59 protein-coding genes, 3 tRNA genes and 1 pseudogene (1 of these 63 only partly in view) are annotated in these 55,113 nt (G+C 61.5%); 41 read left to right on the forward strand and 22 right to left on the reverse strand.

Going from position 1 to position 55,113, the window contains the following annotated elements; translation table 11 throughout:
* The first annotated feature begins 207 nt into the window (after positions 1-207).
* Together MHY13_RS07505 and MHY13_RS07510 are read left to right on the forward strand one after the other, a co-directional pair.
* Positions 208-897 (forward strand): alpha-ketoglutarate-dependent dioxygenase AlkB, encoded by a 690-nt coding sequence (locus MHY13_RS07505; RefSeq protein WP_239282646.1) that lies wholly within the window; start codon positions 208-210, stop codon positions 895-897.
* A gap of 38 nt (positions 898-935) precedes the next feature.
* A complete protein-coding gene (locus tag MHY13_RS07510; RefSeq protein WP_239282648.1) occupies positions 936-1,481 on the forward strand; it encodes an NADPH-dependent FMN reductase in 546 nt (181 codons plus the stop codon).
* Positions 1,482-1,565: 84 nt separating this feature from the next.
* Here MHY13_RS07510 and MHY13_RS07515 read toward each other — a convergent pair whose 3' ends face one another.
* Entirely contained in the window at positions 1,566-3,143 is a 1,578-nt protein-coding gene (locus MHY13_RS07515; RefSeq protein WP_239282650.1) for an aldehyde dehydrogenase family protein, read from the reverse strand.
* 45 nt (positions 3,144-3,188) lie between these two features.
* Positions 3,189-5,438, reverse strand: a complete 2,250-nt coding sequence (betT, locus tag MHY13_RS07520) for a choline BCCT transporter BetT (RefSeq protein ID WP_239282652.1) — start codon at positions 5,436-5,438, stop codon at positions 3,189-3,191.
* A gap of 332 nt (positions 5,439-5,770) precedes the next feature.
* Here betT and betA point away from each other — a divergent pair, with 332 nt between their 5' ends.
* The 14 genes and pseudogenes from betA to MHY13_RS07590 all read left to right on the forward strand — a co-directional run bounded on the left by betA (position 5,771) and on the right by MHY13_RS07590 (position 15,842).
* Positions 5,771-7,546 (forward strand): choline dehydrogenase, encoded by a 1,776-nt coding sequence (betA, locus tag MHY13_RS07525; protein ID WP_239230915.1) that lies wholly within the window; start codon positions 5,771-5,773, stop codon positions 7,544-7,546.
* 182 nt (positions 7,547-7,728) lie between these two features.
* Positions 7,729-7,857: a chemotaxis protein gene (locus tag MHY13_RS07530; protein WP_239193961.1), complete on the forward strand. Its 129-nt coding sequence runs from the start codon at positions 7,729-7,731 to the stop codon at positions 7,855-7,857.
* A 338-nt stretch (positions 7,858-8,195) separates the two neighbouring features.
* A pseudogene (locus MHY13_RS07535) lies at positions 8,196-8,356 on the forward strand (alkane 1-monooxygenase); the annotation flags it as partial.
* Between the two features lie 82 nt (positions 8,357-8,438).
* Positions 8,439-8,798, forward strand: coding sequence for a helix-turn-helix transcriptional regulator (locus tag MHY13_RS07540; RefSeq protein ID WP_239229375.1), 360 nt, complete (start codon positions 8,439-8,441; stop codon positions 8,796-8,798).
* Positions 8,795-10,687: a cation-translocating P-type ATPase gene (locus MHY13_RS07545; protein ID WP_239282654.1), complete on the forward strand. Its 1,893-nt coding sequence runs from the start codon at positions 8,795-8,797 to the stop codon at positions 10,685-10,687. Before MHY13_RS07540 ends, MHY13_RS07545 begins: the two co-directional genes overlap by 4 nt.
* 190 nt (positions 10,688-10,877) lie before the next feature.
* A complete protein-coding gene (locus MHY13_RS07550; RefSeq protein WP_239236491.1) occupies positions 10,878-11,552 on the forward strand; it encodes a LysE family translocator in 675 nt (224 codons plus the stop codon).
* A 9-nt stretch (positions 11,553-11,561) separates the two neighbouring features.
* A complete protein-coding gene (locus tag MHY13_RS07555; RefSeq protein ID WP_005323228.1) occupies positions 11,562-11,891 on the forward strand; it encodes a YbjQ family protein in 330 nt (109 codons plus the stop codon).
* Positions 11,884-12,819: a PHB depolymerase family esterase gene (locus MHY13_RS07560; protein ID WP_239236493.1), complete on the forward strand. Its 936-nt coding sequence runs from the start codon at positions 11,884-11,886 to the stop codon at positions 12,817-12,819. The genes MHY13_RS07555 and MHY13_RS07560 overlap by 8 nt, the downstream gene beginning before the upstream one ends.
* A 35-nt stretch (positions 12,820-12,854) precedes the next feature.
* The gene (locus MHY13_RS07565) at positions 12,855-13,139 is read left to right on the forward strand and encodes an RNA-binding S4 domain-containing protein (RefSeq protein WP_239236495.1); all 285 of its coding nucleotides are present in this window, start codon (positions 12,855-12,857) and stop codon (positions 13,137-13,139) included.
* A complete protein-coding gene (locus MHY13_RS07570) occupies positions 13,140-13,967 on the forward strand; it encodes a VOC family protein (RefSeq protein ID WP_239236497.1) in 828 nt (275 codons plus the stop codon).
* A gap of 5 nt (positions 13,968-13,972) precedes the next feature.
* Positions 13,973-14,284 (forward strand): MGMT family protein, encoded by a 312-nt coding sequence (locus MHY13_RS07575; protein ID WP_239236499.1) that lies wholly within the window; start codon positions 13,973-13,975, stop codon positions 14,282-14,284.
* A complete protein-coding gene (locus tag MHY13_RS07580; protein ID WP_239236501.1) occupies positions 14,281-14,640 on the forward strand; it encodes a multidrug efflux SMR transporter in 360 nt (119 codons plus the stop codon). Before MHY13_RS07575 ends, MHY13_RS07580 begins: the two co-directional genes overlap by 4 nt.
* A complete protein-coding gene (locus MHY13_RS07585) occupies positions 14,637-14,954 on the forward strand; it encodes a multidrug efflux SMR transporter (RefSeq protein ID WP_005323220.1) in 318 nt (105 codons plus the stop codon). The genes MHY13_RS07580 and MHY13_RS07585 overlap by 4 nt, the downstream gene beginning before the upstream one ends.
* 27 nt (positions 14,955-14,981) lie before the next feature.
* Complete coding sequence (locus tag MHY13_RS07590) at positions 14,982-15,842, forward strand: hypothetical protein (protein WP_239193973.1); 861 nt, start codon at positions 14,982-14,984, stop codon at positions 15,840-15,842.
* A 100-nt stretch (positions 15,843-15,942) separates the two neighbouring features.
* Here the strand turns inward: MHY13_RS07590 and MHY13_RS07595 are convergent, their stop codons facing one another.
* Both MHY13_RS07595 and MHY13_RS07600 read right to left on the reverse strand, forming a co-directional pair.
* Positions 15,943-16,794: a PrsW family intramembrane metalloprotease gene (locus MHY13_RS07595; RefSeq protein WP_239282656.1), complete on the reverse strand. Its 852-nt coding sequence runs from the start codon at positions 16,792-16,794 to the stop codon at positions 15,943-15,945.
* Positions 16,795-17,376, reverse strand: a complete 582-nt coding sequence (locus tag MHY13_RS07600; RefSeq protein ID WP_239282658.1) for a hypothetical protein — start codon at positions 17,374-17,376, stop codon at positions 16,795-16,797.
* 42 nt (positions 17,377-17,418) lie between these two features.
* Here MHY13_RS07600 and MHY13_RS07605 point away from each other — a divergent pair, with 42 nt between their 5' ends.
* The 3 genes from MHY13_RS07605 to MHY13_RS07615 all read left to right on the forward strand — a co-directional run bounded on the left by MHY13_RS07605 (position 17,419) and on the right by MHY13_RS07615 (position 21,717).
* Positions 17,419-19,353 (forward strand): M13 family metallopeptidase, encoded by a 1,935-nt coding sequence (locus tag MHY13_RS07605; RefSeq protein ID WP_239282660.1) that lies wholly within the window; start codon positions 17,419-17,421, stop codon positions 19,351-19,353.
* Between the two features lie 39 nt (positions 19,354-19,392).
* A complete protein-coding gene (locus MHY13_RS07610; RefSeq protein ID WP_239282662.1) occupies positions 19,393-20,286 on the forward strand; it encodes an alpha/beta hydrolase in 894 nt (297 codons plus the stop codon).
* A 63-nt stretch (positions 20,287-20,349) separates the two neighbouring features.
* Positions 20,350-21,717: a PepSY domain-containing protein gene (locus MHY13_RS07615; protein WP_239282664.1), complete on the forward strand. Its 1,368-nt coding sequence runs from the start codon at positions 20,350-20,352 to the stop codon at positions 21,715-21,717.
* Here MHY13_RS07615 and MHY13_RS07620 read toward each other — a convergent pair.
* The 5 genes from MHY13_RS07620 to MHY13_RS07640 form a co-directional block, all read right to left on the reverse strand.
* The gene (locus MHY13_RS07620) at positions 21,656-25,123 is read right to left on the reverse strand and encodes an arabinosyltransferase domain-containing protein (RefSeq protein WP_239282666.1); all 3,468 of its coding nucleotides are present in this window, start codon (positions 25,121-25,123) and stop codon (positions 21,656-21,658) included. The genes MHY13_RS07615 and MHY13_RS07620 overlap by 62 nt on opposite strands.
* 74 nt (positions 25,124-25,197) lie before the next feature.
* Positions 25,198-27,174: a galactan 5-O-arabinofuranosyltransferase gene (locus tag MHY13_RS07625; RefSeq protein ID WP_239282668.1), complete on the reverse strand. Its 1,977-nt coding sequence runs from the start codon at positions 27,172-27,174 to the stop codon at positions 25,198-25,200.
* 194 nt (positions 27,175-27,368) lie between these two features.
* Positions 27,369-28,127, reverse strand: coding sequence for a decaprenylphospho-beta-D-erythro-pentofuranosid-2-ulose 2-reductase (locus MHY13_RS07630; RefSeq protein WP_005329756.1), 759 nt, complete (start codon positions 28,125-28,127; stop codon positions 27,369-27,371).
* Positions 28,128-28,164: 37 nt separating this feature from the next.
* The gene (locus tag MHY13_RS07635) at positions 28,165-29,580 is read right to left on the reverse strand and encodes an FAD-binding oxidoreductase (RefSeq protein ID WP_239282670.1); all 1,416 of its coding nucleotides are present in this window, start codon (positions 29,578-29,580) and stop codon (positions 28,165-28,167) included.
* 126 nt (positions 29,581-29,706) lie between these two features.
* Positions 29,707-29,982 (reverse strand): hypothetical protein, encoded by a 276-nt coding sequence (locus MHY13_RS07640; protein ID WP_198492349.1) that lies wholly within the window; start codon positions 29,980-29,982, stop codon positions 29,707-29,709.
* Positions 29,983-30,016: 34 nt separating this feature from the next.
* Between MHY13_RS07640 and MHY13_RS07645 the strand changes: the two genes are divergently transcribed.
* The 4 genes from MHY13_RS07645 to MHY13_RS07660 are packed head-to-tail and all read left to right on the forward strand — an operon-like array spanning position 30,017 to position 32,148.
* On the forward strand, positions 30,017-30,481 hold the full coding sequence (locus MHY13_RS07645) for a hypothetical protein (RefSeq protein WP_239282672.1): 465 nt from the start codon (positions 30,017-30,019) through the stop codon (positions 30,479-30,481).
* Positions 30,482-30,490: 9 nt separating this feature from the next.
* Entirely contained in the window at positions 30,491-31,399 is a 909-nt protein-coding gene (locus MHY13_RS07650; RefSeq protein WP_367398077.1) for a hypothetical protein, read from the forward strand.
* An 11-nt stretch (positions 31,400-31,410) separates the two neighbouring features.
* Positions 31,411-31,851 (forward strand): GtrA family protein, encoded by a 441-nt coding sequence (locus MHY13_RS07655; protein ID WP_239193987.1) that lies wholly within the window; start codon positions 31,411-31,413, stop codon positions 31,849-31,851.
* Positions 31,852-32,148: a GtrA family protein gene (locus MHY13_RS07660; RefSeq protein ID WP_239236519.1), complete on the forward strand. Its 297-nt coding sequence runs from the start codon at positions 31,852-31,854 to the stop codon at positions 32,146-32,148. It begins immediately after the preceding gene.
* On the opposite strand, the gene MHY13_RS07665 is transcribed toward MHY13_RS07660, so the two are convergent.
* The 3 genes from MHY13_RS07665 to MHY13_RS07675 all read right to left on the reverse strand — a co-directional run bounded on the left by MHY13_RS07665 (position 32,145) and on the right by MHY13_RS07675 (position 34,844).
* Positions 32,145-33,068, reverse strand: a complete 924-nt coding sequence (locus tag MHY13_RS07665) for a glycosyltransferase (protein WP_239236521.1) — start codon at positions 33,066-33,068, stop codon at positions 32,145-32,147. The genes MHY13_RS07660 and MHY13_RS07665 overlap by 4 nt on opposite strands.
* A 74-nt stretch (positions 33,069-33,142) precedes the next feature.
* Positions 33,143-33,946 carry an ABC transporter ATP-binding protein gene (locus MHY13_RS07670; RefSeq protein WP_204610510.1) on the reverse strand — a complete coding sequence of 268 codons (804 nt, stop codon included), beginning with the start codon at positions 33,944-33,946 and terminating at the stop codon, positions 33,143-33,145.
* A gap of 46 nt (positions 33,947-33,992) precedes the next feature.
* Entirely contained in the window at positions 33,993-34,844 is an 852-nt protein-coding gene (locus tag MHY13_RS07675; protein ID WP_239282712.1) for an ABC transporter permease, read from the reverse strand.
* A 213-nt stretch (positions 34,845-35,057) separates the two neighbouring features.
* Here MHY13_RS07675 and MHY13_RS07680 point away from each other — a divergent pair, with 213 nt between their 5' ends.
* Entirely contained in the window at positions 35,058-36,314 is a 1,257-nt protein-coding gene (locus MHY13_RS07680; protein WP_204610509.1) for an aminotransferase class V-fold PLP-dependent enzyme, read from the forward strand.
* Here MHY13_RS07680 and MHY13_RS07685 read toward each other — a convergent pair.
* The gene (locus MHY13_RS07685; RefSeq protein WP_239282714.1) at positions 36,311-37,267 is read right to left on the reverse strand and encodes an NAD(P)H-quinone oxidoreductase; all 957 of its coding nucleotides are present in this window, start codon (positions 37,265-37,267) and stop codon (positions 36,311-36,313) included. The two genes, MHY13_RS07680 and MHY13_RS07685, sit on opposite strands and share 4 nt — an antisense overlap.
* Before the next feature lie 177 nt (positions 37,268-37,444).
* Here MHY13_RS07685 and MHY13_RS07690 point away from each other — a divergent pair.
* Together MHY13_RS07690 and MHY13_RS07695 are read left to right on the forward strand one after the other, a co-directional pair.
* Positions 37,445-37,528: transfer RNA gene (locus MHY13_RS07690), tRNA-Ser, on the forward strand.
* Positions 37,529-37,755: 227 nt separating this feature from the next.
* The gene (locus MHY13_RS07695) at positions 37,756-38,016 is read left to right on the forward strand and encodes a hypothetical protein (protein ID WP_204610507.1); all 261 of its coding nucleotides are present in this window, start codon (positions 37,756-37,758) and stop codon (positions 38,014-38,016) included.
* Between the two features lie 27 nt (positions 38,017-38,043).
* On the opposite strand, the gene MHY13_RS07700 is transcribed toward MHY13_RS07695, so the two are convergent.
* Genes MHY13_RS07700 through MHY13_RS07715 form a run of 4 tightly spaced genes read right to left on the reverse strand, consistent with a single transcriptional unit; the run spans position 38,044 to position 41,102 of the window.
* Entirely contained in the window at positions 38,044-39,042 is a 999-nt protein-coding gene (locus MHY13_RS07700) for a ThiF family adenylyltransferase (protein ID WP_239282676.1), read from the reverse strand.
* Entirely contained in the window at positions 39,039-39,500 is a 462-nt protein-coding gene (locus tag MHY13_RS07705) for a molybdenum cofactor biosynthesis protein MoaE (protein ID WP_239282678.1), read from the reverse strand. Before MHY13_RS07705 ends, MHY13_RS07700 begins: the two co-directional genes overlap by 4 nt.
* Positions 39,490-39,969 carry a MogA/MoaB family molybdenum cofactor biosynthesis protein gene (locus MHY13_RS07710; RefSeq protein WP_239282680.1) on the reverse strand — a complete coding sequence of 160 codons (480 nt, stop codon included), beginning with the start codon at positions 39,967-39,969 and terminating at the stop codon, positions 39,490-39,492. Before MHY13_RS07710 ends, MHY13_RS07705 begins: the two co-directional genes overlap by 11 nt.
* Entirely contained in the window at positions 39,966-41,102 is a 1,137-nt protein-coding gene (locus MHY13_RS07715; RefSeq protein ID WP_239282682.1) for a molybdopterin molybdotransferase MoeA, read from the reverse strand. Before MHY13_RS07715 ends, MHY13_RS07710 begins: the two co-directional genes overlap by 4 nt.
* Positions 41,103-41,161: 59 nt before the next feature.
* On the opposite strand from MHY13_RS07715, the gene MHY13_RS07720 reads away from it, so the two are divergent.
* Complete coding sequence (locus MHY13_RS07720; protein WP_005329732.1) at positions 41,162-41,422, forward strand: MoaD/ThiS family protein; 261 nt, start codon at positions 41,162-41,164, stop codon at positions 41,420-41,422.
* Here MHY13_RS07720 and MHY13_RS07725 read toward each other — a convergent pair.
* Both MHY13_RS07725 and hisC read right to left on the reverse strand, forming a co-directional pair.
* The gene (locus tag MHY13_RS07725) at positions 41,419-41,811 is read right to left on the reverse strand and encodes a phage holin family protein (protein WP_239282684.1); all 393 of its coding nucleotides are present in this window, start codon (positions 41,809-41,811) and stop codon (positions 41,419-41,421) included. The genes MHY13_RS07720 and MHY13_RS07725 overlap by 4 nt on opposite strands.
* Entirely contained in the window at positions 41,812-42,864 is a 1,053-nt protein-coding gene (gene hisC / locus MHY13_RS07730; protein WP_239282686.1) for a histidinol-phosphate transaminase, read from the reverse strand.
* A gap of 108 nt (positions 42,865-42,972) precedes the next feature.
* On the opposite strand from hisC, the gene MHY13_RS07735 reads away from it, so the two are divergent.
* Positions 42,973-43,061 (forward strand) — tRNA-Ser (locus MHY13_RS07735).
* A gap of 83 nt (positions 43,062-43,144) precedes the next feature.
* Here the strand turns inward: MHY13_RS07735 and MHY13_RS07740 are convergent.
* Positions 43,145-43,348, reverse strand: coding sequence for a hemolysin III family channel protein (locus tag MHY13_RS07740; RefSeq protein ID WP_239194009.1), 204 nt, complete (start codon positions 43,346-43,348; stop codon positions 43,145-43,147).
* A 104-nt stretch (positions 43,349-43,452) separates the two neighbouring features.
* Positions 43,453-43,836 (reverse strand): NUDIX domain-containing protein, encoded by a 384-nt coding sequence (locus MHY13_RS07745; RefSeq protein WP_204610497.1) that lies wholly within the window; start codon positions 43,834-43,836, stop codon positions 43,453-43,455.
* Between the two features lie 120 nt (positions 43,837-43,956).
* Here MHY13_RS07745 and MHY13_RS07750 point away from each other — a divergent pair, with 120 nt between their 5' ends.
* From MHY13_RS07750 to MHY13_RS07795, 10 genes are all read left to right on the forward strand, one after another.
* Positions 43,957-44,319, forward strand: a complete 363-nt coding sequence (locus tag MHY13_RS07750; protein WP_204610495.1) for a YidH family protein — start codon at positions 43,957-43,959, stop codon at positions 44,317-44,319.
* On the forward strand, positions 44,312-44,620 hold the full coding sequence (locus tag MHY13_RS07755; RefSeq protein ID WP_204610493.1) for a DUF202 domain-containing protein: 309 nt from the start codon (positions 44,312-44,314) through the stop codon (positions 44,618-44,620). Before MHY13_RS07750 ends, MHY13_RS07755 begins: the two co-directional genes overlap by 8 nt.
* A gap of 44 nt (positions 44,621-44,664) precedes the next feature.
* On the forward strand, positions 44,665-45,438 hold the full coding sequence (locus tag MHY13_RS07760) for an LppP/LprE family lipoprotein (RefSeq protein WP_239282688.1): 774 nt from the start codon (positions 44,665-44,667) through the stop codon (positions 45,436-45,438).
* Between the two features lie 90 nt (positions 45,439-45,528).
* Positions 45,529-46,893, forward strand: coding sequence for a magnesium transporter (mgtE, locus tag MHY13_RS07765; protein ID WP_239282690.1), 1,365 nt, complete (start codon positions 45,529-45,531; stop codon positions 46,891-46,893).
* A 260-nt stretch (positions 46,894-47,153) separates the two neighbouring features.
* Positions 47,154-48,728 (forward strand): DASS family sodium-coupled anion symporter, encoded by a 1,575-nt coding sequence (locus MHY13_RS07770; protein ID WP_239229289.1) that lies wholly within the window; start codon positions 47,154-47,156, stop codon positions 48,726-48,728.
* A gap of 50 nt (positions 48,729-48,778) precedes the next feature.
* Entirely contained in the window at positions 48,779-49,852 is a 1,074-nt protein-coding gene (locus tag MHY13_RS07775; protein ID WP_239282692.1) for a GTP-binding protein, read from the forward strand.
* A gap of 119 nt (positions 49,853-49,971) precedes the next feature.
* Positions 49,972-50,044, forward strand: a tRNA-Arg gene (locus MHY13_RS07780).
* 522 nt (positions 50,045-50,566) lie between these two features.
* A complete protein-coding gene (locus MHY13_RS07785; protein ID WP_204610484.1) occupies positions 50,567-50,758 on the forward strand; it encodes a hypothetical protein in 192 nt (63 codons plus the stop codon).
* Positions 50,759-50,913: 155 nt separating this feature from the next.
* A complete protein-coding gene (locus tag MHY13_RS07790) occupies positions 50,914-51,837 on the forward strand; it encodes a DUF418 domain-containing protein (RefSeq protein ID WP_239194328.1) in 924 nt (307 codons plus the stop codon).
* A 2-nt stretch (positions 51,838-51,839) separates the two neighbouring features.
* Positions 51,840-52,862, forward strand: a complete 1,023-nt coding sequence (locus MHY13_RS07795) for a trypsin-like serine protease (RefSeq protein ID WP_239282694.1) — start codon at positions 51,840-51,842, stop codon at positions 52,860-52,862.
* Here MHY13_RS07795 and MHY13_RS07800 read toward each other — a convergent pair.
* Positions 52,859-53,887 carry a prephenate dehydrogenase gene (locus MHY13_RS07800; protein ID WP_239282696.1) on the reverse strand — a complete coding sequence of 343 codons (1,029 nt, stop codon included), beginning with the start codon at positions 53,885-53,887 and terminating at the stop codon, positions 52,859-52,861. The two genes, MHY13_RS07795 and MHY13_RS07800, sit on opposite strands and share 4 nt — an antisense overlap.
* Before the next feature lie 39 nt (positions 53,888-53,926).
* Here MHY13_RS07800 and MHY13_RS07805 point away from each other — a divergent pair, with 39 nt between their 5' ends.
* The 3 genes in view from MHY13_RS07805 to MHY13_RS07815 are tightly spaced (at most 51 nt apart) and all read left to right on the forward strand, a layout consistent with a single transcriptional unit that may run on beyond the window.
* The gene (locus tag MHY13_RS07805) at positions 53,927-54,406 is read left to right on the forward strand and encodes a tRNA adenosine deaminase-associated protein (RefSeq protein ID WP_005323176.1); all 480 of its coding nucleotides are present in this window, start codon (positions 53,927-53,929) and stop codon (positions 54,404-54,406) included.
* A gap of 25 nt (positions 54,407-54,431) precedes the next feature.
* On the forward strand, positions 54,432-54,863 hold the full coding sequence (locus MHY13_RS07810; protein ID WP_204611388.1) for a nucleoside deaminase: 432 nt from the start codon (positions 54,432-54,434) through the stop codon (positions 54,861-54,863).
* Between the two features lie 51 nt (positions 54,864-54,914).
* Positions 54,915-55,113, forward strand: partial view of a CsbD family protein gene (locus MHY13_RS07815; RefSeq protein WP_204610479.1) — the 5' portion only. 2 nt of this gene lie beyond the right edge of the window; only the first 199 of its 201 coding nucleotides appear in the window; its start codon is at positions 54,915-54,917; the stop codon is cut by the window's right edge — 1 of its three bases falls inside, at position 55,113.

A 55,113-nucleotide genomic window follows, 5' to 3' on the forward strand; every position in this document is an offset into this window, starting at 1 on the left:
GTACTTCCTTTCGAGGATAGGTAAGAGTTGATTCGAAAGGTACCCGCGATGGTCGCCTTCATGCACACCGGCACAAGACTTACCGCGGGCTACAGATACACCACGTTAGGGGACGCAACCGGCCTATTGGTCTTGAACAGATTCTGATCCTTGGCGAGGATAATAGGTCTTGGTCGATTTATCGGGGCGTTGGGTTAGGGTGAGGTCATGCTTTTTGATTCGCTGCCGCGGCCGAGCGTGCGTGTAGCTCCGGGGGTGGGGCATGTGCCGGGATGGGTGGGCGTCGATAAGCAGAAGGCCTTGGTAGAAGAGATGCGCGGCATTGCGCGCGAGTATGCGGCGACACCGATGGCGATGGTGCGCCCGCGGTTGAAATCCGGCGGGCAAATGAGTGTATTTCAGCTGCATGTGGGTAGGTATTGGCATTATCCCAGCTATCGGTACGTGGACAATATGGACGGCACGCGGGTTCCGCCGGTGCCGGAGAGCTTGCGGCGGATTGCACCGGGGGCACTGCGCGCCGCGGCGAAGGTAGCACCCGAGCTAGAGCCATGGGTGGAGACTTTCGTGCCGGAGATGGCGTTGGTGAATTACTATCCACCGGGATCGGCCATGGGTATGCACGTGGATGCCTTTGAGGAATCACCTGCGCCGGTGATTTCGCTTTCCATTGGGGATGAGGCACTTTTCCGTATGGGGCATACCGAGGCGCGCACGCGGCCGTGGGACGATATTACGCTGTGTAGTGGTGATTTGGTGGTCTTTGGTGGGCCGAAGCGCTACGCCTACCACGGGGTGGTGCGCGTCAATGATGGCACGTTGCCGGAGGGGTGTGGGTTGAGTGAAGGACGTATCAACATCACCATCAGACAAGTATCTGCGCGAGCGGTAGGCTAGGAATGTTACATAAAGCTTGAAGGAAAGAAGGTTTTCTCATGTCTCGTATTGGCATCATCATCGGCAGCACCCGCGATAAGGCCGTCGGCAAGGTAGTGGGCGAGTGGCTCAATGACGTGGCCCAAGGACGCCAGAATGGCGTGGACTACACGTTGCTGGATCTCAAAGAATTCGATATTCCGGTCCTGACCACCGAAGTTGTACCGGCTGCCGCTAATAAGCAGTACGACGACGAGAAGGTCCAGGCATGGTCTGATGCAGTGGACGCCTGCGATGGGTTCGTCTTTGTCACCCCGGAGTACAACCGCTCCGTGCCGGGCCCGTTCAAGAATGCCTTTGACTGCTTGGCCGCAGAGTGGGCGGGCAAGCCTGTTGCTTTCGTTGGCTACGGCCCATCCGGTGCCGTTCGCGCCATCGAGGCATGGCGCCCTATCGTGGTGAATTTCTCCATGCCACAGCTGCGGAACCAGATCGAGTTCTTCCTCGCCACCGACTGGGCAGAGGGCGAATTCCGTCCGGTCGATTTCAAGGTGGAGCGCACTAATTCCTTGCTGGCTGAGCTGGAAGATGCCGTTTCCGCATAATCAGTGCCCGTTGGCTTCATATAAAAAGTCAGCCCCCGCGCTCTTTCCGAGCAGCGGGAGCTGACTATTATGCGGCCGGCTTAGTTACTGCAGGCCAAATTGCTCCCAAGCGGCAGGGGAGAGGTTCTGGTACACGTGCTTGTGCTCCTGGTACTCGGCCAAGCCTGTGGGGCCAAGCTCGCGGCCGTTGCCGGACTGCTTGTAGCCGCCCCACTCTGCCTGTGGCAGGTACGGGTGGAAGTCGTTGATCCAGATGGTGCCGTGGCGCAGGGCGCGGGCAACACGCTCGGCGCGGCCGGCGTCGGAAGTGTAGACGGCGCCAGCTAGGCCGTACTCGGTGTCGTTGGCGATGGCGATGGCCTCCTCCTCGGTGGTGAAGGTCTCGATGGTCACGGTTGGGCCGAAGGCCTCGTCGTGGACACAGTCCATCTCGCGGGTAGCGCCATCAATGATGGTCGGCAGGTAGTAGACGCCGGCGCCCAAGTCGGTGTTGCCGGTGCCGTGCTGGCCATTGGTGTCCTCGCTGGTAGCAGCGCGGCCGCCGGTGAGGATCTTGGCGCCCTGCTCGCGCGCCTTGTCCACGTAGGCGGCGACCTTCTCGCGGTGCTCGGCAGAGATGAGCGGGCCGGTCTCGGCCTTGTCATCGGTCGGGCCGCCGATCTTGATCTTATTGGCGCGCTCTACCAGGGCATCGACGAACTTATCGTGCAGGGACTCTTCCACGACGATGCGGGATCCTGCGGAGCAGACCTGGCCGGAGTGGAAGAAGGCGCCATTGAGGGCGTTGTCCACGGCGACGTCGAAGTCGGCATCGGCAAAGATTACGTTCGGGTTCTTGCCACCGAGCTCGAGTGCGGTGCGCTTGACGGTCTCAGCTGCATTCTTGGCGATGATCTTGCCGGTGACCAGGCCACCGGTGAAGGAGACCATGTCTACATCCGGGTGCTGGGACAGCGGGTTGCCGCAGTTAGCGCCAGCGCCGGTGATGAGGTTTCCTACGCCGTCTGGCAGGCCGCATTCCTTGAGGGCGGCCATGAGCAGCATGGCAGTGTGCGGGGTGAGCTCCGCCTGCTTGAGGACGAAGGTATTGCCGGCGGCCAGGGCCGGGCCCACCTTCCAAGAGACCTGCAGCAGCGGGTAGTTCCACGGGGTAATCAGGCCGCAGACGCCAACGGGCTCGGCGTCGATGCGCGAGCGCAGGTTGGGATCCTGCGGGTCTACTACGCGGCCGGCCTGGTGCTGGGCCAGGGTGCCGAAGAACTCGAAGGCGTTGGCGATGTCATCCATATCGCCCAGGGATTCCTCGTAGCGCTTGCCGGTATCGGCGGACTCGGCCTGTGCGAAAAGCTCCTTGTGCTCGCGGATGAAATCGGCCACACGGATGACGAGCTTGCCGCGCTCGGCAGCCGGGGTATTAGCCCACTCGCCGTTGTCGAAGGTTTCACGGGCAACCTTGATGGCGCGCTCGGTGTCCTCATCGGATGCCTCGGAAACCAGGCCCACGGTGGAGCCATCGGCCGGGCAAATGATGGTGCGGGTCTCGCCGCTCTGGGCGGCTTCCCACTTACCGTTGATAAACAGGGACTTTGGGGCGCGGTCGGCATGTACGCCCTTCAGCAGCTCGGTCTGGGTGGGGTCGAACAGAGTGTTCTGGGTGCTCAAGTGAAAAGCAACCTTTCTCTCATAGAGGTAGTTGTACTGGCCAGCTTAGCTATCTTCGCGCCAGGTGCGCTCGGGCTCGGCGCCATCGGAGACATCGGACTCACCCGGTTGGGTCTGCTGCATGTAGAGGAAGGCCAAGTGGCGCTCGTAGAGGTCCAGTACGTTATTGATGATTTGGTTCTCGGAGTAGCCGTAGACGTCATAGCCCAAGGAGCCAGTCATGTCATAGACCTCGAGGCGGTAGTATTCGTCTCCTTCGCCCGTGCTGAAGTCGGGGCGCTCGGCCGCAACCGGGAAGAGCTGATAGCGGAACATGCGTTCATTGTGCAGCTTTACTTCGAGGTCGAGCTGGGGCAGTTCGACGTCGGGAAGCTCGCTGGTGAGCAAGAGGGCATCGTAGCCGCGGGTACGCATGTGGGTAGCAACCTGCTCCAAAGCATAGGTGGCGGTATCGCGCAGGTAAGTATCCATCTCCTGCTTGGAGGGGTAGGTATTGGCGCGGTCGAGGCGGTTCTTCCACAGGTTGGAATCCGAAGGCTCGCGCTCGGTACGGGAGGAAATCACGCCGTGCATAGCGGTGGTGCGGGCCTCGCGCTGCACGTTTTCAAGGCGCAGGGACTTCCATAGGGAGAACATGATGAGGTAGACCACGAAGGCGAAGGGCAGGCCCATGACGACGGTCGCGGACTGCACGGTGGCAATGCCATCGATCTGCAGCAGGGCCAGGGTCAGTGCACCCACGGTCACGGACCAGAAGATGCGCAGCCAGCGCGCGCCATCCTGGCGATTATCGGTAATGCGGGAGGTGAAGTTGGACATCACCAACGCGCCGGAATCGGCCGAGGTGATGTAGAGCAGCAGGCCGATGAACGTGGTCAAGAAAATGACGATGCCGGAGCCTGGGAACTCGTGCAGCATGTCATAGAAGCCCTGCTCAGGGACGTTGATCGCATTTTCGGCGAATTCGGGGTAGTCACCGGAGCGGACCATGTCCAAGGCGGTGTTGCCGAAGAAGGACATCCACATCAGGATGAACAGGAACGGGAAGGTGAGGGTGCCGAAGATGAACTGGCGCAGGGTGCGGCCGCGGGAGATGCGGGCCAAGAAGAGACCAACGAAGGTCGCCCAAGCAATCCACCATGCCCAGAAGAAGAGGGTCCAGGACTGCATCCAGGTATCGGCGGCCGCCTGGTCCTCGGCGAAGGCAAAGGTCTCCATGGTCCAAGATGGGAACTTCGAGACATAGTCGCCGATATTGGTCACGATGGCATCGAAGAGGTACGCGGTTTTGCCAAAGACGACGACGTAAATCATCAACGCGATAGCCAGGTAGACGTTGAGCTCGGAGAGGAAGCGAATGCCCTTATCCACGCCGGATACGGCCGAGAGGGTCGCAATAGTAATGGCGATGATGATGAGCGCGGCCTGCAGGCCGAAGCCCTGTTCAAAGCCGAAGATGAGGTGAATGCCGTAGGACAGCTGCACCACGCCGATGCCCAGGGAGGCGGTCACACCGAAGACGGTGCCCAGCATGGCGGCGATGTCGACAGCGGAGCCAATAGGGCCGTGCACGCGCTTGCCGATGAGCGGGTAGAGCGCGGAGCGAATAGCCAGCGGCATGTTCAGGCGGTAGGCAAAGTAGCCGAAAGCCATGCCCATGAGGGCGTAGAGGGCCCAGCCGGTCAGGCCATAGTGGAACATGGCGTAGACCACGGCTTCCTTGGCGGCCTCCATAGTCTCGCCCTCGCCCACGGGCGGCGCCATGTACATGGTGACTGGCTCGGCGACGGCGAAAAACATAAGATCCACGCCAATGCCGGCGGCAAAGAGCATGGACACCCAGGAGAAAGTATTGAATTTGGGCCGCGAGTGGTCCGGGCCTAGGCGGATATTTCCGGCATTGGAGATGGCAATATAAAGGACGAAAACCACGGCGATGGTGGCGGTGAGAACATAGAACCAGCCGAGGTTGGTACCAATCCAGCCGGTGACATTGGCCAGGGTCTCCGCCGCTGATTCACGGCCAAAGCCGGCGTAGAGCACCATGGCGATGATCAACACGCCAGAGATAATAAATACCGGCCAGTTGGTCTTGGGAGCAGGGACCTGATCCGCGCCTACGGCATCGCCGGTTTCAGCCTTGTAGCTGCCGACGAGGGCGCGGACCTGGTAGCGCGGGCTGCGCTTCTTGGGCTCTCCAGATGAGGTTGCGAGAGAGGTGTTTTTACCCCCTTGTTGGGGGTCTTTATTTGAAGTGTGAGACTCCTCAGGATCGTGAGGGTCAAAGTTAGCCATCTACTTCTCCTATTGTTGGTTGGTTTGGGCCGAATCTTTCGCACGAGTGCCCCAAAAGGCTCACAAGATCGCAGGGAGAGATAGGTGAGTGAAATGAATCATATGTGGGCAAACTATACGCAAAGACTTCGGATTTCATCTGCGTGGACGTCCATCCGAACAAGGCAAATATACATTAATCTGGGAAAACTTCTAATGGATGTGTAATCTGGGAGCGGTGCCCGCACATAAGGCGATGTGAATATGTACGGAATAATGCATAATATGCAAAATATTCACTTTCGGTGGGGCCATCTGGACGTGTGAAATATTTCACAGAAAGAAGGGGATTTATGGGTTTTATGGACAAGCTGACCAAGAAGCGCTCCGCTAAAAAGGTCACCGATGAAGTAAGCGACGTAGTCGTCGTTGGCGGCGGCTCCGCAGGCTCCGTCATCGCCGCACGCCTGACCGAAGACAAGAACACCCGCGTGCTGGTCCTTGAGGCCGGCCGCCCAGATTCCCTGTGGGATCTGTTCATTCACATGCCATCCGGCTTCTCTTTCCCGATTGGTGCAAAGAACTACGACTGGATGTACGAATCCGATCCAGAGCCGGAGATGAACGGCCGCCGCGTCTACCACGCCCGCGGCAAGGTCCTCGGCGGATCTTCTTCCATCAACGGCATGATCTACCAGCGCGGTAACCCGATGGACTACGAGAAGTGGGGCCAGAACCCAGGCATGGAAAACTGGGACTTCGCCCACTGCCTGCCGTACTTCAACCGCATGGAGACCGCCGCTGCGGCCGAGCCGAACGATCCGCGCCGCGGCCACGATGGCCCGCTGTACCTCTCCCGTGGCCCGGCTACCTCCGAGCTCTTCCAGGCCCTGTTCAAGTCCGTACAGGAGGCCGGCTACAACCTGACCAATGACGTCAACGGTTACCGCCAGGAGGGCTTCGCGCCGTTCGATCGCAACATTAAGAACGGCAAGCGTTGGTCCGCTGCCCGCGCTTACCTGTACCCCAACATGGATCGCGAGAACCTCGAGATCCGCACCCGCGCCTTCACCACCAAGATCCTCTTCGAGGGCCAGAAGGCCGTCGGCGTTGAGTATGAGTGGCAGGGTGGCGTTCACCGCGTTTACGCCGAGAAGATCGTCCTGTCCGCCGGCGCCATCAACACCCCGCAGCTGCTGGAGATCTCCGGCATTGGTGACCGCGAGATTCTGGAGAAGCACGGCATTGACGTCGTCAAGCACCTGCCAGGTGTGGGCGAGAACCTGCAGGACCACCTCGAGGTCTACATCCAGTATGAGACCACCAAGTCCACCGCTTCCTCCCAGCCTTACCTGGATAAGTGGCGCTGGCCGTTCATGGGCCTGCAGTGGCTGCTGACCCACAAGGGCCCGGTTGCTACCTCCCACTTTGAGGGCGGCGGCTTCGTGCGCTCCAATGAGAATGAGGATTACCCGAACCTCATGTTCCACTTCCTGCCGATGGCTGTGCGTTATGACGGCCAGAAGGCGGACGTCAAGCACGGCTTCCAGTGGCACGTTGGCCCGATGTTCTCCGATACCAAGGGTCACGTTCACATCAAGAGCGCCGATATCCACGACAAGCCGTCCATCCTCTTCAACTACCTGAAGACCGACCAGGACCGCCGCGAGTGGGTAGAGGCAGTACGCGTTGCCCGCTCCCTACTGGATACCAAGGCCATGGAAGAAGTTGGCGCCCGCGAGTTCAGCCCGGGCGTGGATGTCCAGACCGATGAGGAAATCCTGGAGTGGGTCCGCAACGACGGCGAGACCGCGCTGCACCCATCCTGCACCGCCAAAATGGGCGCGGAGTCCGATCCGATGGCCGTGGTTAACCCGGACACCATGGGTGTATGGGGCGTTGAAGGCCTCTACATTGCGGATGCCTCCGTCTTCCCGTCTGTGACCAACGGCAATATCTACGCCCCAACCATGATGGTGGGCGAGAAGGCTGCCGACCTCATCGCCGGCCGCACCCCGCTCGAGCCGAACCACGCCGAATGGTACAAGGCCAAGCAGGATATGCCGCTTTACGCTGAGGGCGAAGCAGTCCGCGATCACAAACACTCCATCCAGGGCGCTGACCACTAAGCACCCTCCCGCTGGATTGCTCTAGCGCCGCGTTTCCCATCCTTGGTGGCGCGGCGCTTTTGCTTGCCGACGTCCCCCCCTTTCCCACCGCGCGCCCCTCCACCTGACCAGAACCATGATTTAATCGCCTCGCAAGGAACCAGGTCCAATGTAATGGGGCACCAGAGTAAAGGAAGGCATTGATGCTCAGCATTATCGCTTTAGTCATTAGTATCGTTTTCGCCGTTGCTATTATCAAAAAGCTCGATGACATCGATGCGCACTTAAAGGAGCTGCTCGCCTCGCGCGAAGATGACCAAACACCGTGTTAAGCGTGTGGGTGGCTAAGGAGACGGTGAATAAATTTCGCATTAACCAACTGCAAAAGGCCCATACCGACCGTGAAATGGAATTTTCCTGCGATGCAGCTTGAAGGGCTATGTCTTCGTAGACCAAAGTGGTTTCCAAGCAGCAGTTCCAGTACTTCGTACGTGGGGTAGCCAAGACCGCCGACTTCAAGGAAGTATCATTCCCGGATACCAGCGAAAAGAGTTAGTCATTTGGCTATTAGAAAGCTTCGCTACGTGTGGTTTGACCCGTACGCAATGTCCGTGAGTGTCTAGCTTTTGATGGAAAACTTGGTTTCAGTGTCGCTGGCCGCACCTACGCCGCCGTCATGTCCGCCGACACCCTGTTCATCACCCTCCCCACAGGGGTGGGTGTGGACATCCACGTGAAGATTCTGGAGAAATTCGCCGCCCACGTCGCGCCCCCGCGTTGGGTTGGCAGCCGAACCGCGAAGGACCAGTCATCGGCTATCCCATCGACTAATTCTTGTAGGTCGCAGGACCTTCGCGTGACTGTTAGTTTAGCCTATTTTAAATAGTTCATCGAATGCTGTATAGTTCAGCACATGTTGACTATTGCTTCGCGTCTCGACGTCATGAACCGGCTCGGTCGGGCCATGGCTGATCCGACGCGCTCCCGAATCCTGATAACCCTACTAGACGGCCCGAGCTACCCGGCCGTGCTCGCGCAAAGCTTGGATCTGACCCGCTCGAACGTCTCGAACCACCTGTCCTGCCTGCGCGATTGTGGCATTGTCGTAGCTGAGCCGGAGGGCCGCAAGACCCGCTACGAAATCGCCGATCCCCACCTCGCGGCAGCGCTCGAAGCGCTGGTCCACGCGACGCTGGCCGTCGACGAGAATGCCCCCTGTATCGACACTGAGTGCTCGGTGCCCGGCTGCGGCGAGAAAGGAGCGGACGTATGAGTTCAGCATGTGGATGCGAACACGAACCCGCCACGGAGATCGACGAGCTCGATCGGCCATGGTGGAAGGACCCTGAGCTACTGCTGCCGATCTTCTCCGGCGTAGCCCTCATAACAGGACTGGTGCTGGACTGGTCCGACTTGGAGACGCCCGCGACGGTACTGTATTGGGTTGGGCTGCTGTTGGGCGCTTACACGTTCGCGCCTGGAGCGATCCGGAACCTTGTCACGAAGCGCAAGCTCGGCATTGGCTTGCTAATGACGATCAGCGCGGTCGGTGCGGTGATCCTCGGATTCGTCGGAGAGGCCGCGGCGCTAGCGTTCCTGTATTCGATCGCCGAGGCACTGGAAGACAAGGCGATGGACCGGGCCCAAGGCGGACTGCGGGCGCTGTTGAAGCTGGTACCGCAGACCGCGACGGTGCTGCGCGACGGCACAGCGGCCGAGGTCGAAGCGAAGGACCTCGAGGTTGGCGAGCTAATGCTCGTGCGCCCCGGGGAGCGGATCGCCACGGACGGCATCATTCGATCCGGGCGCTCCAGCCTTGACACCTCAGCGATCACCGGAGAATCCATTCCGGAGGAGGTTGCGCCCGGCGACGAAGTGCCTGCGGGAGCGATCAACTCCGCCGGGGTGCTGGAGGTCGAAACGACCGCAGCTGGAACGGACAACTCGCTGACCACACTCGTGGACCTAGTCGAGCAAGCGCAGGCGGAAAAGGGCGACCGCGCCCGGATCGCCGACCGGATTGCCCAACCCCTAGTGCCCGGGGTGATGATCCTGGCGGTGCTGGTCGGCGTGATCGGCTCGCTGCTGGGCGACCCTGAGACGTGGATCACCCGTGCGCTGGTAGTCCTGGTCGCAGCGTCGCCGTGCGCGCTGGCAATCTCCGTGCCGCTGACGGTCGTGGCCGCGATCGGCGCGGCCAGCCAGTTCGGAGTGGTCATCAAGTCCGGCGCGGCGTTCGAGCGACTCGGCGGCATCCGTCACCTGGCAGTGGACAAAACCGGAACCCTTACCCGCAACCAGCCTGAGGTTACCGGAGTGGTCCCGGCAGACGGATTCGATCGGGCGCAGGTGCTTTCCTTCGCGGCGGCAGTTGAGCAGCAATCGACACACCCCCTCGCCGCGGCGATCGCGGCAGCGGGGCCCGAAGCGCCCACCGCCTCGGACATCAGCGAGGAAGCTGGGCATGGCATCGGCGGCACCGTCGAAGGCCGACGGGTGCTGGTGGGCAGCCCCCGATGGATCGATGCCGGGCCACTGAAAGCGGACGTTGAGCGCATGGAGTCCGAGGGCCAGACCTGCGTCCTGGTCACCGTCGATGACGCTCTCGCCGGGGCGATCGGGGTCCGCGACGAGTTGCGGCCCGAGGTGCCCGAAGCCGTGCAGGCCCTGCACGCCAACGACGTGGAAGTAAGCATGCTCACCGGCGACAACACTCGCACCGCCCGGGCGCTGGCTGGAATCGCCGGAATCGACGACGTGCGCGCCGAGCTGCGCCCTGAGGACAAGGCAAGCATCGTGGCCGAATTCTCCTCCAAGACGCCGACGGCGATGATCGGCGACGGCATCAACGACGCGCCGGCACTGGCGGGCGCGACGGTGGGCATAGCGATGGGAGCGACCGGCTCTGACGCCGCGATCGAGTCCGCTGACGTCGCCTTCACCGGCCACGACCTCCGGCTAATCCCGAAGGCGCTGCAGCACGCCCGCCGAGGAAGCAGGATCATCAACCAGAACATCGTGCTGTCTCTGGCCATCATCATCGTGTTGATGCCACTGGCGATCAGCGGCGTGCTGGGCCTGGCCGCCGTCGTGTTGGTTCACGAGGTCGCCGAAGTGATCGTGATCTTGAACGGCCTGCGGGCTGCGCAAACAAAACGCTGAGGCTGTGACCGGCAAGTCTCATAAGTGTTAAACCACACGCTGAGCGGACACACCTTGGGCCAGGCACGTCATTCTAAAAGATAGATTGAGAAGCTGCCTAAATCACATTAATTACCTGTTTCGCTGCAGGTGAGAGGGTTCTTATAGTGGCATGTGTTAATCCAATCGCATGCGAGTATGGAGGTGTTAGGTGGCTATTAGCGCCCTGGTGACCTTAATGGGCGTGTGGTTCGCGGCGATGGCCTCGCCGGGCCCAGACGTAGTGCAAATCATTCGCTTAGGTGCGCGTTCTACGCGCGCAGCCGTATGGGCGGCGCTTGGTAGTACCACCGGCCTTACCATTTGGACCGTGGCCTCCTTGGCGGGGCTATCCGCGCTGATTTCTGCGCACCCTGGCATCCTCGTAGCGCTGCAGATTCTTGGTGGCGCTTACCTGCTGTGGATGGCCTATACCGCCATTACCGGCGGCATCAAGGAGCGCCGTGCGCCCGCAACCGTCGTGGGCACCGAAACCCGCACCCCGCAGCCGCGCGGGTTTACGCCGGACGGCATTATCAAGGCGGCCACCGCCTATCGTATGGGTTTTATCTGCGATCTCTCGAACCCTAAGGTGGTCATCTTCTTCGGCGCCATCTTTGCCAATTTCATCGACCCCGGGATGGGCATTGGCGCCAACCTACTGGTGGGTGCCGTATTGATTCTGGAAAGCCTTGTGCTCTTTGTAGGCGTGGCTTTAAGTACTCGTGCGGTCTCGAAGTGGATGGCCAAGAACTCCGCCTGGGTGGATATTGTCAGCGGCGTGGTCTTTCTGCTGCTGGGTGTGGTCATCCTATTTGAAGGAATGCGTGGGCTTATAGCCATGTAATCTGGGGCCATGATTTTTACCACTACTAATACCGTTGATGGTTATGAGATTACGGACTATATCCGCATCATCGCCGGGGAAACCGTCATCGGTATTAATATGCTGAAGGATTTCGGGGCATCCCTCCGCAATATCACCGGTGGACGCTCCGCCGGGTATGAGAGCGAGGCCATCAAGGCGCGCGAGGCAGCACTCGATGAGCTGTGGCGACGCGGGCAGGAGCTCGGGGCCGATGGCGTGGTGGGCATCGCCTTTGATTATTCGCCCATGGGCACCTCGAACGACATGCTGATGGTCACCGCGACCGGCACTGCGGTGAAGCTGCGCGCCCGTGATTAAGGTAGGCAAGAAAGCACTGGCCCTATGCGCCGGGTTATGCGCGGCCGCTGGGCTCATGGCAGGGTGCGAGGAAGAACCGCCGCAGCCGGGCAGCGTGCCGAATGAATCGCAAGGCGCGGCCGATGGCTATATCACCACGCTGCCGGATCAAGGCACAACGGCCAATGGTCAGTACCAGATCATTAACCTGCAAAATCATCGCAGTTTTGTGGTGCACGTGCCGTTTAATGCGGATAAGCACCACCGCCTGCCCGTGGTCGTGGCGATGCACGGCTATGAGATGGATGCTGGCAATATGTTCAAAGGCACCGATCTCTCCCAGGGCGATGCCATCACGGTGTTCGTCCAAGGCGCGGGCAAGGCGTGGGCGCCGGCACCGTATGCGGTAACCAGCTTGGAGGATGACCTCAAATACGTGGATGACACGATTGATTTCGTTCGCCGCCACTATCCCGCCTCTGATACCACCTATGGCGTGGGCTTTTCCAATGGTGGTGGATTCGCCCGCGCGGTGACCTGCAAGCGGCCGGGACTATTTAATGCGGTGGCGACGGTCTCGGCGGCCAAGTATGACCGCGTGGAAAAGGACTGTGCCAGCGAGCCCACCGATTACCTCGATATTCACGGCACGGACGACGTGCTCATGAAATACGGTGGCGGGCACCAGCACGGCGCGCACTACCGCTCGGTGAAGCAATCGCTACGCGGAATCGCGAGGGAGAATGGGTGCAATCCGTTTCCAAAGCGGCGTCGGAAAGAAGCGGTGGAGCACTTCACCTGGCGGGTATGTGATGCGCGCACCGAGCAGTACACCATCCACGGTGGCACGCACACGTGGAACGGCGGGGCCACGGACCATTCCGGTTTGGTGAAAGCGGAGTGGACCACCGATACGGTCCTGGATTTCTTCCATATCGCCCACCCGTAGCGATAGCCGCGCGCGGGCTGGGTAAGCTGGGCGGCATGCTAGACATTCCTATCAATGGCGACGCCATCAAATTGGGCCAGTTCATCAAGCTGGCCAGCTTGGTGGCTACCGGCGGCGAGGCTAAAGAGCTCATCGCAGAAGGCGTAGTCACGGTCAATGGCGAGCCCGAAACGCGCCGGGGCGCCATGCTCCACCCAGGCGATGAGGTGTGCATCGAGGACGCCTGCGCGCGCGTGGGCGAGCCGGACGATGACGATGATTACTTTGATGAAGCCACGGCCGACGATGACTTTGATCCGGAAAAGTGGAGGAATATGTAGATGCCAGCATTCGAAGCTGAAGTGGGCATGCCCTACTGGATCGACCTGACCACCTCGGACCCGCGCAAGTCCGCGCACTTCTACGGGCAGGTGCTGGGCTGGGAAATCTCCGCCGAGTCCGGCGAAGAAAATCCCTATCAAATGGCGCGCCTGCAGGGTCTGCCCATCGCCGGGCTCATCCCGCAGCCGGAGGAGGCCCCCATGCCGGATACGTGGGTGACCTACTTCCTGTCCAAGGACATCGCGGGCGATTGCCAGCGCGCGCAGAACCTGGGCGGGCGCATCCTTGTGGAGCCGCAGCAGGTGCAGCTGGGGCACATGGCCCTGCTTGTCGACGCCGCCGGGGGCATGTTCGGCCTCATCCAACCCGCCGGCCCAGAGCACTTCGTGGCCGCCGGCGAGCCCGGCACCCCGGTCTGGCACGAGCTCACCGCTACCTCGGGCTTCCAGAACGCGATGGATTTTTATGGCGAGCTTTTCAACTGGGAAATCCGCGCCATGCAGTCCGAAGATGAGAACTTCATCTACGCCACCGCGGAAGAAGACGGTGCGCCGTTTGCCGGGCTGTGGAACGCCGAGGGGCAGTTCCCGCCGCAGGTCCCGAGCTTCTGGCAGACCTACCTGGGCGTGCGCGATATCGACGCCGCTGCGAAGAAGGCCGTGGAACTAGGCGGCGAGGTCATCCGCGAACCATGGGATTCACCCTTCGGTCGCATGTGCCTTTTGGCCGATTCCACCGGTGCAACCATCACCCTTACCGAGGTCGACGACGCCCCCGAAGAGGAGCCGACCGAATCGGATGACGTGCTGGGACTCGACCCGCAGTAATTGCGATGAGTGAGTCGCCACTGGTCAAGCGCGTATTGGCGGTCGTTGCCGTAATCCCACCCGGCAACGTCACCTCCTATGGCGAGGTGGCCAAGGTGGTCGGCTGCGGCGCGCGCAACGTCGGCACCGTGTTAAAGCGCTATGGCGGCGGTGCCGATACCGCCTGGTGGCGCGTCGTCCGCGCCGATGGCGCCTCCCACGATCCCGCCCGCGCCGCGGAGTTCTGGGATCGCGAGGCCATCGCGCACGCTGGCGGCCGCGTTAAAATGCACGAGCACGGAATCGACGCCCGCGAATTACAGGAGTTGATGGAGTGAGGGCCTGGGTCATTCTTTTTCTCGCGATTGCCAGCGAAGTCGTGGGCACTGTCGCGCTGAAATACGCCGTGGACCATTTCTGGATCTACGGCGTGGCCGCCCTCTGCTTCATCCTTGCCTTCGTGCTGCTGCACCGCGTGATGCAAGAAGGCGTCAACGTGGGCGTGGCCTACGGTCTCTGGGCATCCGGCGGGGTCATTTCCACTGCGCTGCTTTCCGCCGCGCTATTTGGCGAGCCGCTCGGCGCGGTAAAACTCGCCGGCATCGCGCTCATCATGGGCGGCGTATTCTGCGTGGAAATGGGCGCGAAACCAGACGAGGATCAAGACCATACTGTGGAGGTGGCGCCGCAATGATCTGGTTCCTCCTTTTCCTCGCCACCGCCATTGAGGTCACCGGCACGCTGTGCCTGCGCATGTCCGCGGTAACCGGCCGCCGCTTCTGGGTGGCGCTCGTTGCCCTGTGCTATGTCTCTGCCTACGGCTTCTTGGCGCTCGTACTCAAGGCCGGCATGGATCTGGGCGTGGCCTACGGCATTTGGGCTGCCACCGGTGTTGCTTTGACCGCCATCGCCTCCTACCTCCTGTTCAAGGAGCCATTTACCTGGCTGAAATCCCTCGGCGTGGTGCTCATTGTCGGGGGAGTCCTGCTCGTAGAAGCCGGTGCGTAATACCCACGGTGGCGCTAGGATATTTTCATGATGAAAAAGCTGGCGGTAGGCTCCTTGGTTACCGCACTCTCCCTCGTTACCATCCCCGCCGCCCAGGCTGTCACTCTCGACCCGCACGCTGTGCCCGCGCGCACCCAAATCACCGTCCGCCACGATTCTGGGGCCACGGTGTCCACCGCTAATTCCCATGAGTCTCGCCCCGCGCTGTCTTTGAGCAAGCTCTACTTGGGCTATTGGGTTCTAAAATACGGTGCACCGGCTGATAAAGCCCGCGTGGAGCATATGATTCGTGTGAGCGATGACAACGTGGCTACCGACTTGGACCGCCGCTACCCGCAGGCCATCCCCAGCATCATCCACGAGTTTGGCCTGCGCGAAACGCACTACACCGGCTACTGGGGGACAACGACCACCTCCACCGAGGATGTAGCGCGGTTTACCTCGCGTATCCAGCACGATCCCGTTGCCACACCCATCAGGACCGGCATGGCTACTGCCGCTCCTGTGGCTGCCGATGGCTACCGGCAAGACTTTGGCACCTCCCGGATTCCAGGGGTTATCGGTACCAAGTTTGGCTGGTCAGACAATCGCCGCATCCATGCCTCGGTATCCACCGCCCCTGGATTTACCGTAGCCGCCAATACCTATGGTGATGCGGCCACCCATACCGCTGACGTCACCCGCGCCGTACATAATGCCCCAGGCGCAATCCCCGGCGGTTCGAGCGAGGCCATTGGAGCTCGTATCGAGCACGATCTGCACCTGCAAGGCCCAGCGCGACAGGCTGTACGAGATGCCACCCGCACGGCAGCGAACTACGAGCGCCAGGCTTGCGCGAGCGCTAATCGAGCACTGGCGCAGGTAACGCCGATGCGCGTGTGCAACTAGGGCTTTTAGAGGCTCGAGAAAATGCAGAACAAGCACGTTTCGTCTCTCACGGAGCATGAAAAGGGCGAAACGTGCTTGTTGTGCAGAGTGGTCGGCGGCTCTAGCGGATGTAGGCGAGGGCGTCGTCGGCAGTGCTGTGGCTATAACTCTCATCGGCCTTGGCGAGCTTATTGCCGCGCAGCACCAGCCATATGCTCAGCGGGTAGAGGATAAGCGCTACCGTGACGGCCTGGATGATGGCGGCCACCTCGGAATCGTGCATGTAGTTCCAGCAAAAGTGCAGGAGGAAAGCGGCGGCGAGGCAGCCGAGAAAGACGCCGATACGCCACCACAGCGGTTTGGCGGCGGCATAGAGCGCCCAGCCGATGCCCCAGCCGGCCAGCGCGGTGAGCAAGACGTGTAGGCCAGGACCGGCGATAAGCCGCAGGCCCCACATTTCAAATAAGCCCTGGATATCGCTATCGGGATGCATGGTGGCACCCATGGCGCCGTAGAGGATGTTTTCGCAGGCCTCGAAGCCTAGGCCCACCACTGCGCCCACTATCCAGCCATGCCACGGGCGGTTGAGCTGGCGGAAGGACATGAGCACGAAGATGACGCCGGTGGCCTTGGAGATTTCCTCTGGGTAGGCGCCGCTCCAGGACATCATGGCATCGACCCAGCCGGTGCCAATGGCGAGCTGCATGACGGGACCGGAGCTGATAAGCGCCAGGGCTACGGCCACACCGCCGCCCCAAAGGAAAGCCAGTAGGGCCCACAGGCGCGCCGGGCGTGCCCACATGGGGCTGCGTTGCAATAGGTAGATGACCAGCGCTACGAGCACGGCGGCGATGAGCAGGCTGAGCAGGCCCATCAGGGGAGAGATTAAGAATGTGCTCAGCGTCTGGACCAAGAACGCGATGAGTCCAATGCCGGAGAGGATCCACAGCGTGGTGCGAAAGAGCTTGGACATCTAGTACATCAACTCCCCAGAGAAGTCAGCGAATTCTGCATTAGCATCGGCGGGCAGATCCTCTTGGCCGAAGGCATGCCAGATGCGCGAGGCGGTGGCCCGGGCTTGGTCGCCCTTGCCGGTCACGGTGACCACCCAATCCTTGTTTTCGTCTTCGCCGGTGCCGTCGAGGGAGAGGGCGGCGGTGGAGGAGGGGGCGTCGGCAAGCAGGAGTGCTCCATTCGTGCCGTCAAAGGTGGGGGCGTCGGCCGGCAGGGAAGCCATGGCGAGGGCGCGGACCATGCGACGCAAGGTAGTGGCATCGTCCTTGGCATCCTCGGTGAGAGTGGCCTGCACGCTGACATCGCCGCAGGTCCAGCCGATGCTGGCGAGGGATTCATAATCGCGCTCGCAGTAGAGATCGGGAACGTCAATCTCCCAATCCTGGCTGGGCTCGGTCAGGGTGACCTGCTCGACGTCCGCGGAGGAATCCGCCAGCGCCGCCTGCACAATTGTGGGCAGAGCGAGAACCACCGCCACGAACGCAATAACGGCGAGGAAAAGGCGCCGCGGATGCGCTGGAGGAAAGCGATAAAATTCCATAGCCCACACCTTATCTTGCTGCTTTGACCTAGAGTGGCAAGCATGAAAGATCTTTATCAACTAGTCAATGGACCCTGGCTGGAAAGCCACGTCATTCCCGATGATCGCGGCGTGGATGGCACCTTCCACGCGCTGCGCGACGAAGCCGAAGAACTCGTCCATGAGATCGTGGACAAGGACACCGGCCGCCCGGGCAAGCTCTATGCCTCCTTTATGGATACCGAGGGAGTCAACGCGGCCGGCATGGCTCCATTGGACGCGGATCTGGACCGCCTGAGCGCGGCCGACCCGGAAGAACTGGCGCAGCGCCTGGGTGAGCTTGAGCGCACCGGCGTCGGCTCCCCGGTGACCTTCTGGGTGTCCAAGGACTCCGGTTCCGAGGATGCCATTGCTTATGTCATCCAATCCGGCTTGGGCCTGCCGGATGAGGCTTATTACCGCGAGGAAGCCCACGCGGAAACGCTGAGTGCTTATGAAAAGCACGTGGCCGAGATGCTGGAATTCCTCGACCCAGCCCGCCTCTTTGGCCTGGGCGCCGAGGTAGCCGCCCATCGCATCGTTGCCTTGGAAAAGGAGCTGGCCGCTGGCCATTGGGACGTGGTCTCCACCCGCGATGCGGTTAAGACCTATAACCCCTGCGAATTTAGCGAGCTGCCCACCATGACCCGCGCTCTGCTCTCCGGCGGCAACCTGCCAGAGCACCGCGTGGTCAATATGATGCCGTCCTACCTCGAGCACTTCGAGAGCCTCTTTACCACCGCGCGCATGGCCGATTGGCAGCTGTGGGCCACCTGGCACATCCTGCGCTCCCGTGCGGCCATGCTGCCGGAGGAGGTAGGCGCGAAGAACTTCGAGTTCTATGGCACCAAGCTTTCCGGCGCTACCCAGCAGCGCGACCGCTGGAAGCGCGCCGTGGGCTTGGCCGAGTCCCTCGTGGGCGAAGAGATTGGCCAGGTATTTGTGGATAAGCACTTCCCGGCCTCTTCCAAGCGCGAGATGGATGAGCTGGTGGACTACCTCATCGCCGCCTACCGTGAGCGCATCTCCCAGCTGGAGTGGATGACGCCGGCCACCCGCGAGCGCGCGCTGGAAAAGCTGTCCCAGTTCAAAGCCAAGATTGGCTTCCCGGATACCTGGCGCGATTACTCCGGGCTCGAGGTCTCTGGCAAGGGCGCGGACCTGCTGGCCAATGCCCGCGCCGGCTCCGCCTTCTCCCATGACTTTGAGCTGGCCAAGATTGGCAAGCCGGCCGACCGCGATGAATGGGTGACCATCCCGCAGACGGTCAACGCCTTCTATAACCCGGTGGTCAATGACATCACCTTCCCAGCCGCCATCCTGCGCCCGCCGTTTTATAACCCGGATGCCGATGCCGCAGAAAACTTCGGCGCCATCGGTGCCGTCATCGGCCACGAGATCGGACATGGCTTTGATGACCAGGGCTCGCAATTTGACGGCCAGGGCAACCTGAACTCCTGGTGGTCCGAGGAGGACCGCGCGGCCTTTGAAAAGCTCACCGCCAAGCTGGTGGAGCAATTCAATGGACAGGTACCGACGGTGCTCAAGGAAGCCGGCATCGACTCCACCGGTGTCAACGGCAGCTTCACCCTGGGCGAGAATATCGGTGACCTCGGTGGCCTGGGCATCGCCGTGGTGGCTTTCAAGAACTACTGCGCCGATAAGGGCATTGACCTGCAGGGAAAGGAGGAGAAGTTCGAGGTAGAAGGCGCCGAGCCAGAGCTGGCCGAGCACACCTACAACGGCCTACAACGCTTCTTCCTCGCCTGGGCCCGCGTTTGGCGCACCGCCATCCGTCCAGAGATGGCCACCCAGTACCTGGCCATTGACCCGCACTCGCCAGCGGAGTTCCGCTGCAACCTCATCGCTGCCAATATCGCGGAGTTCTACGAGGCCTTTGACGTGGCGGAGGATTCTGCCATGTACATTGCGCCAGAGGACCGCGTCACCATCTGGTAGCCCTTTTAGCCGCTAGGCGGTGCGCGTAGGCTCGGTGGCATGACTAACGCAGATGCTAACCAGGACCCGCACCGCCCGCTGGAGCCCGGCCAGGAGTGGCACATCGGCGGCCAAGACCGCCAGATGGAGGAAAAGGAACAGCTCGAGCAGCTGGTTGCCTATATCGATGCCCACTATGACACCCCGGATTTCCGCCCGCCGTGGGCCGGGGGCGGCTCCCCTGAGGCGGACCAATATTGCGCGCTCTTGCCGGATCGCATTACCCATGCGGCAATGATGGTGCTCGGTACTGCGGTGGATCATGCGCTACCGGGCACTGCGTACACGGAGGGCATTAGCGTAGAAGAGTCCGAGGTGGGCGCTATTTTCCGGCCCAGCACCCCTACCGGCCGGTGGGCGGTGTCGCTGCATTCGGGCGGCTGGTGGCGCGGCAATGGTCAAGCGCTGGAGATGCAGTGGCGCCCCGAGGTAGCCGCCGCCGCGCAGCTATCCGGCACCACCATTATTGACGTGGATTATCCGCTCGCCCCCGAGCACACCGTGGCAGAGATGGTCACTGCCGTGCAGCAGGCCATTGACTATGCCCGTGCGCAGGGCGCTTCTAGCGTTACTACCTGGGGTTATTCCTCCGGCGCGGCGCTGGCGGCGCTGGCGCCTGCCGACGCCCTCCTGCTCACCTTCCCCGACTTCGGTGCCCTGGCACATCTGCCGGAGGACCTGCGCGCTGGATACGACATCCCGGCGGACCTCTCTGAGCTAGGTCCGCACACTTTCGTGCAGACCGCCACCGAGGATGAGATTGCCGCGCGCGTTTCCGTGCCTGGCGCCGCCGCGCGCGATTATGTCTCCACCCACCGCGTGTCCACCCCGGCGGTGGCGCGGCGGCGCGTGCGGGATGCGGCCGCGTTCTTGGCAGGCGAGCTAGAAAAATAACAGGTTCCTGGCGGTTCCATATTAAAAGGGAACTAGTTTCAACAAGGGTGCGACTAGTTCCGCATGACTATGTCCACCCATGGCGCGCTATCGCGCCTGCATAAATTCGCCGGCGTCATCATCGCGCCCTTTCTCATAGTCGCAGCGTTAAGCGGCTTTCTCTACGCCTTGGCACCCACCTTTGAACCGTGGATTTACCACGATGAGGTAACCGCCACCGCGCCAGGCAACCCACGCAGCCTAGACGAGCAGATTGCCGCCGCCCAGCGCGAGCACCCAGAAGGGCACGTGGTTCAGGTCGAGCCTTCCGAGGATCCGCAGGAAACCACCCGCGTGCTATTCGCGGACCCCAGCGCACCTAACGCCAGTTACACCCACGCCGTCTTTGTGGATCCGGTGGATCTGCATATCACCGGCGAACTACAACAATATGGCGGATCCCGCGCGCTGCCCTTCCGTACGTGGGCCTCCGATGGCCACCGCACCCTGTGGCTGGGCGAGCCTGGCCGCCTCTATGCCGAACTTGCGGCCTCGTGGCTCGGTGCGCTGAGCATCCTTGGCCTTTACCTGTGGCTTAAGCGTAAGCAGAAGAATAGAAAGCGGCTTTCCAAGCCGCTGACGTTGCACGCCCGCGTGGGCGCTTGGTTGCTGCCGGGCTTTCTCTTCCTGACCGTCACCGGCCTGACGTGGTCGTTGGTGGCGGGTACCAGCATTGGCAAGGTGCGCGAGGAGTTGAATTGGAAAGAACCATCCGTGGCAACCTCCGTTGCGGAAGTGGGCGCTAGCACTGAGACGGGGGAGCATTCCGGCCACGCTGGTCACAATGGCCATGCGGGGCACGAGGGCGCTGCGAAACTTGCCGGGGCCCAAACCGCATTGTCGGCAGCACGCAGCCAAGGATTGACCGGGGTTCTGGAGATGACCCCACCGGAAAAGCCAGGCGATGCGTGGGGCGTGCGCGAGGCTCGTGCGGCCTTTAAGCTGCGCAGTGATGCCGTAGCAGTGACCCCGAACGGGGAGGTCATCGACCGCATCAATTCCGCCGACTGGCCACTTGCCGCACAGCTAACCTCGTGGCTCATCCAGCTTCACATGGGGACGCTCTTCGGTATCTATAGCCAGGTCGCCTTGGCGGCGCTGGCCTTGGGATTGCTCGTGGTGAGTATCGCGGGTCTGCGGATGTGGTGGATAAAGCCGCGCCGCGGCCTGCCCGAGCTAAAAATTACCCCCGCCGTGCTGGCGGGGGTGGTGGCCTATTCGATCATCGCGCCGCTCTTTGGCGCCTCGCTAATGATCTTTTTCCTAGGCGATTGGTTCGTGCGGCGGTTGCGCGCCCCGCAGCGGGGCCGGGGCGCGGCCGCAGGTGAGACTATTCCTCGCCCTCGGGGCGAATCTTCATCTCGGAGTCTTGCCACAGACCGGAGCGGGTAATGTCCTCATAATCGATCTCGGCGGGGACTGGGGCATTGCCCTGTGAATCGGTACGCAGCTCGTACTTTTCAATGGCGCCCCAATCGCGGGCCCAGTCATTATTGAGGTAGCTCGGGATCTCGTAGGAGTAGTTGACCGCTTCCGCGGTGGACATGGCGCCACCGCCAGAGAAGGACTGGAAGTCCGTCAGCGAGGTCTGGGCCGAGGAATCCGGCAGGATGCGGTACTCCGGGATTTCCGTGACGCCGGCAAAGTGGTCAAAGGTGCGCTGGCACGGGAACTGCAGGGCCACTGCCCAGTCCAGCAACGCCGGGGTGTCCTTGGAGAACTGGTTATTGATGGTATCCAGCTCCGGCACGCGCGGCGGGGTAAAGGCCAACCAGTCGTCCTCATCGGTGGAATCATCCGTGGCTACCAAGCGCACCACGTTGGCATCCTCTGGCAACTTATCCAGCGGCAGGCGCAGGTTGCGCCACTTTGGCGTGGCGCCGACGGCGGAAAGTTCTTCCTCGCCGGTATTGGTGACCTTGCCGGAGTCATCGATGGTGCCGTACTCGAGGCTAAGCTCCATGCCCTCTTGCTCCACCCCGTTGACGTCGTGGTGGTAGATATTGCCAGCTGCAGACACGGCGAGCACTGGGGTATTGTCCTTGGCCTCTGGCAGGTTGTACCACTTGGTGGTCACTTCAGAAGTGGAGTCTTGCTCCTCGGAATAGGAACCCAGCACCGGCACCTTGGTGTAATCCAGGTTGAACGGCAGGTGCATGGTGGAACCATTGACGCCCTGGGTACCGCGCACGCCGCCTTCAGAGGTATTGGTGGTTTCCTTGGATTTCTTGTCCTTCTTTTCCTGCTTATCCTTCGACTCCTGGGAATCGGCAGAATCGCTCGCGCCGCCGGATTCAGCATCCGCGCCGGAGGTAGCGGTATCCGCGTTAGCGGAAGAGGAATCGCCGGAGCCATCCCCAATGGCACCCACAGAGGCGGAGTTCTGGTTTTCTGGCTCAATGGATTCGGGAATGAAGTTCGGGTCGAAGCCGGTATGGGTTTCGTCTTCATCCACTAGGGAATCGCCTAAGTCGCCTTCGACAGGGTCCAGGAAGGAGTCATTAGTGTTGGTCTCCACCATGGTCTGATCCGCCAGCGCGCAGGTATTGCCGCGCAGGGAGGCCAGGTTGCCCTTGCCCACGGAGTAAGAATCCGCCTGCGAGACGGTGGCCTTGGCAAAGGAAGCACACGATAGCGCCACCACAATGGCACAGGCCAGGGCGATGGGCGCGGACATGATGCCGGCCGAGCGCGAAACCTTGGCGGCGGCATTCTTTTCAAACTCGACGAGTGCGCCAGCCTCTTCCGCCTGGGACTTGCGGTAGCTATGGCGCAGGGACTGCACCACGCCAATGGCGAAGATGATGAGGGCGATGGCGAGCAGCACCTTATTGGCCTCGATGGCCTTGAGCTGCACCGTGCGATCCCACCACGGAATGCCAAAGGAGGATACGTACCACCAAGCGTTCCAGCCGGCGAAGGAGATCGCGAGCAAGAAGACCACCGCGGCGATGGCGAAGGTGCGAGCGCGCGGCGAACGCAGCGCAAACTGGGAGAGCACCACGGCACCGAGGGCGGCGATGACACCGGCCACGCCGGCGTAGATGCCAAAGTGGTGGGTCCACTTGGTGGGGGTGAACATGAGGAAGAACATGGACAGCGCCACGATGATGAGCAGGCGCTGGGTCGGGCCGACGGCAGCACCAACGACGCGACGGTCCTTGATAAAGGCCGCCACGATAAGAACCAGGCAAAAGAGCATGGTGAAGACCGCGAAGCGGCGGGTCAGCGAGCCATCCACCGATTCCTGGAAGAGGGTGGAGTAGCGCGCGTACTCGGCGTACCACGGCAAGGAGGGGCCGACCTCGGAGCGCACGCGGGTGGACTCCAGCACGGTAGACAGCGTCTGGTCACCAAAGGCGGCGACCATGATGGCGGTGCCAGCGCTCAGGAACGGCGCAATGAGCGAAAGCCAGCCGAGGGCGCCACCGCCCATGGACGGCACGCGCTCGGCCATGGCACGGAAGAGGTGCGGCAGGCTGACGAGGAAGACGCCCACGGCAAAAAGACCGGTCGGACCGGCGGCCAAAGTAATAGTCGCCGCGATGGTGCCCACGGCCGCCGGAAGCAGGCGGCGGGTGGCAATGGCGCGCTCGAAGGAAGCCCAGGTAAACATCACGCCGAGCGCCACGATGGGCTCCGGGCGGGTGCCGTTGTTATACGGCAGCCAGAAGGCCAGGAACATCAGCGCTGCGGTCCAGTGGGCGACCCGGCGGCCGTCGACAAGCTGGCCAAAGCGCGGCAGCATCTCACGGGAAAGGATAAACCAGATGATGAGCCCGGAAATCAGGCCCGGCAGGCGCACGAAGACCGAGGCGGTAGAAATCTGGGAGAGTACGGCAACCAGGTCATAGTAAGGGGAGCCAAAGGGCGCCTCCGGCACGCCGTACCAGCGGTAGTAATTGGCCATGTAGGTCGCGTGATCGAAGACGCGGCTCATGGAGAAGATGAAGCCATCATCGGAGGTATTGGCGCCGAGGATGTACCAGAATCCCAAAATGGCGGCGACCACGCCATCGAGCGGGCGCACCTTCTTCCACGTCTCGGGCATGAAGCCGAAGCAGCGGCCATCGAGGCGGTCGATGCGCCACAGGCAGAATAGGGACACGACCACCATGGCGATGCCCAGCCACATGACAATGGTCTTGATCAACGTCGGGGACGAGGTAAAGCGGGAGTTGATATCGACGTGGACATTGAGGCCGTCGTCAAACAGGGCTTGTACGTCAGCCTTATCGTCGATTTCGGTATAGACACCGGTGACCTGCGGGCGCAGATCCTCCTCGGTGGTCTTTTCATGCTCGCCCACGCTCACGGAGGTGCCATCGCCCGTAGCGGAAATGTCAATCTTGGCGTCCTTGGGGAGCTTGGCTACCTCTTTGGCGTTGAGGGTAAGCAGCACCTCATCCAAGGACACGACGGACAGGCCCTCGTCATTCGCGCGGACGAAAAGGCCGCGGTTGGAGGCCTTCTTGGACTCCGGTGGGACGGTGCCGTAGACCATGGACTGGCCCTCGCGCAGTTCATCGACTGCGGAGATGGGGATGGTGGCCTTCAGGTCCTCCGGGGCGACGGAAATGAGCGGCGCGTTGATGGACTGCACGGAATCATGCTGCGGCCAATCATAAGAGGACTGGGTTTGGGTTACCGGCAGTAGCGGGGTCGCTACAAAACACAGGAAACCAATCAGCCCGGCAATGATTGCAGTCCACCGCAGGCCCGCGGGGGCGGTGGTGAAGCGGGAGCCGGCAGCGGCAGGTCGCGCTTGGGTGGTATTCGTAGTGAGGCTATCTGACACGGCGATTAGTTTACGTCAGATAACCCCCTCGGCCCGCGGGCACACCCTGCCGCGGGCGGGAAGTGTGGGTGAACTTACTTGGTGCGAACGGCTGTTACAAAGGGGCCGGTTTGCTGCAACTTCCAGCCCTTATCAAAAACGTCGGCATTGAAGAAGACCGCGCGGTAGCGAATATTCGGCTGGTTAGGATAGATATCTTCTGCCAGGTGGAACTTGAAGCCATCGTCCTTATTTTCCAGGTCGCCGCGGAACATCATCACATCCGGGCTGCGCCAGGGAGCAGAATCCAAGGCCTTGCGGAACTCCTCCGGCTGCATGTCCCAGGAGTCATTGGCCCAAGTTTCAATCTGCTCGTTGCGGGTGCTGAACTCGCCCAAGGGATTGGCATAGTGGCTGGTAAAGGCGTTAAAGCCCCAGTAGGGGTAATAAGACATGAAGGTCTTTTCATCCGTGAGCACCACCGTCTCATCCGGCGTATAGCCCTGGTCTTGAATGAAGTTGTGGATATCTAGGTAGTAGTGGGCGGAATCGCTGGTGAAGCGGTCCGCGCGTTCGCCGTAGCCATCGGTATCGCTATAGGCGTGATCGATGGCGTTCTCGTTAGCCTCTGGGATCTGCTGCGCATAGAAGACGCCGGCCAAGGCCAAGACGATGCCAAAGACCGCGGTGATCTGCTTATTGGTGGTGTGGGAGAAACGCGCCGGGTAGAGGTGGTGCACGCCGAGTAGACGAATCTCTGCCAGGGCCAGGATGCCGGCGGTGGCAAAGAGGAGCACCACGATGACCTCGAGGCGGAAGCTGAGCAGCGTGGTGCCGGCCAGGGTTGCCACCATAGACACCACGGTCCACAGGTAGGTGCCAAGGAGGGAGATGCCCAGCGCGCGTACCTCCACGTCATTGAGGCGGATGACGATGTAAATAAGCCCCATGAGGCAGAGGAAGCCCACAATGCTGAAAGACAAGAAAGGCACTGGAATTTGCGTGCCTTCCTCCGGCAGGTAGTGCTGCGCGGTGGTTTGCAGTGGCGCCGGTGAGTGCATGACCGACCATAGGTAGGGCCCCCAGGCGATGAGGGCGATGGCAATGGAGCCTACCGCCATGATCACCAGGCGCAGGATGGGGCGCCACGTATGCTCATAGAGCGCGGTAAACAGCGCGATGAGGCTGACTACTGTAAGTGCGGCCGCACCGGTGAAAAGGGTATAGAACGTAGCGGAAATGCCCAGGTAGAGCGTTACTCCCAGGGTAGCCAGCCCGGAGCCGCGGAAGGCGCGGGCGCTAAGTACCGCAACGGCGGGCAGCCCCATGGCAATGACCGCGGAATAGGGCTCCTCGGCCGCGATGGTGAGCGTAATCGCGGTGGTCACCAGGGCGATGGCGGTGGCGACCGGCAGGGAACTGGTCAGGCGCTGCCAGATGGGCACCAAAATACAACCGGCCACGGCAATGGAGATGAGCGCCCAGGGCTGGTAGACCTCCCAGCCCGGAATTCCCATGAGCGCACCCAAGCGGCCGCCCAACCAGAACCAGCCAATCGGATAGAAGGACGGCATGTCCTGGTAGTTCATGTCCGCATAGCCCATCTCATCCACCGAACGGGTGAGGAACTGGGTACGGAAGGCCTGGTCCACCTGCACGCCATCGAGCCACAAGCGGGAGGCAGACAGCGGCAGGCCCACGGCGGCCAGGGTCAAGAGGGCCGGGGAGAGGTAGGTGACCGCGTAGGTCAGCCAGGACCGCCAGCGCGGCCGGGCAAAGGACTCCTTGTAGTGGTCATAGAGCCACCACACGCACAGCCCGCCGGCCAGGGCCAGCGTGAGCACCACACCCACCGTGGTCAACGCGCGGGTGACCATGGAGGTATTAAAGGACGGCAGCGAGACCGTCTTGAAGGCAAACCAGCCCAGCAGCGTCACCACGCCACCGGCCAGGGCGGCCAGCACAATACCCAGCAGGGTCGCGCGAGGAGTCAGCGCATCGGCGCGGTAGGCCTCGGTGCGGTTATCCTCGCTCACGGGCGTTGACTGGGCGGGTACAGCGGTGCTTGTCATGCCCATTAGTTTCGCATACCCAAGCCCCGCAGCCTAGATTTGGCGCGGGCAGGTGAGCACTTGCTTGCCGACGTCCCCCTGATACACCACCGCCCCCGTCACCTCCCTCGCCGCGGGTGTGCGGCGAAGCGAAAGAGCGGGGGCGGGGCGGAGGCGAGCCGGCCGGCTAGCGCCAGCGCGGAAAGCTGCGGCGTTTAGAACGGCAGCTTGCGGAAGATGGCCTGCGGGATGAACTTGAATGCCAAAGAAACGTACTCAAATAGCGGGTGTACGAAGATGGACTGCTTGCCCTCGAGCACGGCCTTGACGGTGGCCTCGGCAACGTCGGAGACGTTGACGGTCAGTGGGGCGTCGCCAGCCTCGGCGGACATCTTGGTGCGCACCTGGCCCGGCCGGACAACCAGCACGTTGGCTCCGGTGCCGCGCAGGGCCTCGCCCAAGTTGATGTAGAAGCCGTCCACGCCGGCCTTGGAGGCGCCGTAGACAAAGTTGGAACGGCGCACGCGCATGCCTGCCACGGAGGACATAGCGATGATGGTGCCGTGGCCTTGGTGTTTGAACTTCTCACCCAAGAGCACGCCTACGGACACCGGTGCGGTGTAGTTGGTCTGTGCGGAGGCGACGGCCTTGTCGTGGTTTTGCCACAGCTCTTCCTGGTCACCCAGGGTGCCGAAGGCAACGATGGCTACGTCGACGTCGCCGCGGGCCCAGGCCTTATTAATAACGTCCGGGTGGGAGTCGAAGTCGGTGGCGTCGAAGTCCAGGACCTCTACGTCAGCGCCGCGGGATTCCAGGTCAGCCTTGGCCTGCGCGATGCGCGGGGACTCCGGGCGGGCGGCCAGGGTGACCTTGGCCGGGCCGCGCTGCAAGAACTCGGAGACGACGCCGAGGCCGATCTCAGAGGTGCCGCCCAAAAGCAGGATGTGTTGTGCTTGGCCTACTGCATTAAGCATGGTTAGTAAATCTCCTTAAAGGTGTTATTTCCAGTGATTAGTGCAGCTCGAGGCGGCGGGACATATCGGAGGCAAAGACGCCGGTCGGGTCGATCTCGTTGCGGGTCTTCAGCCAGCCTTCCATGCCCGGGTACATCTTGTGGAAGTTCTCCGCGGAGGTACGGGATTCCTTGGCCAGGTAGAGGCGGCCGCCGAATTCCATCACGCGGCGGTCCAGGTCATCCAGGAACTTGCCCAGGCCCGGACGAATGGGGAAGTCCACGCAGACATTCCAGCCCGGCATCGGGTAGGACAGCGGCGCGCGGTTGCCTTCACCGAAGAGTTTGAACACGTTGAGGGCGGAGTAGTGGCCGGAGCGCTGCATATCGCGGATGATCTCCTTGAACGGCTCCACGGCCTCGGTCGGTACCACGAACTGGTACTGCAGGAAGCCCTTGGAACCGTAGCCGCGGTTCCACTCGCCGATGAGATCCAGCGGCTGGTAGAACTGCGTCAGGTTCTTGACCTGGTTCTTCGCCGGTGCACCCATGGTGTAGTACGCCAGGCCCACGGCGGAGAGGGAGAGCTTATTCATGGTCCAGGACGGGAAGATATCCGGCACCGTCATCAGCTGCGGCGCATTGAACTTCAGCGGGTCCTTGGCCAGCTTCGGGGCGAGCTCTTCCAGCTGTGCCAGGGTGGCCAGCGAGCCGCGGGAAATGGTGGAGCGGCCCAGCTTTGGTTCTGGTGAAATGACATCGAACCAGGCGGAAGAATAGGTGTAGTTGTGCTCGGAACCATCGGAGTGGAAGGCGATGGTCTCATCCAAGTTATCGGTGCGGTCCGTATCCGCGATGAAGTAGGCGGTTTCCGTCTTGGTCATGCGGATGGTGGCGCGCAAGATGATGCCGGTCAGGCCCATGCCGCCGACGGTGGCCCAGAAGAGGTCGCCGCTCGGGTCATCCTCGGAGCCCTCTGGGGTCAGGTGCAGCACGCGGCCATCGGACACGAGCAACTCCATGGAGACCACGTGGTCACCAAAGGAGCCGGCGGAGTGGTGGTTCTTGCCGTGAATATCCGGGCCGATTGCGCCACCGATGGTGACCTGGCGGGTACCCGGCAGAACCGGAACCCACAGGCCATACGGCAGGGCGGCCTTCATCAGCTGGTCCAAGGTGACGCCGCCATCGACGTCCACCAGAGCGGACTCCGGGTCGATGGAGTGGATCTTATTGAGTTTTTGCATGTCGATGACCAGGCCGCCGCCATTTTGGGCGGGGTCACCGTAGGAGCGGCCCATACCGCGGGCGATGACGCCACGGCGCAGATGGGCGGGTTTATCCGAGTTATCTTCTGCAACTTGGGCCACGGCCTTCTTGATGACGTCCACGTCTTCGGTGGCGAGAACATGGGCGGTCGTCGGGGCGGTGCGGCCCCAGCCGTGCAGGGACTTTTCAGTGGTATGTAATTCCATCTCTTACTCTTTGCTCGACGGATTTATGTCGCTTCTCTAGCCTACCTAGCTCACAGGAGGGTGGCTGGAGTGACGCGAGTGATATTCGGAACAAAACGGACGCTTGTACTGCCCGAATGTGCCCGTTTACAGATCCATGAGCGTGCGGATCTCTTCCGGCAGTTCCTCTTGGGATTCAATAATCGGGCCGTCGTACTCCCGCAAAAGCTCATACACGCGAGCCCGTGAGGAGGAATCCAGCATGGGCAATTCCTCTGCCATCAGGCGAGTCATGAAAGGGCTCAACGGCACATCGGTATGCTCCGTGGCCTCGAAGTGGCCGTTGCGCTTATCGTCCTCTGCGCGCACATCCTGTGCTGCCTGCTGCGCCGGCGTCATATGCTCTGTCTTTTCCGAGTACATGCGCATTAGCTTACCGCCGCTTAAAGTAGTCGCTATGACCAACAACCGTGAGACGCACGATCAGCGCCAAGACAACTACGCCCTCGATGACACCCTGGCTGGCCGTATCACCCAGGCCGCCGCCGTGGGCATCGCGACCTCCTATCCGGATTGGATCACGTCCAAGGGCGGTTTGATCACCGCGTATACCTTGTCTTTCTTTGGCTTTAGTGCCCTAGTGGCCTATACCAACGCGCACGCCGAGCAGGACGGCGATGAGCCGCGCTCGCCGCAGGATAGTGACGATCAAGGCCTCAAGCCGTGGGCCATTTTTGCCGCAGTGGTGCTGCTGCTCATCCTGGGCGGGTGGATGAACGTTGCCCTTTCCCGCCGCATGGTGAAGTTCCTGCGCAAGCGCGGTGCCAAGCGTCCGTGGACCCTCTTGGGCGCTATTGGTGCGGCGCTAACGTTCCTCATTAGTGAGCTAGAAGCGCGGGATATTGCAAAACTAGCTTCCTAAAACTTGCGTATGGTGGGGCTCATGAACGCAGGGGCCACCGATATCGCACAGGCGCGGGCCAAACGCGCCGATAGCGTGGTATCCCTCAAGCGCGAGCCCCTCACCATCATCTGCCAAGCCGCGAATATTCGCGCCGATGGCGAGGTGCACCGCCAGATTGGTTTTAGCGATGCCCTGACCTTCACCGAGCTGCACCGCGTACTGCGCATCTGCTTTGGCCTGCCGGAGGAGGAATCTCCCTGGCACTTTTATGAACACACCGAAGCCCGTGGCCCGCGCATCGATCCGGAGCGCCAGGCCTCCGAATTCCTGTGGCGCGAGGGCGATCAAATCGACTTCGCCTGGGGACTGTGGGACTTCGAGCTGGTAGTAGCCGAGATTTATCCCCGCGATAATGGCACCCCAGAGGCGCTGTGCGTGGGCGGCTCCGGATCGCTCTTTCAGCCCTTTGAGCTGACCAGCGTCAACCGCGAATTGACCGGGCAAGAGGTTACCGATGAAGTCTTTTCCGCGGTATCGTCCCCCGTGCGCGATTTGATTGAGCGCACCAAACTCTATGATTTTGTCCCGCTGCTGCAAGCGATGGACCTGGGCAGGGAAACCGACCTCACACCGCATACTTCCCGCGTGCTCGCCAGCCTGCCGCGCGAGGTGACCCATGAAGGCAAAGACGCCTTTTGGTCCATGGCGCTCGCCCTATCCTGCATGGGTGGCGCGGAGCTGACCGATTCCGTCGTGGAGACCACTATGGATGCGCTCGGCTGGGTCAATGACGATGGCACGGCGCTCTCCGGCGCCGACGTGCGGGAACTGTGTGCGGCGTCGTTGCAGCAATTGGCCGGGATAGGCGCCTATGGCGCCGAATCCGCCGCGCCGGTGGATCGGTTGGACATGTACCGAGCGCTCTTGCGCGGGTAGGCTACTCACTCGTGACTAATTCCGCTGACAACGCCGTAGAAGTAAAGCCCTCGTCCACCTCGCTGCATACCCAGCTGGTGCGTTTTATTTCCGTGGGCGTATTTACCGCCGCCATTGACTATGGTCTCACGCTGCTATTGACCTATCTGGGGCTGCACCGTTCCGCCGCCAAGGCCATCGGTTGGGTCTTTGGCACCATCGCCGCCTATCTAGCCAATGCGCGGTGGACCTTTGGGGCCAAGGTATCTGGCCGCACGGCCGCGACCGTGGGCATCTTGTACGCCTCGACCTTTGCGGTTCAAAACTTCCTGTACTGGGTGCTCAATGAGCCGCTTATGGCCCTCGGCTTTGAGGGGGCGGTGAAAGACACCATCGCCTTCGTCATCGCCCAAGGCGTGGCCACGGTGACCAACTTTGCCATTCAAAGGGCCTTTATTTTTAAGGAAAAATAGATGGCAGCAGCCTCCCCACGGACGTGGCGCGGCGCGGCCCAGCGGGCTTCGCGCTCGACCAGCCTGCGCGCGCAAAGCGCCAAGTTCGCGGTGACGGGGGCACTTGCCGCGCTTATCGACGTCTCCTTAACCTGGCTCCTGCAGATCGGCGTCGGCCTGCTGAGCGCCGATCCCGCGCGGGCGGTGGCCTTTGCCATCTCGCAGGGCACCGCCACCGTGGTGAACTTTACGGTGCAACGCTGGATTATTTTTAGGAAGGCGGGGGTCCGGGTCGTCGCCAAGCAGGATCCGTCCTAGCCCTGGTGCGGCCGGCGGAAATCTTCTTGGCGTCCGCGGTTGTGGAGCTTGAGCCATTCGATAAAGCCGGCCGGGTCGTGGCGCTGGACCAAGAAGAACCAGCCAAAGCGGGCAAATTCCTGGGGCAGTAGCTTGCGCATGCCGCGCTGCCACAGCAAGTAGCCGCGATTGCGGTAGGTGAAAAAGCGCTTGAACTCACCTTCTGGGTACTGGGTATGCATCTTGCCTCCCAGGATGGGCTTGAACTCATCCGATCCGTCCGGGTGCAGATAGCTGGTGGTCAGCGCCGTGCCGAAGGAGAGACCGGAATTAACCAGTCGACGGTGGTATTCCACCTCATCGCCGCGGATAAACAGCCGGTAGTCCGGCACGCCAATGATCTCCATGGCCGCGGCGGAAATCAGCGCACCGTTAAAAAGTGAGGCGATGCCGGGCAGGAAATCGCCCTCCAGCTCGTCCATCCGGCGGCGCCATACCAGCCCCTGGCGCAGGGGGAAGGCGAGGCGGCCGGGATCGGCAATATTGCATACCGCCGGGGAGACCTCATGCAGGTGGTTGGCCTCGGCCACCCGATATAGCTCCGCTAGTACCGCGTGATCGGCAGGGCGGCCGTCATCATCGGCACACCACACGGCATCGGCGCCCAAAGACAGCGCGGTGAGAAAACCCAACGCAAAGCCACCGGCGCCGCCCAGGTTGGTTTCCGAAGGCACGTAGACGCCCCGGTCACCCGCCATGGATTCGACGAGTTCGCGCACCGCATCTTCCGCGCCATTATCCACCACGACTACCCACTGCACGGGGTGGGTTTGGTGGACTACCTGTTCAAGCGAGGCCCGCAGTAGCTCGGCGCGCTGATGGGTAACAATGACGGCGGCGGTGGAACCGGTGGAAGTCAGGGTGGCAGTCATGGGTTCCATCTTGCCACCGGGCTGGGGCGGGCTAGCGCAGAAACACTCCGCGCAGCGGAAGCAAGATGCGAAAAAGAGTGCTGCTAGCTGTCGTTCGTATCCTCATTTTCAAAACGCTCGCGCAGGTCGCGCACGTACTCGCCCACCTCAGGGCCTTCGTATTCACCGACAACGTCAGAAACTTCGCCCACCGAGCGGATCTCGCCATGGTCGATCCACAGCGCGGTATTGCACAGCTGCGCCAAGAAGTCATTGGAGTGGGAGGCAAAGACCAGGATGCCGGAGCGCTTCACCAGCTCTTGCAGGCGCACACGGGCCTTGGCCATGAAAGCGGCGTCGACGGCGCCGATGCCCTCATCCAACAGCAAGATTTCCGGCTCAATGGATGTCACCACGCCGAGCGCCAAGCGCACGCGCATACCGGTGGAATAGGTGCGCAGCGGCATGGAGAGATAATCGCCGAGTTCAGAAAACTCCGCAATCTCATCCATCTTTTTCTTCATCTGCTTGATGGACTGGCCCAAAAAGAGGCCACGGATAATGATGTTGTCGTAGCCAGAGACCTCTGGGTCCATGCCTACGCCCAAATCAAAGACGGGGGCCACGCGGCCGCGCACATCGGCAGAACCACGGGTTGGTTCATAAATGCCAGACAAAAGGCGCAGCAAGGTGGACTTGCCGGCGCCGTTATGGCCCACCAAACCCACGCGGTCGCCCTCGCGCAGGTGCAGGTTAATATCCTTTAGCGCCTCCACCACGACGGTGTTCTGGGCATTTTTGCCAATGGCGCCGCCGGCGGAAGAAAGCATGGCCTTCTTGAGCGAGCGAGATTTGGCATCAAAGATGGGAAAGTCCACGCACGCGTTATACGTATCAATCGAGACCATCAGTCTGTATCCTTTCGAGGAATCTCAGGAAGTGCAGGGCGTGGGCTTAAACCCAGTAGCTGACGCGGAAGCGCCACTTGCGCATGACCAAGCCGGCGATGAGCAGGCCGAGAACGGTGCAGCCAATGACGATCCACCAGTGGTAGGCGGCCACCGGCTCACCGATCATGGGCGCACGGACGATTTCCAGGTAGTGGTAGAGCGGGTTGATTTCCGCGATGCGGGCGCGGCTGGACACCGCCCCGCCCTGGTCCTTCAAGGTATTGGTCATCCACACAATGGGGGTGACGTAGAACAGCAGCTGGGTGAGTGCTTCTAGCAGCGGGGCGACGTCACGGAAGCGGGTAGCGATGATGCCAAAGAACATCGTGACCCATACGCCGTTGACCAACAGCAATGCCAAACCAGGGATAAACAGGAAGAACTCCCAGCCTAGGCTGCGCGGGAAGATAAGGATAAGCAGCAACCAGATGATGAGGTTATGGCCCAAAAACAGTGTCTGGCGCCACACCAAGCGGTAAACATGCACCGACAGCGGGGCGGGGAGCTGTTTAATCAAGCCCTCGTTGTCAATGAAGACGGTGGAGCCTTCCTTGATGCAACCCGAGATGAAGGTCCACATAATAAGGCCCACGGTGACGTGGGGGAGGAACTCCGCGACGGGAATCTGGAAGAGCATGGAATACAACAGGCCCAAGGCAAGGGCCATCACGCCGGTGGCGATGGTGATCCAAAACGGGCCCAGGACAGAGCGGCGGTAGCGCTGCTTAATATCTTGAATGCCCAGTTTGAACCACAGCTCGCGCTGCTGTGCACCCTGCGCCAGGTCCGCGAAGGCGGCCTTGAGGGTCTCGGACTGGGACGCTGGGGTGGCCTCGCCGTCTGGCTGGGAGGTCATGCGGGCGATATCAGCGCGCAGTTGATTGTTATCTTGCACGCTCAACACCCTAGCGCGCGGGCTGGGCAAACGGGAACTACACGCCGCCAGCCTGCGAAAACAACGGTATCCAGCGAAAATTCAGATTTGGGAAACTTGGGCCAAACGCGTATACAGTAGGGAACCGACCGCCACTGTGTGGCGATGCCTAGCGCGATAAAGAAGGGGACCGTAATGCCAGCAGGAGCTTCGGCACACTACGACGTATTCAGTGTGCGCGGTTTATACACCGGGCTATCTGATGGTTGGACCTACCTCAACGCGCACGCGGTCCCCCAAATTTCTGAGCGCGTCGCCTCCGGCGTGGCGCGCTCCTTCCGGATGTCCACCGCAGTGGCCACCCAGGAGGGCCCAGGCGGCGCCCACTCTGCCACTCCCGCGCCGGGCCGTTTGGAAGGCGATGGTAATTACACCGCCGCACGCATGGCTGTAGCGGATCTGACCGGGTCCAAGGCGGACCGCGTGGTGCTTGGCCCGTCCTTGCCCGTGTTGTACCAGTCCTTGGCGCACGCGGCCCGCCCGCTGTTGGGCAGCAACTCTTCGGTGGTGCTCTCCAAGCTGGATCCACCGTCTTTGTACTCGGCATTTTCTGAGGTCAAGGCAGAAACCCGCTGGGCCCAGCCAGACTTGGGCACGGGTGAGCTGCCAGGTTTCCAATTTGCCGAGCTTGTCGATGGCTCCACGCGCCTCGTTGCCTTCTCCGCCGCGCACGAGCTTTTGGGCACGGTATCCCCGGCCGCCGAGATCATTGACACCGTCCATGAGCGCTCCCGCGCCTGGACGCTTCTCGACGTCTCCGCGATCGCTCCCTACCGCCCCATCAACTTTGATGATCTCGGCGCCGATATCTTGGGCCTCGACCTGGGGCTGCTGGGCGGACCGCAGCTAGCGGCGCTTGTCTTCCGCGATACCCGCATGTTCCGCCGCCTCGACGCCCTCGATCCGGTGCATACCGGCAAGGGTTCTCGCAAGCTGGAAACACCCATTTCCTCTGGCTTGGCCGGCGGTGTCGGACCGCTCGTGGACCATCTTGCCGCCCTCGCCGGTGGGGAGAGCGGCTCGCGCCGCAAGCGCCTGCGCACCTCCATGGATGCGCTCAGCGTCTACTTGGAGGATCTGCGCGCTGACCTCTATTCCTTCTTGAGTACCCTGCCCGCCGTGCATATTCTTGGCGTGACCGGGGAGGCTGCCGCGGGCGCCTCCGACGATCGCCTGCCGCGCCTCACCTTCGCGGTAAAGGGGGTTCCGGCCGAGACGGTTTACAAGCGCCTCTTTGATAACGGACTTGTTACCACGCTTGCCCCGCAGACCCCGTTGCTTACGGAGATGGGCGTGGAAGAAATTGGCGGCGCCGTTACTGTTGCGCTCGGCCCCTTCAACACCTATCACGACGTTGAGCATCTCATCCGCGTCGTAGCCTCGCTGGCTTAAACGGTAAGCACCAAGGTGCCGGTGACCTCGCCGCTGTCTAGGGCGGTGTGGGCCTGGGCGGCGTCGGCAAGCGGGTAAGTAGCATGCAGCGCGTGCTTTACGCGGCCGTCTTCCAGCATGGGCCATATATTTTCTACCGTGCCCGCCACAATCTGTGCCTTGTCTTCTAAGTCGCGGGCGCGCAGCGTCGTGCCCTGGATGGTCAGGCGCTTGGGCAGCATGGCGCCCAAGTTGATTTCCGCCTTGGTACCGCCTTGCATGCCAATGATGATGAGCTTGCCGTCCTTAGCCAGGCACTTCATATTCTTTTCCAGATATTTCGCGCCGATGATGTCCAAAATGACATCGCAGCTTCCCTTCAACTCTTCTACGAAGTCCTGCTCCTTATAGTCGATGAGAATATCGGCACCCAGCTCGCGGCAACGCTCCAACTTCTCCTGCGACCCGGCCGTCACCGCCACCTCTGCGCCGAGGGCCTTGGCTACCTGAATGGCAAAAGTGCCAATGCCGCCGCCTCCGCCATGGATGAGGACGCGCTGGCCCTCGTGAAGGCCTGCCTCAATGCCCAGGTTGGACCACACGGTGCATCCGACCTCAACCACCGCTGCAGTTTCCTCGACGCTCAACCCCTTGGGCACGGGAAGCAGCTGGCCCTGCGGAACCGCGACGTATTCGGCGTAGCCACCACCGGCAAGCAGGCAGCCCACCTCGGTGCCTACCTCCCAGTTCGTATCCCCGGCATCGGCAATGGTGCCTGCTGCTTCTAAGCCCAAGATTTCGGACGCTCCCGGTGGCGGCGGATAGGCACCCATCGTTTGCAAGATATCGCCGCGGTTAACGCCGGCCGCCTGCACCTTCACAAGCACTTCGCCTGGACGCAGCTGTGGGACAGCGACTTCGTGGAGCTCTAAGGACCGACGATCCTGCGGGTCGGTCTGAACGATGGCCTTCATGTGTGTTGTAGTCATGGATCCAATCTAACGAACCCTGTGTGTCCTGTGCCACGAAAATCGGAGTAACCTACTGCGACATTCGGTGTTGCAGGTGGCTTTTTGGGAAACCGGGCTATCTATTTAGTACACTGACCAAGTTGCTTCGTAGACACGATGAGTGTTTTCGAAGAACACCATGGAGACGTGGCAGAGCGGCCGAATGCACCGGTCTTGAAAACCGGCGAGGTAATACCTCCGCGGGTTCAAATCCCGCCGTCTCCGCAGCTGCCTAAGCTTCCTTTCTAAATTAAAGGAGCATAGAAGCTTATAGCTTCTGAGTGAGAGAGTGCAGTATTAAGGCACCCTACCGATCCGGTAGGGTGCCTACTCACGTTTTGGGACGGATGCGCCGAGAGGCAGTGAAAATTAAGTCCACGGCCAGTCAGCGTTTACATTGAGCTCCTACCTTGAGGTACGGACTTTCAAACACCGTTAACGTCGAGGCGACTATGACAAGTTGCATTTCCTACTTGGCAGAGGACCAGATACCGGCATCGTATGACTGGCTATGGAGCGGGCTAGGAGCCGTCATCGTTATTGGGCTGTTGGTCTTTTGGTTGGCCTCTCTCATTTCCATCATCCGTTCGGGATATAGCGTTGGCGTCAAGGTATTGCTGGTGATGGCGGCATTTGCCTACCCATTCCTCGGGCCACTTGTATGGTTCCTTTTTGCGCGAAATAAGGAGCATAAGACCAAAATCGACCGTTAGGCTGCGGTCTTGCCAAGGGGCATTCGGTTACTGCTGCTCGAGCCAGGAATTGATGCCGCCGCGCAAGGAGACGACGTGGGGGAAGCCGCGTTTGCGGAGGACATCGACGGCTTGGGCGGAGCGGATGCCGCTGGCGCAATAGATAACGGCCGCAGCATCTGGTTCGATGTCAGGATCTTCGCCGGCGAGGATGCGGTCGAGCTCAAAGTGTGCGGAATTGGGGATCGCGGATTGGGCACGCTCGGGGGAGGTGCGGACGTCGATAAGCGGGGCGTGCGGGGGAATCTCGCGGACCTCGGGGGCGTCGGCAGGCTGGGTTGGTTGTGCGCCGGTGGGCTGGAGGGGAATGTATTCCCAGGTACCCGATAGGGCGTCGAAGTAGCCGAGCGTGCCGATGAGTGGGGTGCCCACGCCGGTGATGAGTTTGAGGGCTTCGAGCGCCATCGCTGAGCCGACAACGCCGACCACTGGGCCTAGGACTCCGGCCTGCGAGCAGGAAGGAACCTCGCCGGGTGCGGGAGCTGTAGGAAAGACATCCTCGTAGACGGGGCCGTGGCCGGACCAGAAAACGCTGAGTTGGGCATCGAAGCCCAGGATGGAGGCCCATACGTGCGGGATGCCGAGCTCGTGGGCAGCCCAGGAGCTGAGGTAGCGCGCGTCGAAGTTATCGGTGCCGTCGAGGATGAGGTCGCAGCCGCGCAATTGTTTTAGTGCCGTCGCCGATTCGAGGCGGCCGTGGCAGGTGATGTCCACCTCTGGATTGAGTGCGCGGACGGCGGCCGCGGCGGACTCCGTCTTCGGTGTGCCGATGGCGGCGGTGGTGTGGATGACTTGGCGGTGCAGGTTGGAGGGGGAGACCACGTCGTCGTCGAAAAGCGAAATGCGGCCCACACCCGCTCCGGCGAGGTAGAGCAGGGCCGGGGAGCCCAGGCCGCCGGCGCCAATGACCGCTACGTGGGCGCCGCTGAGCTTGCGCTGGCCCTCCTCGCCCCAGAGCGCTTCCTGGCGGGCATAGCGGATGCTCATTCCAGGCCCACCCAATTGGTGGAGCCATCGCCGTGGCTTTGCTCCTTCCAGATGGGGACCTCTGCCTTGACGCGATCGGCGCATTCCTCGGCGGCACGGAATGCATCGCCGCGGTGCGCGGCGGCAGCTACTACGGCAAAGGCGAGGTCGCCTACCTTGAGATCCCCCGTGCGGTGGGCGGCCCACAGGCGCACAGGGTGGTTGGCTGCGACGGAATCGGTGACGTCTTGCAGCTTCTCTGGCGCGGATGGGTGGGCGCTATAGGAAAGCAGGGTGACATTCGGCCGGCCGCCATCGTGATCGCGCACAACCCCTTCAAACGTGACTACAGCACCCATGGCGGCCGTGGCGGCCTCTTCTTTGGCAGCGGCAAGGAGGGACTCAAGGGGTTGATCACTCAGAAGCGTGTCGATGGTGCACCCGGTTTGCTCGGCCACATAGGAGGGATCAGTGCTCATGTTTTCCTTCTAACATATCGACGATCGGAACGATTAATTCTTCCAAAACCGCGCAGCCGTCTTTTACCCCGCCGGTAGAACCGGGAAGCGTCATGGCAAAGGTGGAGTCATTGACGCCGGCAATGGCGCGAGAAGCTACCGCGGTGGGCACGGTTTCCAATCCCTTCTGCCAGAAGGCCACCGCGATGCCGGGCAGCTCGCGGGTGATATGTGGGGCGACGGCCTCTACCGTGCGGTCATCGTGCGTCAGCCCGGTGCCGCCAGAGGTCAGGATGACCGCGGGCTTTTCGGCGAAGGCGGCGGCAACGGCGGCGGCGATCTCGGCATCGGGGACGATGCGCGCGCCGGGACAGTCAAAGCCCTTGCGGCGCAAGAAATCCACCGCGATGGGGCCGGAGCGGTCGTCGTAAATGCCCGCGGCAGCGCGGGTAGAGGCGACGATGACGATGGCGGTGCGCTGTGGACTCATAGTGGGTAAACCTCCACTTCCTGGCCTTTTTCTAGGTGTTGACCGGCAGGGATGCGGATGAGATGGGTAGCGTCTGCCGCTTGGGCGAGCAGGTGGGAGCTGGCACCACCGAGGATATGGGCGCGGGAATCGACGCGCCCGCGGCGAAATTGATCCCTGTGCGGAAGGCCCTCGATGCCCGCGGCAAGAGGGACGCAGAATGGCTCCGGTTCCCAACCGAGCGCAGGGGCAACGAAGAGGCGGAAACTTACCAATGTGGAAACGGGGTTTCCCGGCAGGCAGATCACCGGCGTGCCGCGGAATGAGGCGATGCCCTGCGGGCCGCCGGGCTGCTGGTCCACATGGCCGAACCAGCCATCGAGCACCTGGCGGACTACTTCAAATTTCCCGGCGGAGATTCCGCCTGAGGTAATGATGGCGTCCGGGCGGTGGTGCGCGATGGCTTCCGTGAAAGCGCGCTCTAGGGCCTGTGGGTCATCGTTGGTAGTAATATAGCCCGCGACGTCGATGCCGACGCGGCCGGCCATTGCCGTTAAGAGTGGCGCATTAGCATCCGGAATGGCGGCGCTGCCGTGGCCGATCTCGGCGCCGCCGGTGCAGATGAGGATGCGGGCGGGGCGGTAGACCTCTACCTCGGCGATTCCTTGGGAGGCGAGGGCGGCCAAGCGCACAGGGGTGAGTTTATCGCCGCAGGCGGCAAGGAGGGCGCCTTCTTCCAGATCGGAGCCGGTGCGGCGGATGAATTGGCCTGGCGAGGTCTCTGGCACGGTGATGCGGCCGCCCGGGGCGAGGAATTCTCGTGGTTCGCAGCGCTCGATGGGCACGATGGCTGCAGTTCCTTCCGGCACCTTGGCGCCGGTCATGATGGGGCAGGCGCTGGCAAGTGGGCCGTCGAGAACCTGGGCGGGCTCAGTGCCGGCCGCGATGGTGGGGCCCACCGGGTAGGTCCCGGCCGCACACTGCGGGAGGGCGTAGCCATCCATCTGGGAGTTATCAAAGCGAGGGGAGGGGAACCCGGCGTGGATATCCGCAGCCAGAACCATATCCTGCGCCTGGGTGAGGGGCACGGTGGTGGCTTGGCGTGCGGGCAGGGCCGCTGCGACCTCGCGCGCGTGAGTCTCGGGTGTGCGCATGGCGGCTAGTTTACCCGCGGTCTCGACATGACATGGGCGTGCGGGGCATAGTAGAGGGCATGTTGACCGTTCACTATTTCGCCGCCGCCCGCGCCGCTGCGGGCGTGGCTTCTGAGCAGGTAGAAGCCCCCGCCACCTTGGGTGATCTGGTGGCGCAGCTGAGCGAGGAGCATACCGGCACCACCGAGGCCGGCATGAGCCTGAAGGAGGTCTTGGGGCGCTGTAGCTTTCTTATCGACGGCGCCGGGAACACCGCCATGGATTCCCCACTGGCTGGCGTTACCCGGGTGGACGTCCTGCCGCCGTTTGCGGGCGGCTAATCGCGCTGGCGCAGCGGACTGGTAAAGAAATTGATGACGCTGCTGACGATGGAGAGCACGATGGCGCCGATAATCGCCGCACCCCACGAATCGATGACGAGGTGTCCGATTCCGAGGTCAAGCGTATTGAGCGCCCATTCCACAATGATGAGCGCCGCGCCGTTAATGACTAGGGAGAACAGCCCAAGCGTCAAGCAGGTCAGCGGCGCGCCAAGGACACGCAACACCGGCATGACCACTGCATTAATGATGATGAAGACGATGGCAATGGCGATGAAGTTTCCGGTTTCGGCCGGGGTGATGGTGATGCCGGGAATGACGGTGACTACCGCCCACAGTGCCACCGCGATGGCAAAGACGTTCAGGGCAAAGTTAATGAGTGAGCGCATTTAGCCTCCTATGATTGCGTTCCACGCCTGCAGCAGGGTGTCGGTTTCTTCCTCGGTGGTTACGGTAATGCGTAGGCCTTCGCTAAATGCCCGCACGAGCACGCCGCGTTCGGCCAGGCGAGCGGCCACCTCCTGCGGGGTACCAAGGCGGGCCAGATTCGCGGCCGGCAACCAGACGTGGTTTGCCTCGGAATGCGGCACTCCCCAGTCCTGCAAGGCTTCTTCTAGGCGCTCGCGCTGGGCGACGGCCTCATCGGTGCGCTCCCGCAGCGAATCCTGCGCCGCCAGTGCCGCGCGCGCACCAACCTGCGCCACGGTGCTGGCGGAGAAGGGGATGGCCACCTTATTGAGGGCCTCAATAATATTTTCCGGGCCAAAGGCATAACCGATGCGCACCCCGGCCAGGCCATAAGCCTTTGAGAAGGTGCGCAGGCACACCAGGTTGGGATAGGTGCCCACCAGCTCCGTACCCAGCGGAATATTGGTGGCACGGTTGTATTCGATATAGGCCTCGTCGAGGGCAACGAGGACGTCGGCAGGCACGGCATCCATGAAGGCGGCGAACTCCTCCTTGGTCACCGTGGTGCCGGACGGGTTATTGGGATTGCACACGAAGATAAGCCGGGTCTTGTCCGTAATCTTGTCCGCCATGGCCGGCAGATCCACGCGCTGGTCTGCACCTAGCGGAACCGGGATGGGGTGGGCGCCGACTACCTGGGCGAAGATGGGGTAGGCCTCGAAGGAGCGCCATGGGAAGAGAATTTCATCGCCCGGAGTGGCGGCAATTTCTACCAACTGTTGGCACAGCGCGGACGATCCGGTGCCCACCGCAACCTGTCCATAATCCACACCCAGGTGCGCGGCGAGGTCCTCGCGCAGCGCGGTGGCCGCAATATCCGGGTAACGGTTGGCCTTCGTCACGGCCTCCGCCATGGCCGCGGCCGCCTCCGGCAGCGGCGGGTGCGCCGCCTCGTTAGAGGAGAGCTTGAGCGCGTCATCATTGCGCGCACCGGCGACGTAGGCGGGGATGGCTTTCAGGTCTGGGCGAATCATGCCTCCCACTTTAGGGCCTGCATCTTTGCTGCGGGCGCGAAAGCAGGGGGCTAGTTTGGCAGCGGCGGGGCAGGCAGGTATTCTCAAACGAGGTTCCTTGCGAACCGTGGAGATGTGCCAGAGCGGCCGAATGGGGCTCCCTGCTAAGGAGTTGACCCTTCTGGGGTCCGGAGGTTCGAATCCTCTCATCTCCGCCATCTAATCCCGAGCGTGCGAGCTCGGGATTTTCTCATTTCAGGTGGCGGCGCAAAGCTCTGGTTAAGGGTTAAGAATTCTGCTATTAGCGCTGGTACGCGGCGCAGCGGCGGAAGAGCACGAGCATGCCGGTGCCGAAGATAAAGCTTCCGGTAAATGCCGCAGCACGCAAAGAAGTGACCTCGTGGAAGAGGGCGGGCACCAAGAGAATGGCGATAACAGAGCTAATAACTCCGAGGACGAGGATACAAATCGTTGTGATAGGCCCAGGTGTGGATGGTTGCGGCATGGCGGGGTGTCCTTTCATCAATAAGTCCTGATGAAAATAACTTTAAGTTAACCTCCTAGGAGGTGCAATAGGAAGCGAGAAAGCGCCTTAGAGCCGGTCGGGGGTTAGGGACGCAAGGCGGGAAAGACCTCGTCGCGCAAGAGGTGGGCGAGCTCGCGGTCCGGGTTGGTGGGGTCGACCCACGCGATTTCGGCAATTTCTGCGGCAGCGCGGGCAAGGACGGGGCGCGGATAAGTAAAGATGCGTCCGCGCACGGTCTCGCCGGGTTCGTTGGCGGCCGGGGCATCGAAGGTCCCGAGTGGGGATAGCTCAGGGAGGCGGACATCAACGCCGATTTCCTCTGCGACCTCGCGGGCCGCGGCCTGTACTGGGGTTTCGCCGACCTCTAGCTTGCCGCCGGGCAGCTGGAACTTGGTGGAAGACTCCTTGCGCACGGTGAGGACATGGCCAAAGGAATTACGGAAAACTACGGCGGCAACTTCAATCATGTGCCCGACTATAACTCGCGGCAGCGGATTAATTCAGAAAGCCTGGTACCCACTCGCGCCCACACACAGACCGTCGGGCTTATCACGACGCGGATGGCAAATGAATATAAAGTGGTACCCATGAGTGACTCGAGGTTTCCCCGCTCGGTGTTCGCGGTTGGCACCGACCCTGATCCGCGTTTCACGCTTGCTAATGAACGCACGTTCTTGGCATGGATCCGCACCTCCCTGGCTTTGATTGCTGGTGGCGTGGCGCTGGAGGCCTTTGACGTGCCCCTGCCGGCTGAATTGCGCTCTGCAGTGTCGGTATTTATGCTGGTCGTCGCCATTATTCTGCCGCTCGTGGCATGGGTGCATTGGAAGCAGTCCGAACGCGCGATGCGCGAGGAACGCCCGTTGCCCTTTAGCTTTGCCATCCCGGTGCTCGTCGTGGCGATCATGGTGGTAGCGGGCGCGCTTGTAGTGGGCGAGTTCCTTGGCTAGCCCACTTTTTGATCCCGGCCTGCAGCCCGAACGCACCCGCCTATCGTGGCAGCGCACCCTTCTGGCGTTGTCCTTGGTGGTGCTGGGGGTAATGCGGGCGGTAAGCGTGCACGTCTTCTTGCCACTGGTCTTCCTGGCCGCCGGCGTTGTGGCGTTGGCCTTGGCTGTGTGGCAGCGTGCCGCGCTTGTCGACGCCGCCTTGTCCACCCACCGCTCCCTCCCCCACGCCATCATCCTTGTGAGCACCGCGGGGCTCGTGTCCCTGCTGGCTGCCTTCGCGCTGTGGGGGCTCTTCTTCTAGGTTTTCACCCGGCCTGGGAAGCCGCGGCGCTGTATATTATGCCTATGCCTAAATCCCTATCTCTCCCTCTTGCCGTCCTCGCGGTGACCGCCGTTGCCGCCTTGAGCGGCTGTTCCAATTCCACTGACTCCACCGAGGCCGCGGATAAGCCGAATTTCACCGGCACTGCCCCGAGCTCCTCTGCGGCGGCCGCTTCCGATACAGAGGCCGAGTCTCAGTCCTCGGCCACGGACTCCCCGGCAGAAGAAACCACCACCGAAGCCGCAGCGGATAAAGATGAAAACGATGCAGACAAGGACGCCGAGGGCGGCGGGAAAAATAAGATCATCCCGGTAGAGGCGCTCGATTCCCTGTGGGTACCGGCGTTGTGCGATAACCAAGCTGGCAACCTAGAAGGCGGCTTTTTGCCGGAAAACCTGAAGGCCGGCTACCCCCATGCGATGGCTGGCCTGAAACGGAATCAGGACGATACGCCAAAGGGCGCCTACGCGGATATCAACGGTGATGGCAGGGACGAAGCCGTTATTACCTACGTCTGTAATAAGGGCGGTACGGGGTGGCCGGATAACTTGCTGATCTATGACAACGACCTGAATTACCTCACCAAGGTGGATGATTGGGAACGCGAGGGAATGCCACCCGCGCGTGGGCATATCCAGCAGCTGCAGTGGACCAAAGATACGGTCACCGTTACCTGGCGTGCCTATGCTGACGATGACCCGGCCTGCTGCGCTACTGAAGAATTCACCGGAAACCTCACGTTGGACGGGGATAGGCCGCACCTTGCGGTAACCGGTCACCGGCAGGTTGCCGGCTAGCGGCATTCCCTGCATCATGGCGTAGTCTAAATGGGCTGTAATTAATACTCAGGGAGCGAAATCCCAGAGGCAAGAAAGGCAGGCAGGGCGATGGCGGAGACCACCGAGCAGGCTAGCGATATCGTCGAAGCGTGGCTGAAACAAGAAGACGCCATCGATCCACAAAAGGCCCCGCGCCTGCAAGAACTTTTGGATAGGGTGCCGCTGCAGGATCTCATCGCCGTCGTCGAGCGGCAAAATGCCATCCGCGCGGCGCTGGCCCTGCGCCTGTTGCCGCGCCAAAAATCGATCGCCGTCTTTGATGCCCTCGATGCCAAGCACCAGGCGGATATCATCGATGAGCTGGGCAATTCCGATGTCTATGAGTTCTTCGATGAGCTCGATCCGGAAGACCGCGTGGCCTTGTTGGACGAGCTGCCCGCGGAAATTGCGGACCGCCTGCTGCGCTCGCTGACTCAATCCAAGCGCGATGTCACAGGCGTGGTGCTGGGCTATGACAAGGGCTCGGTGGGCCGCCGCATGTCGCCCGAGGTTCCCGTCATCCACCCAGAGATGAGCGTAAAGGATGCCCTGTACAAGCTGCGGGAAATCGCACACGAGCTAGAGACCATTTATACCGTGCCCATTACGCGCGAGGATCGGCGCTTGGTGGGCGTGGTCAGCCTGCGCGAGATTTTTACTGCCGATGCCGCTCTCACCATGGCCGATATTATGCAGGAACCCGTCTTTGCCCAGGCCGGCGATGATGCGGAGGAAACCGCCCGGTGGTTCCTGCCACTGGATATGCTCGCGCTGCCCGTCGTGGATGAGTCGCACCGCCTTGTCGGCCTGCTGACGTGGGATGACGCCACCGATATCGTGGAGGAAGAAGATAGCGAGGACTCTGCTCGCGCCGGCGGTACCGAGGCCCTCCAGCAGCCGTACCTGTCCACTCCGCTGCTCAAGCTGGTGCGTTCGCGCATCGTGTGGCTGCTTGTGCTGGCCGTCTCTGCGCTGCTGACGGTGCAGGTACTCGATTCCTTCGAAGACACACTGGCCAAGGCCGTGGTTCTCTCGCTATTTATTCCGCTGCTGACCGGCACCGGCGGTAATACCGGCAACCAGGCGGCTACCACGGTGACGCGTGCCTTGGCGCTGGGCGACGTCCGCACGCGCGACCTTCTCGCCGTCATGTGGCGCGAGCTGCGCGTCGGCATGCTGCTCGGCGCCGTGCTAGGACTAGCCGGCCTGGCGCTGGCCACCCTGGTCTATGGCCTAAGCATCGGCCTCGTCATCGGCTCGACGCTGTTTTTGATCTGTTCCATTTCCGCGACCGTCGGCGGGCTTATGCCCATCGTGGCTAAGACCATCGGCGCCGATCCGGCGGTCTTTTCCAACCCCTTCATTTCTACCTTCTGCGACGCCACGGGCCTGATTATCTACTTCCTGATTGCCAAGACCGTGCTGGGCATCTAGCACACCTCCCTGCGGTTCGGGGGTGGGGAAGTGGTGGGGACATTTCCGGTTTCAGGCAGGTGCGATGTGTGCTCTATGGGGGTGCGGGGGTGCTTGCGTGTGGCGGGATATGGTTTCTGCGTCACATGTTTTGTATGGTCAGTGCATGCTTCGCAGTGAACTGGATAACTTTCGGTCTGCTGCCTCGGCCTAGCTAATAAACTGGGAAATACGGAGCATAACCCACAGCACAATCCCCTCTAAGTGAAGGAGCGCGCGGTATGACCACCCCGCATACTCACGAATCTACCGCCCACACCGAAGGTGACGAGGCCCCCGGAGCGCCGCGCAGCGAGTGGCGCCGCCAGTTCATCGGCCTCTTCATTGGCTTGGGCTTGGCCGTACTGGTCTTCTTTATCTTCCCCTCGAATGCGATCGAGACCGTACAGGGCTCCGCGGGTGCAGATCCGGAAGCCGAGTACACGCTCAGTGCCATCCGCACCGTCGCCGCAGTAACCATCTTGATGGGTGTGTGGTGGATGACGGAGGCCATTCCGCTCGCCGCCACCGCGCTGCTGCCGCTGATCATCTTCCCGCTCGCCGGTGTGGGCACGATTAAGGAAGTAGGCGCCCCATACGCGTCCGCCACCATTTTCTTGTTCATGGGTGGCTTCCTGATTGCGCTTGCCCTGCAGCGCTGGAACCTGCACCGCCGCCTAGCGCTATACGTGGTGAAAATCATCGGCACCTCGCCCAAGCGCCTGATCTTGGGATTCATGCTGGCTACCGGCTTTTTGTCCATGTGGGTATCTAATACCGCCACGGCAGTGGTGATGCTGCCGATCGGTACCTCGGTGCTCGCGCTGACCGCGGAAACCGTAGGTGGTTGGGATAAGCAAAAGAAGTTTGCCACGGCACTGATGCTCGGTATCGCGTATTCCGCCTCCATCGGTTCGCTGGGTACGCTCATCGGCACCCCGCCGAATGCCTTCCTCAATGCATATATGGCCGATACCTGGGGCGTGACCCTCGGCTTCGGCCGGTGGATGGCGGTCGGTGTGCCGCTCGCCGTGATCTTCTTGCTGATTGCCTGGGCCCTGCTTATCACCATTTTCAAGCCGGAGATGAAGGATATTCCAGGCGGGCGCGAGCTCATTAACGACGAAATTAAGGCACTCGGCCCCTGGACCCGCCCTCAGATCATGACCGGCATCATCTTTGTCCTCGCCGCCGCAGCCTGGGTTACCCTGCCTTTGGTCCTCAAGAAATTTGAGAATTATGACGATGCCATCGTGGGTATCGCCGCCGGCACCTTGCTCTTTATCCTGCCCGCGGATAACCAGCGCCGCATCCGTTTGCTGGACTGGAAGACGGCCAATGAAATGCCGTGGGACGTCCTCCTGCTCTTCGGCGGCGGCCTGTCGCTGTCCTCGGTCTTTAATTCCTCCGGCCTGTCCCTGTGGATTGGTGAGATGGCCAAGGGGCTAAGCGTCCTGCCGGTTGTCCTCATCGTCTCTGCCGTGGCTGCGCTGGTGCTCTTCCTGACGGAGATCACCTCCAATACCGCGACGGCGGCTACGTTTATCCCGATTATGGGTGGTGTTGCCGTGGGCGTGGGGCTTACTGCCGATGGCGATATCAACGTCCTTCTCCTCACCATCCCGGTGGCCCTCGCGGCAACCTGCGCATTCATGCTTCCTGTCGCTACCCCGCCGAACGCCATTGCCTATGGTTCTGGCTACGTCAAGATTGGCGAGATGATCAAGGGTGGCCTTGGCCTCAATATCATCGGCATCTTCCTCATCACGCTGACGGTGTACTTGCTGGCAGTGCCAATCTTCGGCCTGTCCATTTAAGATTAGGAGCTTCGTAGCCATTCCCTAATGAAAAACGTTACCATTAGGGAATGGCTACACCCGTTACTGTACTGTCCGGATTTTTGGGCAGCGGAAAAACCACGCTCTTGAACCACCTGCTTGCCAACCGCGAAGGGCGCAAGCTTGCCGTCATCGTCAACGACTTCTCCGAGGTAAATATCGATGCCGCCATCGTTGCTGGCGAAGGGCACCTCGAGCGCGGCGAGGACCGCTTTGTCGAGCTATCCAATGGCTGTATCTGCTGCACCCTGCGCGAAGATCTCATCGAATCCGTAGGTAAGCTGGCCCGCTCCGGCCGCTTCGATCAGATCGTCATCGAGTCCACTGGTATTTCCGAGCCTATGCCCGTGGCCGCCACCTTTGAATGGGAGTTTGCGGACGGCACCACGCTTGCCGACGTCGCCCCTATTGACACCATGGTCTCTCTCGTGGATGCTTCCACCTTTCTTGATTACCTGCGTCGCGGCAAGAGCCTCGCGTCCGAGAATATTGAGGCCACACCCAGCGATGATCGCACCGTGGCGGACCTACTCGTGGACCAAGTCGAGTTTGCTGACCTCATCCTTGTTACCAAGACCGATCTGGTTGATGCTGCCGAAACCGAACGCGTCATCGCGACCGTTCGCGCTATGAACCCCCGTGCTCGAGTCGTAATGGTCACCGATGGTGCCATTGACCCACGGCTGGTCCTTGATGCCCACCTGTACGACGCCGCCACTGCCGCGACTTACCATGGCTACGCCGAGGAGCTGGCTAAGCCGCACACGCCCGAAACCGAGGAATATGGCATTTCCTCCGTCGTTTTCCGCGCCGACTGCCCCTTTAACCGCGACCGTCTGCTCGCCGCCCTTCGTGCCAGTACCGGCCTGGTGCGCTCTAAGGGGTATTGCTGGCTCGATACCGATCTTCAACTCGCCCACGCTTGGCAGCAGGCTGGGCCTAACCTTCAAATCCTGCCCGCTTCGCTCTGGGCTGCAAATGATGTGACGCCCGGTACCGAAATTGTCCTTATCGGTATCGACTTCGATCACCGGTCCACCCTCAGGGCGCTTCAGGGTGCCTTGCTTTCCGACGTCGAAGTTGCCGCCCTCATCGCTTCCTAATTGCCTCCGTTTCCGTCAGGTGAACGGCGGGTGAACAGGCGATTTGTTAGTTTTCCGGACCGTGGGTATAGTAAATTCTCGTTGCACAGCAGAGCACACGCACTGCTTACCAACGGTCTGCGCCCGTAGCTCAACGGATAGAGCATCTGACTACGGATCAGAAGGTTGGGGGTTCGAATCCCTCCGGGCGCACAAATGTCATGAGTCGCGACATGTTTGACAGATGAGTCGCGACATCGTTAACAAACCGGCATTCCAGTTGCTTTTTGTTCTGGGGTGCCGGTTTCTTCGAACAGGCGAGCAGTGCCAGGGCGCATCGTTCCAAGCAGCAGTACCAAGACGCCGTAAGAACACCTACGTCTGACGGGCGGAGCCCTTTCCCTCTTGGGCTCTAGAAGGTGCCTTAGGCCCTGAATGGCCGCACTCTATTTCGACGCCACCGGATTGGCGTACAGCTTTGACGATGGCCATATTGCGGTTAGGACTGTTCATAGTGTCAAACATGTCCCGACTCACCAGTCAAGCATCACCCGACACGGTAAGGTAGCCCTAAGCGTCAAATATGTCGCGGCTGATCTGTCAAGCATCACGACGATTCCCTCAGGCACAGACTGTCAAATATGTCATGAACTCAGACACCTCCGGGCGCACAAAATCAGCCGCCTTCGGGCGGCTTTTCTTGTATCTTAGCCCGCCTCACCCAGGTCTCGATCTATGAAGTCTTCCTCGCTTGTTTCCGGCCTCATTGCCGGCGCCATCCTTGGCTTAATGCTGTGGCTGGGCTCTGGCATGTTCTGGCTCTTTTTGGCCGGCTTGGCCATCGGCATCGCCGCAGCCCCGCTTCTAAAGCTGGCCGCCGATCCTTCCCGTTCGCGCAAGCGCCGCGATAGTTCCTTCCGTGACTAGTTCTACACAAGTCTCACCCAATCCACTTATAAAATGCAGGACACGTATAAAATATTTCCAGCAACCTTCCAGACAGACTTAGTAGAAAAAGAAAGTCTTTATTAACAAGGGGAGCGCGGTGACGCGTTCCCCTCCGTCTTGAAGGAGAACGCTAGGTGTTAGCACCCTCGCGCATTGTAGGGCTCGATATAGCCCGCTCACTTGCGATTATCGGCATGATAGTTTTGCATATGGCCTCCTTGGTGTGGCATACCAAGGTCATTTTAAATGGCCTGCCCGCCGCACTATTCGCCGTTCTGGCCGGCGTCACGTTGATGCTTATTTCCCGCGATTTCACGGCGACTACGTTCCTGCGCATCATCGCCCGCGGCTGCATAATTACGTTTATCGGCCTTGCCCTGCTGCCCGTGGGCGGCGAGATTCAAATCGTCCTCGTGGTCATCGGCATCACGATGATCCTGGTGTCCTGGGTCCCGCCGCTGCGCTGGTGGTGGAAGCCCCTGCTCCTCGCCGCCGCCACCGCTGCCGCGACCATAAAATATGCGCCGCTGACCCTTCCGCAGGTCTATCCACTGCTGGCCTATTGCGCCTATTTCCTCGCTGGCATGCTGCTCTATGAGGTCTATATCCGCAGCTCCCGCGCCGCTGCCCAGTGGGTGTCCACCGCCATCGCGGCCGCCGTTGCGGCTGCCGGTTTTTACTTCCGCTTTAACCCGGATATGCCTGGTTGGCTGCGCTTTACCGGCCACACCGGCGTGCTAGGAGAGATTGTCCTATCCATCGCCGTCGCCGCCATCGTCCTGCACCTATGCCTGCTTATCGGTTGGACGGTGCCTAAGTTGGCGTATCCCTTTGCTGCGCTGGGCGCGATGTCGCTAAGCATCTACATCCTGCATGTGCTCACCGCTTACTACTGGCAGAGCCACGTTTCCCTCCACAACACCGGGTGGGCCTGCGCGTTTATCGCCCTCTTCCTCGTCCTCGCGAGCCTATGGCGCCGCCTGATAGGGAAGGGGCCGGCCGAATGGGCCGTCGCTAAGACCATCGCCATCGCCGTTCCTGCCGGAAAGAAGGACTAATCATGCAGCACAAAATCTTCCCCGCCCTCCTTACCGCCGGCATCGTGGCATTAACCGCCGCCCCTGCCAGCGCCCTCGAGCGCGGCGAGCCGGCCCAAGACTCGGCCGAGTCTCGCACCGTGGCGCAATTGAAAATCGGGCGCGTGGGCAGCTTCGGCGATTGCACCGGCACCCTCGTGGCCGCCCAGTGGGTCCTTACCGCGCGCCACTGCCTCGAGTCCGTCAACAACGAGGGCACGCAGGCCCGCATCAATGGCACCACCTACGACGCCGATTCCTGGGCGCTATCTCCGCTTTCCGACGCCGCCCTTCTCCACCTCACCACCCCCGTCACCGACACCACCCCGGCCGAGATTTCCACTCACGTGCCAGAACCTGGCCAGCGCGGCACGCTTTACGGCTGGAGCAGCAGTTCCTCCATGGCACGCCGTGGCCAGCTGCCGCAGGCGGAGATGGAAGTGGCCGAGCTCCTCGGCGCCGGCCCTGCTAGCCCCGCCAGCTCCACTGCACCAGGTGCCGCAGACGCCTCCGAGGTTGCCGCCGAGGATGCCGCTGGCGGAGAAAGCATTCCTGCGGCCGAGGCCATGCCGGGGCTCAGCGCACCAGAGGGGACAGAAAGTGTGCCGGCCGGCGAAGCGATGCCGCTGATTGAAAGCGCGATCCTTGATGTGCACTCCACCGGCCGCGCCGGCATGCAGGGCGGTGACTCCGGCGGTCCCTTCTTCGTCGACGGAAAGCTTGCCGGCCTGGCCACCGCGGGAACGGCGAATGGGGATCCGGACTTGCCCTCGCCAAGCGCGGCAATCACCACGCTGGCCGGCACCAAGGATTGGATAGAAGGCGTGGTGAGCGGCCGCGATAAAGACGCCATCCTTTCCGCTAAGACCACCCCTGAACCGCCGAAAACCCCGCAGACCAGTGCAGATCATGCGGGGATCTATGCGGGCATAGCCGCCATCGGCCTGATCGCCGCCGCGGTGCTGGCGCGGATTCCCCGCCTGCGCAACCGCGGCCGCAAGGGCTAGAAAATCTCGATGCGTCCGCCCAGGGATTCGGTTTGGCGCAGCTGTGCCACCCACTTCGGGCCGCCTGGGTGCAGGCGCAGCACCGGGCGGGAAGAAATCTTTATCGGGGAGACCGATTCCTTGCGTGCGCCGGAGCGGGCATCGATGCGGGTGCGGGCGCGGTAGCCGGCGTCGCTAAGCTCAGCGATGGAAGGTTCGGGGGAGTTAAGCTTCTCGCGGGCATCGCGCAGCAAGTCCAAGGCTTCGTCCAATGCTTCCACCAACGCCGGCGCATTGGTCTCGCACATCTGCTGCACCAGCTCTGGGTGCGTGCCGGCCACGCGGGTAGCGTCCTTGAAGGAACCGGCAGACAGGGACTGTGCCAGGATTCCGCCGTTATCGCCCACCACGGCGAGGATCTCCGCAAAGACGTGCGGCAGGTGGGAAATGCGTGCCACCGCGGCATCGTGATTAGCCACGCGGATAGGAATCGCCTCTGCGTGCACCATCTGGGTCATGCGCACGACCTCGGTGAAGGTCTCAATCCACTGCTTCGGAATCTTTTCCCCGCGCGCCTCACACTCGGCGGCGTAGTCATAGGTAATGCCCCACGCCGCGCGGCGGAACAGGTCCTTCTGCGAGTTATCCCAACCGGACTTGGACGTGCCTGCCATCGGGTGGCCGCCCACGTAGCGCGCCTCCATTCCGCGCTCCAGTACCTGTTGGCGTACGGCTGTCTTAACGGAAACGACGTCCGTAATACCGCAGCTCGGTGCGTGCTCCTGAATGGCGTCGAGCACCCCGCCCACCGCGCCCATGGGCACGGCTATGACAATGAGCGCGTTCTCCGTCTCCGCGCGGGTCAAAATCGCCGGAAGATCATCGGTGACGTCAAAACCCTGCTTTACTGCAGTGCGGGCGCCAGAAGTGGAGTGGTTGTATCCAAAAACGGGGTGATTATATCCGGCGAGATCGCGCAGCAAAGAGCCGCCGATGAGGCCGAGGCCGATAATGCAGATGGGGCGTTGAACATCTTGAGAACTCACGATGACAATTGTGGCACAACACGACTAATCTCACGAGGTATGAGCAACGAAAATTACTCCTTCGCAGTAACCGTCGCCCGCAACGCGGGCCAATGGCTGGTGCGCAGCTTCAACGATGACTTTGAGGATCCGCAGACCTCCATCAATGCGGTGCGCAGCCTGCGTTCCGAGGGCGCTGCGTTCGCGCTGCTGTGCGTGGAGGATGCCTATTTTATTGCCGTGCGCCCGGTGCCGGGCGGGGTGAAGATGCTCATCTCGGACGCCACCTATGGCGTGGACGATGACTTTGCCGCCGATTTCATGGATATCAACGATCATGAAATCCCGGATGTGGATCCCGAAGAGGCCGATCCTTATGGCGAGGGCGATTTCGATATCTTCGCCGACCTTGGCCTATCCGAGGACCAGGTGGGCTACATCATCGACAATGATGAAGACTGGCCTTCCGATATGTTGCTGCGCATCGCCGGCGAGCTCGGCTTTGGCGATGAGTTGGAAGACGTCATTGATAACGCCTGAGCCCCTGCTGCGCGCTGAGGCTCGGATGCGCCGCGCCCTCGACGTCGCCAAGCGTACGCCGGCCGGCGACGTCCCCGTGGGTGCGGTACTGTACGACGCCGCCGGAACCGAACTTGCCACCGGCGTCAACCGCCGCGAGGAGCTTGCGGACCCCACCGCCCACGCCGAGGTCGAGGCCATTCGCCAGGCCGTCCGCGTGCATGGCGATGGCTGGCGGCTTTCCGGTTGCGAGCTCGTCGTCACCCTGGAACCTTGCGCCATGTGTGCCGGTGCGTTGCAGGCCGCGCGGGTGTCCTCCGTGGTCTTTGGCGCCTTCGAGCCCAAGACGGGCGCGTGCGGCTCGCTTATCGATGTCCTGCGTGCCCCCACCGCCCCCTTTACCCCGCAGGTCCGCGGCGGCGTCCTCGAAGGTGAATGCGCTGGGTTGCTCCGAAACTTCTTCGACGGCCTGCGCTAAACGCGCGTACACTGGGCGTTATACAACAACCGTCTACTCAAAGGAGTGATTATGGGCGATTTGGAAAACAAGAAGGATGGCCTCGTAGGCAAGGCAAAGGAAGCCTACGGCGACGCTACCGGCAACGAGGACGTAGCTAACGAGGGCAAGGCCGACCAGGTCACCTCCGAGGCTAAGGACAAGCTGTCTGACGCCGCTGAAGGCGTTAAGGACAAGGCCAACGAGGTTATCGGCGGCCTGAAGGACGACT

Source organism: Corynebacterium sp. ACRPE, assembly GCF_022347435.1.
In the GTDB taxonomy this organism is placed as follows: Bacteria; Actinomycetota; Actinomycetes; order Mycobacteriales; family Mycobacteriaceae; genus Corynebacterium; species Corynebacterium tuberculostearicum_D.

Bases quoted from the DNA above. Each gene is read 5' to 3' on its own strand.
- MHY13_RS07630 (WP_005329756.1), bottom strand. From the start codon at position 28,127: ATGCTTAATGCAGTAGGCCAAGCACAACACATCCTGCTTTTGGGCGGC.
- hisC (WP_239282686.1), bottom strand. From the start codon at position 42,864: ATGATTCGCCCAGACCTGAAAGCCATCCCCGCCTACGTCGCCGGTGCG.
- MHY13_RS07760 (WP_239282688.1), top strand. From the start codon at position 44,665: ATGCCTAAATCCCTATCTCTCCCTCTTGCCGTCCTCGCGGTGACCGCC.
- MHY13_RS07775 (WP_239282692.1), top strand. From the start codon at position 48,779: ATGGCTACACCCGTTACTGTACTGTCCGGATTTTTGGGCAGCGGAAAA.
- MHY13_RS07740 (WP_239194009.1), bottom strand. From the start codon at position 43,348: ATGCCGCAACCATCCACACCTGGGCCTATCACAACGATTTGTATCCTC.
- mgtE (WP_239282690.1), top strand. From the start codon at position 45,529: ATGGCGGAGACCACCGAGCAGGCTAGCGATATCGTCGAAGCGTGGCTG.
- MHY13_RS07545 (WP_239282654.1), top strand. From the start codon at position 8,795: ATGAGTTCAGCATGTGGATGCGAACACGAACCCGCCACGGAGATCGAC.
- MHY13_RS07510 (WP_239282648.1), top strand. From the start codon at position 936: ATGTCTCGTATTGGCATCATCATCGGCAGCACCCGCGATAAGGCCGTC.
- MHY13_RS07750 (WP_204610495.1), top strand. From the start codon at position 43,957: ATGAGTGACTCGAGGTTTCCCCGCTCGGTGTTCGCGGTTGGCACCGAC.
- MHY13_RS07570 (WP_239236497.1), top strand. From the start codon at position 13,140: ATGCCAGCATTCGAAGCTGAAGTGGGCATGCCCTACTGGATCGACCTG.
- MHY13_RS07725 (WP_239282684.1), bottom strand. From the start codon at position 41,811: ATGCGCTCACTCATTAACTTTGCCCTGAACGTCTTTGCCATCGCGGTG.
- MHY13_RS07585 (WP_005323220.1), top strand. From the start codon at position 14,637: ATGATCTGGTTCCTCCTTTTCCTCGCCACCGCCATTGAGGTCACCGGC.
- MHY13_RS07670 (WP_204610510.1), bottom strand. From the start codon at position 33,946: ATGGTCTCGATTGATACGTATAACGCGTGCGTGGACTTTCCCATCTTT.
- MHY13_RS07715 (WP_239282682.1), bottom strand. From the start codon at position 41,102: ATGCGCACACCCGAGACTCACGCGCGCGAGGTCGCAGCGGCCCTGCCC.
- MHY13_RS07610 (WP_239282662.1), top strand. From the start codon at position 19,393: ATGACTAACGCAGATGCTAACCAGGACCCGCACCGCCCGCTGGAGCCC.
- MHY13_RS07575 (WP_239236499.1), top strand. From the start codon at position 13,973: ATGAGTGAGTCGCCACTGGTCAAGCGCGTATTGGCGGTCGTTGCCGTA.
- betT (WP_239282652.1), bottom strand. From the start codon at position 5,438: ATGGCTAACTTTGACCCTCACGATCCTGAGGAGTCTCACACTTCAAAT.
- MHY13_RS07710 (WP_239282680.1), bottom strand. From the start codon at position 39,969: ATGAGTCCACAGCGCACCGCCATCGTCATCGTCGCCTCTACCCGCGCT.
- MHY13_RS07650 (WP_367398077.1), top strand. From the start codon at position 30,491: ATGGTGGGGCTCATGAACGCAGGGGCCACCGATATCGCACAGGCGCGG.
- MHY13_RS07675 (WP_239282712.1), bottom strand. From the start codon at position 34,844: ATGACCTCCCAGCCAGACGGCGAGGCCACCCCAGCGTCCCAGTCCGAG.
- MHY13_RS07770 (WP_239229289.1), top strand. From the start codon at position 47,154: ATGACCACCCCGCATACTCACGAATCTACCGCCCACACCGAAGGTGAC.
- MHY13_RS07590 (WP_239193973.1), top strand. From the start codon at position 14,982: ATGATGAAAAAGCTGGCGGTAGGCTCCTTGGTTACCGCACTCTCCCTC.
- MHY13_RS07640 (WP_198492349.1), bottom strand. From the start codon at position 29,982: ATGTACTCGGAAAAGACAGAGCATATGACGCCGGCGCAGCAGGCAGCA.
- MHY13_RS07565 (WP_239236495.1), top strand. From the start codon at position 12,855: ATGCTAGACATTCCTATCAATGGCGACGCCATCAAATTGGGCCAGTTC.
- MHY13_RS07505 (WP_239282646.1), top strand. From the start codon at position 208: ATGCTTTTTGATTCGCTGCCGCGGCCGAGCGTGCGTGTAGCTCCGGGG.
- MHY13_RS07795 (WP_239282694.1), top strand. From the start codon at position 51,840: ATGCAGCACAAAATCTTCCCCGCCCTCCTTACCGCCGGCATCGTGGCA.
- MHY13_RS07625 (WP_239282668.1), bottom strand. From the start codon at position 27,174: ATGACAAGCACCGCTGTACCCGCCCAGTCAACGCCCGTGAGCGAGGAT.
- MHY13_RS07660 (WP_239236519.1), top strand. From the start codon at position 31,852: ATGGCAGCAGCCTCCCCACGGACGTGGCGCGGCGCGGCCCAGCGGGCT.
- MHY13_RS07645 (WP_239282672.1), top strand. From the start codon at position 30,017: ATGACCAACAACCGTGAGACGCACGATCAGCGCCAAGACAACTACGCC.
- MHY13_RS07665 (WP_239236521.1), bottom strand. From the start codon at position 33,068: ATGGAACCCATGACTGCCACCCTGACTTCCACCGGTTCCACCGCCGCC.
- MHY13_RS07700 (WP_239282676.1), bottom strand. From the start codon at position 39,042: ATGAGCATCCGCTATGCCCGCCAGGAAGCGCTCTGGGGCGAGGAGGGC.
- MHY13_RS07785 (WP_204610484.1), top strand. From the start codon at position 50,567: ATGAAGTCTTCCTCGCTTGTTTCCGGCCTCATTGCCGGCGCCATCCTT.
- MHY13_RS07595 (WP_239282656.1), bottom strand. From the start codon at position 16,794: ATGTCCAAGCTCTTTCGCACCACGCTGTGGATCCTCTCCGGCATTGGA.
- MHY13_RS07695 (WP_204610507.1), top strand. From the start codon at position 37,756: ATGACAAGTTGCATTTCCTACTTGGCAGAGGACCAGATACCGGCATCG.
- MHY13_RS07805 (WP_005323176.1), top strand. From the start codon at position 53,927: ATGAGCAACGAAAATTACTCCTTCGCAGTAACCGTCGCCCGCAACGCG.
- MHY13_RS07605 (WP_239282660.1), top strand. From the start codon at position 17,419: ATGAAAGATCTTTATCAACTAGTCAATGGACCCTGGCTGGAAAGCCAC.
- betA (WP_239230915.1), top strand. From the start codon at position 5,771: ATGGGTTTTATGGACAAGCTGACCAAGAAGCGCTCCGCTAAAAAGGTC.
- MHY13_RS07685 (WP_239282714.1), bottom strand. From the start codon at position 37,267: ATGAAGGCCATCGTTCAGACCGACCCGCAGGATCGTCGGTCCTTAGAG.
- MHY13_RS07540 (WP_239229375.1), top strand. From the start codon at position 8,439: ATGTTGACTATTGCTTCGCGTCTCGACGTCATGAACCGGCTCGGTCGG.
- MHY13_RS07680 (WP_204610509.1), top strand. From the start codon at position 35,058: ATGCCAGCAGGAGCTTCGGCACACTACGACGTATTCAGTGTGCGCGGT.
- MHY13_RS07720 (WP_005329732.1), top strand. From the start codon at position 41,162: ATGTTGACCGTTCACTATTTCGCCGCCGCCCGCGCCGCTGCGGGCGTG.
- MHY13_RS07635 (WP_239282670.1), bottom strand. From the start codon at position 29,580: ATGGAATTACATACCACTGAAAAGTCCCTGCACGGCTGGGGCCGCACC.
- MHY13_RS07600 (WP_239282658.1), bottom strand. From the start codon at position 17,376: ATGGAATTTTATCGCTTTCCTCCAGCGCATCCGCGGCGCCTTTTCCTC.
- MHY13_RS07530 (WP_239193961.1), top strand. From the start codon at position 7,729: ATGCTCAGCATTATCGCTTTAGTCATTAGTATCGTTTTCGCCGTTGCT.
- MHY13_RS07810 (WP_204611388.1), top strand. From the start codon at position 54,432: ATGCGCCGCGCCCTCGACGTCGCCAAGCGTACGCCGGCCGGCGACGTC.
- MHY13_RS07705 (WP_239282678.1), bottom strand. From the start codon at position 39,500: ATGAGCACTGATCCCTCCTATGTGGCCGAGCAAACCGGGTGCACCATC.
- MHY13_RS07555 (WP_005323228.1), top strand. From the start codon at position 11,562: ATGATTTTTACCACTACTAATACCGTTGATGGTTATGAGATTACGGAC.
- MHY13_RS07615 (WP_239282664.1), top strand. From the start codon at position 20,350: ATGACTATGTCCACCCATGGCGCGCTATCGCGCCTGCATAAATTCGCC.
- MHY13_RS07745 (WP_204610497.1), bottom strand. From the start codon at position 43,836: ATGATTGAAGTTGCCGCCGTAGTTTTCCGTAATTCCTTTGGCCATGTC.